Below are 57,671 nucleotides of genomic sequence, written 5' to 3' on the forward strand. Positions count from 1 at the left end.
GCACCTTGATTCGTTTCAATAATATGATGTGCAACTTCACGATACAGCGGATCACGAATATTCAATAATTCACGTAATTTCTGTTCAGGATTTTCGACTTGTAATAAAGGTCGATTTTTATCACGGTAGGTTCTTTGAAGTTGTATTTCTACGGGAGTATAAAGATAAATCACAATACCTCGATCTTTTAGATAAGATCGATTAATCGACTGAGTAACTGCACCGCCACCCGTCGCAACAACTAAATTTTGTTTTGATGTTAAATCATCAATTACCAGTGATTCACGATGTCTGAATCCCTGTTCACCCTCTTTCTCAAAAATCCATGGGATGGTCGCCCCAGTTTTTCTTTCTATCTCATGATCACTATCAAGAAACTCTCGATGAAGTAAATCTGCAAGATGTCGACCAACGGTTGTTTTACCAGCTCCCATGGGCCCTACCAAATAAATATTCGGTAGGGTTTCAAACTCTTTGCTTGGCAAGGAGTCACCTATTGAATTGCTTTCATTGAAACTATATTAATTGTTTCTAGTTTGCCTGTCATTAACAATTCTTGGTGTCACAAAGATTAATAACTCACGCTTATTCTCTGTTTTACTGTCTTTACGGAATAGACGACCAACAGCAGGAATATCACCAAAGAAAGGCACCTTGGTTTGGTTAAAAATCGTTTCTTGCTCGAAAATACCACCTAACACCACAGTTTCACCGTTGTTCACAAGCACATTGGTATCAATTTGATTTTTATTCAAAATGATTTCACCATTCTGTGCATAACCTGCTGGTGAATCACTGGTAATATTCAATTTCATTTGAATTTTACCATCAGGCGTAATACTTGGTGTTACCTCTAAGCTTAACAACGCTTCTTTAAAGGAAGTCGTCGCCGTTGCAGCACCACCTGCAGTTTCAGTGGTTTGGTAAGGGATTTCCTGACCTGAAGCAACTTTCGCTTGTTGCTTATCAGCAGTGAGAACTTTTGGAGTAGAAATAACTTCACCGTAGCCATCAGCTTGTAGTGCCGACAACTCAAGGTCCAGCATAAAATCAGACATATTGATTAAACCAAATGCAATTTTACCTGCAGCCCCAGCCACACCTAAATCCACATTTAAGTTATCAGGACGTTGAATATTATAACGACCATCCTCACTTGGTGATTTTAAATCCCACAGCGTTTGATCACTACCACCAACCAAAAGATCATTATTGGTTGCAACACCTTTCGATACTACCCCCCATTTCACACCCATTTCTTTAGTGAAATCTGTTGTCGCGCGTACAATACGAGCTTCGATCATGACTTGTTTTACAGAAACATCCAATAAATCAATCATCTTGCGAATTTGATCAATTTTTTGAACTGTATCGTTAATGATCAATGTATTGGTACGTGGATCAATTGAAACTGTACCACGTGGACTTAATAATGACCCGACACTATCCCCCAATGGGTCAGTTGTTGAATTTGTATTATTACCATTAGATGAACGGCTGTTACGACCTTCAGTAATCAGCTTTTCAATATCTTCAACTTTGGCATAGCTCAATTGAATATATTCGGTTTGCAATGGTGCCAATTTCACACTTTGTGCAATGGCTTTCGCCTCTTCTTCTTCGGCTTTAATCAATTCTGGAACAGGTGCAATCCAAATCACGTTTCCGTTGCGACGCTTATCCAAGTTCTTGGTTTTCATTACAATATCAAGCGCTTGATCCCAAGGCACATCTTTTAAGCGTAATGTAATATTCCCTTGAACTGAATCCGAAGTCACCATATTAATACCGGTAAAATCAGCCAACAATTGTAATACGCGGCGCACTTCAATGTCTTGGAAGTCGAGAGAAATCTTATTACCTGTATATTTCGGTGTGCGATTTTGGCTGCTTAAGCCTTTTTTCTCTTCTGGGCGTTTTAGACTAATGGTTAACTTACCATCTGTTTGATAAGCCATATATTCGAAGCTACCGCTCGACTGAATGGAAATTACACCATTTGACTTATCATTATAAGCGTCTACTGTAGAGACAGGCGTCGCAAAATCATTAACGTTTAAACGGCGCACCAAATGCGATGGAATTTTGTTACCGAGGAAACGCACCACAACTTTGCTACCTTGCTGTTGTACATCCACTGGTGTATCTGCTGTTTTTAAATTCAGTACAACTTGTCCCTCACCTGCACTACCGCGCTCAAAACCAATATCTTGCAGTCCTTGTTCTACTGCTTGATAAGCGACAGGTGCTGGCGGTGTATACGCAACAGGCTGCTGATAAACAGGAGCTACTGGAGGTGGTACAGGTGCTGCAACTTGCTGACGAACCACTGGTGCAGGTGGAGCGGCAGGTCTTAAAACCGTAGGCGTTGGTGCAGTTGGTTTCAATACCTGCTGTGCTGCAACAGGAATCACAGGTGTTGGCGTTACAGGTGTCGTGGCCACAGTTGTAGCCGCAACAGGTGTAACGTTATTCGTCAGATTAGGACGTATGACTGGCTTTAAAACACTTGTTTTAGGCGCTGGTTCTGCTGCTTTGGCTTGTGTAACCACTGGCGCCGCTGGTGTTGCCACTTTCGCAGAGTTTGGATTATTTATTTTTAAAATAAAGGTATTACCTTCAACACGTGTCGTGTAGCTCCCCTTTTGCGTTAAATTGACAGTTAACCGTGAACGCTGATCATTAGAAATGACTTCAACTGAGTTTGCTTCAGTGGTCGACACAGGTATTTTAGTATTCGCCAGTGTTTGACCTGCCTGCATAAAATCCAAAACCAGTCGAGATGGATTTTCCAATTGATACGACTGTGGCTGTGGAGGTAATCCGTTAAACATGACACGGATTTCTGTTCCTTGACCTGGCACCTGCAAAGGCACAATATTGGTCATCGTAGTTTTAGCCGCCGCTGCCTGCATAACAGCTATAGAAACAGTGGTCATAGCGAATTGACGAAGAAAACGGTTCATATACTGTCGATCCCCACCCCAAAAATTTTGCATACTCTTTTTCATTGTTATTCCTTAACTCGTCTTAACCAACAGGCCCAAGCAACACTAAGCTTCTCGGTCTTTCGATATAACCATCTCGACCATCTGAAACAATTTCAATCAGATCGATTTGAGTCGGCGTTATCTTCACGATGCGCCCTTGGTTCATCCCCATGTAATTACCACGTTGCACACGCTCAATCTCACCATCAGGGGTTTGAATCAAAGCGAGAATCTGGCCATTGTTACGTTTTAAACTTCCTTTGAAGTTTAACGTTTCCAATGCATAGCTTTCTAAAGGCTGTGGTTGACGATTAAAATTAGGATAAACACGTTTACCCGACATAATTCTTAGCTCTGTTGCCAATGAGTTTGGCAAGAATGGACTTCGAAGTTGATGTGCCGAGTAAAGAAAATTTGGAACTGGATTAAATACAGGTGCCGGTTCTATGGGTAAAGGCGGCTGGCTACGAATATTCGCCATTTCTTGATTGACCGCATCAATACGCGAATCACATCCCACCAAAGTCGTTGCAATAATTAATCCGCACAAAAGCTTAAATGATTTCATTATTGTCCTCCTGCTGGCATATCAGCTGGTGGAACAACCGCTGAACCTACCGTATCTTCAGTCGATGCAACATAACGATATGTTTTGGCTTTTAATGAATAATTGATCAGTGGAATATCAGATTTTTTATCTGTACTTGGCGTCGCTGTAATCACAAAATCATGCAAAGTCACGATACGCGGTAAAGACGCAATTCCACTCACAAAACGCCCAAATGAATGATAATCACCTGTCGTTTCTATCGAAATTGGCTGCTCAATAAAGAATTCTTGAGCCACTTCATTTTCGAGACGGATATTTTTAAATTTGAGCCCTGAATTCACACCTGTTAAGTTGATGTCCTCAACTAAACTTGGAATTTCTGTTTCTTTTGGCAATTGTTGTAATTGCTCATTGAAATTCATTTCCATTTGTTGCAACTGTGCTTGGTATTGCTGCAAATTACGGAGCTTAGAATCCTTTTCTTTAAACTCTGTCAGTAAATTTGCCTCTTGTGCTTTAGCAAGATCAATGGATTCAAGTTTTGGTTTAATCACCAAAAAGTAACCAATAGCACAAACAAATAGGAAAATAAAAATCCAACAGGTAATTTTTACAGACAGTGGCCAACTACCGTAGTTATTGGAGTCCAAAGTATTAAATTGCTGAAAGAACTTTTCAACAGTCATGGACTTCTTTTTTGGTGCAGTGACATCTGAATCAAAGTCATTTAAATCATTACGACTCATGGTGCACCTCCCACATTATTCGCGTCCATATCTGATGTCGGTTGAGCAATTGCACCCAAGTCGACAGTCACGATAAATGTACCGTATGACTCTTCAACTCGAGGGATTACCGAACTTGGTGCTTTTTCCTTCACTTCTGGCGCAGCCAAGAATGAATTCATAAATGCATTTCGGTACCACTGGGAAGCTTCTAAACCACGTAATAACTCTGCTACCGCATTCGGGCTTTCAGCTTTACCTTCGATGGTAAATTTATTACCAGTACGGGTAAATTTCGTCAGATACACCGTTTCAGGAACAACACGTACCAATTCATCTACTAAACGCACAGTAACAGGTCGTTGACCTTCAAGACCTTGAATCAGTTTCATCCGCTCAATCACTGCATTTCGACGTTCTTGCAATCCTTCCAAGGATTTTAATTGAACGTCTAAACTTTGATTGGTGCTTACAATAAGTTGGTTTGCTTGTTCTTGGTCTTGCAATTTATGATTCAAGAAGAACCAAGCTGCTAAAACCGATAAAATCGCAAGTAATACCACTGCGATACAGATATAAACAAATTGCTTTTTTCGCTGTTCTCTTAGCTCTTCGCGCCAAGGGAGTAAATTAATTTTAGCCATTAATCAAAACTCCTCAATGCCAAGCCACACGCCACCAATAATGATGGTGCATCATTTTCTATTTTTTTCAGGTCGATTTGAGGAGAAAAGCCCATTTGTAAAAATGGATTAGCAATAGTGACACGATATCCCAATTTTTGTTGCATCATTTTTGCAAGACCTGGGATATTGGCATTACCACCCGCCAATAAAATATGATCAATCTCGTTAAATTGAGAAGAAGAGAAAAAGAACTGTAATGAACGCGCTGCTTGTTGAATCACTGCATCAAGGAATGGCATTAAAACTTCTGTTTCAAAGTCATCTGGTAAGGTGTTGTCTTTTTTAGCACGCCCAGCTTCATCATAAGATAAGCCATAACGATTTTGCACATCTTGAGTCAATTGCTTACCGCCAAACACTTGTTCGCGCGTGTAAATAATTTTGCCATTTTGCATAACTGATAAAGTCGTCATGGTATGACCAATATCAAGAACACCAACAAGATTTGCACCAATCGGCAATGTATCTGCAAAGACTTCAAAACTACGTTCCAGTGCATAGCTTTCAACATCGGCAACTTTTGGGGTAAGCCCGACCAAATCCAATACTTCAATACGAGAGTCCACGTTTTCAGTACGTGTCGCAACGAGTAAAACGTTCACTCTGTTTGGATTGTTTAATCGCTCAGGAAGAACTTCAAAGTCTAAACTGACTTCGTCAAGTGGGAATGGTATATATTGCTCAGCATCCATACGAATCTGAACTTCACGCTCATCATCGCTCATGTCGGCATCCATCTCGATGACCTTGTGAATCACCATAGACGTAGGCACTGCAAAAGCAGCATTCGTTGATTGCGGATTTGCAATATTAATCGCGCGCTCTAAAGCATCAGCCACGTTATCCTGATTGAGGATGTTTTTTTCAACAACACTCCCATCAACCAATGGACTTAACCCGTAACTTTCAACCCAATAGCGACCGTTTTTAACTGATAGCTCTAATAGCTTAACAGAGGTCGAACTAACATCTACCCCCACTAACCCCTTATTTGGCTTACGATATAGTCTAAGCACAATGCAATTCCTATTATTTTTTTGTCCCCAACAACAGCACAATACAAACTAACTACACTTGGTCTAATTTTTTTGCGGATATAATAACTCAACTAACATTCTGTTAAATGAGAAGCTATACTGACCTTCTATTAGTTTGCCTTTAGCACCTATTAAAACTTACTTGTTATGAAAAAGCTATCTTGTTGTGGACAGATTCACCCTTTTTTTTTGCTGATTATCATTATCTTAGTCACAATTCCAATGGGCTTTTATGGAATGTATCTCTATATTGCACCATCTTTGCCAGAGATGACTGCTTTTAAGAAGGCTCCATTATTAAAACCGCTGCAAGTTTATACAGCAGATAACCAATTAATCGCAGAATATGGTGGCAAACTTTCTGTTCCAGTTGAATATGAGCAAATCCCACAAGATTTTATTCATGCTTTTTTAGCTGCAGAAGACTCTTCTTTTTTTGAGCATAGCGGTATTAGTTTTAAAAGTTTAGGACGCGCAGTCAGTGAATCGATCACGGGTTCTGACATTCAAACTGGTGGTTCTACAATTACCATGCAGGTGGCTAAAAACTATTATTTAACACCAGAACGAACTCTCAAGCGCAAACTCACCGAAATTTTCTTAGCACGTAAAATTGAACAAAAATTATCAAAAGAAGAAATTCTAACTCTCTACGTCAATAAAATTTTCCTCGGTAAAAATGCCTATGGTATTGCCGCAGCAGCAAAAATTTATTACAACAAGAATTTAGACGATCTTTCAATTGCCCAAATGGCAATGATTGCAGGATTACCTAAAGCACCCTCTAAGTATAATCCTGTGGCCAATCCTGAACGTGCGTTAGAACGTCGCAATTGGATTTTAGGTCGTATGCTACAGTTGGGTTATATCAGTCAAATTGAATATGAAGATGCAGTATCAGAGCCTATCGCTTTGGACATGCCTGATCGCGGTATTAACAATAAATTCCCTTATGTCGGTGAAATGGTTCGTTCTGAACTCGTCAAAAAATTTGGCGATCTCGCGATCGATTCAGGATATAAGGTTTACACCACTATTGATTACAATCGTCAAGCCTTTGCCGAAGAAGCAGTTCGTGTTGGTTTAGAAAGTTATGACCGTCGTCATGGATGGCGTGGTCCAGAAGCCCATGACAAACCCTTAAAAGACTTTGTACCATTTGCAAACACCTACCCTGCTGAAGTCACTAAAGTTTTAAGTAATTCTTTTGAAGCAACTTTACAAGATGGTTCATCAGTCACTGTTCCTTGGTCTGGCATGTCTTGGGCGAGACGCTATCGCAATGCCAATAGTGTGGGTGGTGCACCGAGCAATGCCTCACAAATTGTAAAAGTCAAAGATATTGTTCGTCTACGTCCAAATCAAAATCGTAGTATGTGGTCCTTGGTACAGGTGCCTCGTGTACAAGGTCAGTTAATTGCACTTAACCCAAATGATGGTTCCATTGTCGCGATCGTTGGTGGATATAATTTTTATCAATCGAAATTTAACCGTGCACTGCAAGGTTGGCGTCAACCTGGCTCTATTATCAAACCATTTGTCTACTCGCTTGCACTTGAACGAGGTATGACGCCGCATACCATGGTTAGTGATAATCCCATTACCATTGGTAAATGGTCACCACGCAATTCTGATGGGCGCTATCTGGGGATGATTCCATTACGTCGGGCTTTATATTTGTCACGTAATACTGTCTCTGTTCGCCTTTTACAAACAGTCGGTCTAGAACGTACTCGCCAATTGTTTATGGATTTTGGTTTGCAGGAAGATCAGATTCCACGTAACTACACGATTGCATTAGGAACACCTCAAGTACTCCCTGTGCAAATGGCAACAGGCTATGCCGCAATTGCCAATGGCGGTTTCCGCGTGCAACCTCACTTCATTAGCCGTATTGAGGATGCTTACGGCAAAGTGATTTATCAAGCCAATCCAGAATACGCATGTATTTCATGTATTAAATCTCAGAAGCAAGATACAACCTCTGCTGAAGCAACAACACCAGACGACGAAATTATTGAAGTTACCAATCAGTCTTTAGAGGATAAGCAACCCACTTTAACTGATGAAGAGCGTAGCCAATATCGTCAAGCACATCGAATTTTAAAATCCAGCTCAGCATTTGATATGGCGAATATTTTACGAGACGTAATTCAGCATGGTACTGGTCGCGCAGCATTAAAAATTGGTCGTGGTGATTTAGGAGGTAAAACAGGAACAACTAATGATGCAAAAGATGCTTGGTTCGCTGGCTTTAACGGCAATTTAGTCGCAGTTTCATGGGTAGGTTTCGACCAACCAACTACACTAGGTCGTCGTGAATATGGGGGTATCGCTGCTCTTCCAATTTGGAGTGACTTTATGGAGAAGTCTCTTGCCAATACACCATATGCTTGGGTAAGTTTAGATAAAAATGCAAAAGCTCCTTTAACTCGAGAACAACGTGGTCGTGTACATACATTAAACCATGAGCAAAAAGATAAAACTCCACCTTTAGCTCGTCCAATTTATCGCCCTGCTCCAGTGGTAGCACCAACGAATGATCGCGATTTTGATGATCTACCAGATAACGATCAACCGTTAACGCCGACGTCGTCGACACCACCGGATATGAATTCAACACCACAAGTTAAACGAGATTCAATCGAAAATTTGATTAATCAAGTTCAATAACCAAAATAAAGCCCTCTAAAAGAGGGCTTCTTTTAACTTTTCTTTTTTAAAATATAGATCTGAAACTCTGCACTCAGTTCAAATTTTTCAACTTGCTCTAATTGGTCACGCCGTTCAGGTTTGGCCTTATAAGCATATGGCGTCATTGCGATAAGACACTTTAGGTCATTTTGGTTCAACACCAATGGTGCCTGAATTAAGCTTTCATCAATTAACTCAAAGTGCTCGCTCAACTGTGCTACAAATTTATGTGGCTCATGTGCCTTTACTTCTTCAAATAGTGCTTCTCGCATTTTATATAAATGTTGTGGACCTGGGGTAACAACCATTAAATACCCCGATGGTTTTAATACACGTAATATTTCCGCCTCGGGAATAGGACTAAATAAACTGGTACATAAATCGATAGTCTCGCTTAAAACAGGCAACACAGCCCCCGTACCCACAACCCAAGTGACATTTTGATTTAATTTTGCTGCTACCTGAACTGCAGTTTTAGCAATATCCACCCCCACAACTTGTATCGCTTCAGCTTCCATTGCATTGGTGTAATATCCTTCACCGCAACCAATATCTAAAAGATTTTCAATACGTAATTCTCGGATTTTAGCAACGACAGCTTGCTGTAATGGCGCATAAAATCCCGCTGATAAAAACGACCGTCTAGCTTGAACAGACTCAGGGGTATCCCCTGGATTTTTACTATGTTTATGCTGTACGACATGCAAATTCACATAACCTTGCTTTGCAATATCGTAACTATGATTACTCTTGCAGCGCCATGTTTTCCCCTCAAGTGCCAATGCCTCGCGACAAACAGGACACATCAACAGATTCATCATTTTCTCCAAAAAATTTTAGCGATGAAAAAAAGTCGGCATAAGCCGACTTGATCTCATTTGATTCTTGCTTAGCGCAATTTTAAGGTCATTAGACCTAAAACTACTAGCATAATTGTGATAATCCAGAAACGGATGACCACCTGTGTTTCACGCCATCCTTTCTTTTCATAGTGATGATGTAACGGCGCCATAAGGAAAACACGTTTATTTCGCATACGAAGCGAACCGATTTGTAAGAATACAGAGACTGCTTCGACTACAAATACACCCGCCATAATTGCAAATACAATTTCCTGACGTACCATCACCGCAATAGTTCCTAGCATCGCTCCAAGCGACAAGGCACCAACATCCCCCATAAATACTTGTGCAGGATGCGCGTTATACCAAAGGAATGCTAAACCTGCACCTATCATTGCAGCACAAATAACAACGAGTTCAGATGAATATTTCACATAGGGAATATGTAAATAATTTGCAAAACGAACATCACCCGCCAGATAAGCAAATACCCCTAAGCCCGCCGCAACCAATACAATTGGCATAATTGCAAGACCATCTAAACCGTCAGTCAGGTTAACCGCATTAGACGCACCGTTAATCACTAAATAAGTGAATATGATAAAACCGATCCCTAAAGGGATTACCGATAAAGGAATTGTAAGATCTTTAAAGAAAGGGATCAGCAAATCCAACATATTCGCAGTGTGTACAGGATTAGTTTGCTGAGTCGCAATTACGTAGAGTGATATCCCTGCACCCAAAGAAGCGACAGATGTCCAAAAAAACTTCTTACGCGCTGGCAAACCTGCATTGTCTTTATAACGGATTTTAATCCAATCATCCGCCCAACCTACGGCGCCAAATATCACCATCACGCCAAGCACAATCCAAACATAAGGGTTTGAAAGGTCTGCCCAAAGTAAAGTTGAAATCCCAATAGAAAGCAAAATAAGGAGACCACCCATGGTTGGTGTTCCCATTTTTTTGGCATGGTTTTCCGGAGCGAAAGAACTTACCGCTTGGCCATATTTTAAAGCTTGTAACTTACGGATCATGACAGGACCAAGGACTAGGCCTATCGTGAGTGCTGTCAAGACACTGAGCAGCGCACGTAATGTTAAATAACGAACCACTTGGAACGAGCTGTGATAGCCGGAAAGTTGTTCAAATAACCATAACAGCATTTAGAGTTTCTCCATCAAATCTGCCATCAACGTTTCCATATGGGTATAACGAGAACCTTTGAATAAGAAACTCATTTTTTGCGGTTGATGTGTTTCGATTAGACTAATTAAAAATGGTAGAGCTTGCTCTTGATTGAGGAAAGCTTGTAACTTTTTCCCGTACTGAGTACTACGTGCGCCTTCCTGTGTTGCTGGTGCAAACTCACCAACAGCAACAACAAAGTTGAGTCCGCGAATCGAAACCAAATCTCGCCCGAGTAAATAATGTTGTTGAGCAGCAGTCGGACCTAACTCACCAATATCCCCAATCACCATGACACGAATACCTTCTTGCTGTGCAAGCACTTCACCCGCTGCACGCATCGAAGTGGGATTGGCATTGTATGTATCATCGATAAATAAAAAATCATTTTTTTGAATAAAATTCAAACGTCCCTTTGCACCCACAGCTTGTTCTAAACCCGTGACAATATCATCCAAGCTGATATTTAATGACAATGCAAAAGCAGCAGCAGCCAAAGCATTTTGAACATTATGCTCACCAGCAAAAGGTAAATCCACGGGTTGGACACCTACAGGCGTATGTAATTTAAATTGAGCACTCTGTGGATTCAGCTGAATATCTGAAGCATAGACATCGCCACCTTCTCCAAAACTTAAGGTTTTTGTTGTTTTTACACTTTGACGGATCTGGTCTATATAATCATCAGCTGCTGGCACGATCGAAGTTTCTGAAACATGACCATAGATTTCAGATTTAGCTTTACAAATTCCGTCACGCCCACCGAACTCACCAAGATGAGCCGTACCAATATTAATAATACCCACAACATGAGGTTGAACGAGCTTCGAGGTATAGTCAATTTCTCCTTGATGACTTGCTCCGAGCTCCATCACTGCATATTCATGATCTGGTCGAAGCTCCAATAGCATCATAGGCACACCCAGATCATTATTGAGATTACCTCGCGTGATCAATGTCGGTGCTTTGCGAGCAAGAATACTACCAAGCATTTCTTTAGTCGTGGTTTTGCCGCTACTACCAGTCAGTGCGATAACTTTTAATTGCGCATGTTGAGCGCGACGAAATGCACCAAGCATACCTAATGCTAATCTCGTATCTGTTACCACCAACTGACAAATATCAATGTCTAAAGGCCGCTCAACAATCGCAATCTGACAGCCTCTTTCAGCCACTTGTTGAACAAACTCATGCGCATCAAAACGCTCACCTTTCAGGGCTAAAAAAGCATCCCCCGACTCCGCATGACGTGAGTCTGTCAAAATACGCTTTACTTCTCCAGTCGGTTTTTTATCATTCAACCAATACCCTTGAGTTGCAGCAACAAGATCAGACAAAGTCCATGGGACAAGTGTCGCAGTACTTGTAGTAGATGTGTGCATAATGATTCCTTAGTCTGCTGGATAAGATGCTGGCTCAGTCGCATGCTGACCTTTAATGGCTGCTTGGACTTCTACCACATCATCAAACCAATGACGAACACCATCAATCTCTTGATAATTTTCGTGGCCTTTGCCTGCAATCACAACAATGTCACCTGCTTTTGCTGTTTTCACTACAAACTTAATCGCTTCACGACGATCATGAATTTCATGAACCTCTCTGTTCGAAAATTCAATTCCAGCCTTCATGTCAGCAAAAATTTGTTCTGGGTTTTCAGTACGTGGATTATCTGAGGTAAGCAATACAACATCTGCATGATCTAAAGCAGCCTGTGTCATTAATGGTCGTTTACCGCGATCACGATCACCACCGCACCCAAACACAGCCCATAATTGCTGTGAAACATGACGTTTTAATGTTTGAAGAACCTGAATTAATGCATCAGGAGTGTGCGCATAATCCACGACAAACAAACGATCTTGATCACGCAATACTTGCATACGCCCTGGCGCGCCTTTTAGCTGAGGAACTAAAGCGACTAACTGAGATAAATCTAAACCTGCCTGTTCAACAGAGATTAAGCTCGCAACCACATTTTCAATATTAAAATGACCCAATAACGGACTATGCACTAAATAGCTTTGGGTCTTGGTCACCAATTTAAAATGAACACCGTCTAAACTATATTGAATCTCTTCAACACGGTAATCCGCGGGTCGAGTGGTGGAGTAAGTCAAAATTTTAGGTTTTGCTGAATTTTGCTCCGCCGCTTTAAGCATGATATTTGCGTAAGCATCATCGATATTGATGATTGCAACTTTAAGACTCTCAAACTGAAATAAGCGTGATTTAGCTTCTGCATAGGCCTCTAAAGTCTTGTGATAATCCAAATGATCGCGACTTAAATTACTGTAAGCTGCAATTTCAATTGCCGTTCCATTGAGACGCCCCTGTTCAAGACCATGGGAGCTTGCTTCAATAGCAGCAAACTCAGCTCCCTGCTGAACATAAGTATGCAATTGATTTTGCATATGCAACGCATCTAACGTGGTATGTGTAGATGCTTCAAGGTGAGGTAAAATCCCATTCCCTGTCGTCCCCATCACCGCGCATGGGTGTTTGCTTAACACCAATAGCTCTGCAACAAGCCTTGAAATGGTCGTTTTACCATTGGTTCCCGTGACAGCCAATACTCGAAGTGGATTTACTGGCTGTGTCTGTTGCAAATAATCTTTCTGCCATTGTCCCATGAGCATACGCACATTCGGAACGATCAAACTTGGCGTTAAACCTAAATCTTGTTCTGAAATAATAGCCAAAGCACCAAGATCCAGTGCCTTCTGTGCATATTCTGCAGTTTTTTCAGGTTGAGAAAGACTGGTCAAAGCAATAAACACTTGTCCCGCTTCAACTTTACGACTATCCAACTGGAAGCCATTAAATGCTTGTTGCATCCATTCTGCTGGATGATCTACAGCGTAGATTTGTTGAAATGTAATCGACATTCATCACCTATGGAATGGATTTTGGAGTATCTAAGGGTTTATCCAACGGTACGTTTAATAGTCTCAGCGATTCCTGCATTACTTTTGCGAAAACAGGTGCTGATACAGTTCCACCATAATATGTGCCTTTTGGATTTTCGACCACGACGACCATCGCCAAACGTGGATCACTTACAGGTGCAACACCTGCAAATAAAGCTCGATATTCATTGGTCGAATAACCTTTACGGTCAGCACGTAATTTGTGTGCTGTACCCGTTTTACCTGCAACGCGATAACCTGGTATTTGAGCACGAGTCGCTGTACCGCCTGGTAATGTTGCTGTCTCCATCATTAACAAGACTTGATCCGCAATTTTAGGATCAATCATTTGTTCACCTTGAGGAGCCTCATCCAACTTGTACAAACTTAAAGGGACTTTCTTCCCTTTATTTGCCAGCATGGCATAAGCGTCTGCCAATTGCAGTACCGTGGCATTGAGACCATATCCATAGGACATGGTTGCAACTTCTGAAATATTCCATTTACTTGGCGGTAAGATCAGACCTGGGCTTTCACCAGGGAATTTAACAGCCGAACGCTGTCCAAAACCAAGACGCTTATAGAACGTTGGTAAAGTCGGATAAGGCAAAGATAAGGCAATTTTCGCTACACCTACGTTGGAGGATTTTTGAATAATGCCACCTAAAGTAAGCGCTCCATAATTATGTGTATCACGAATCGTATGATTACCGACACGCATCGACCCTGGCGTGGTATTAACGACTGAGTTTGCAGTGTACTTACCACTTTCAAGCGCCATCGCCACCGTTAATGGTTTCATCGTCGAACCTGGTTCAAACGAATCAACTGCACCGCGATTTCGCATTGCATCTTTATTGGATAAACTTTTTTTATCATTCGGGTTATACGACGGCCAACTGGTCATCGCTAGAATTTCACCGGTTTTGACATCGACCGCAATTGCTGTAGCAGAACGTGCATTATTTGCCACGCCTACCGCGGTAAGCTCTCGATACATAATGTATTGCAATCGAGAATCAATACTCAGTGTAATATTTTCCCCAGCTTCAACTTCTTTAATAACTTCTGGAACTTGAACACGGTTACCATGCTTATCACGTACAATTTTCTGTTCGCCATTGACCCCTGCAAGCCGCTTATTCAGCTGCATCTCCAAACCTTCAATCCCTGTTCCCTCGGTATTGGTTAAACCAATGATTTGAGAGTTGGGTTGTGGTTGTGGGTAATAACGTTTATATGATTTTTCAGAATATACGCCAGCAAAATTGCGTTGTGCTAACAGAGCCGCTTGAGCAGGTGGTACTTCTTTTTTCAATACTAAATAACGTGAACGAGCTCGATCTTGAACACGCTTTTTGAGGTCAGCTCGATCCAGCCCAACTGCATCTGCTAGCTCATCTAAATTCAGGTTTTCCTGTGGTAACTGATTTTTTAATTTTCGACTGGTTGGATTCTTTTTTAACTCTTCAGTGATTTCATCAAAAGTTGCTTTAGTTTCAAAATAATGTTGAGGATCAATCACTACCTTCATAATCGGTGTACTAATTGCTAATGGCACACCATTACGGTCGCTAATAACCCCTCGCATCGCACTTAATTTTTCAGTACGTAAAATTTTTGCGTTGGCTTTATTTTGCAAAAAGTCTTTGTTCACAATTTGAACATAAAAGGCACGTGCAACCAATACCACAAAAAATGTCAGGACTAAGCCCCACATTAAATAGAAACGCCACATATCTACAGCAACGGTTCTTTTCTGTGTAATGGGCTGCTGTTTTTTACGTGTTTGTTTTGTTTTGCTTTTATCAACCATTCAGCGTGCCTATTGATTTTTCGCGGTTTCAGCAAGAAGTGAAATCACCACAGTCTGTGATGTTGGTGGTGAATACATACGTAATTGTGTCACTGCACGTGTCCCAATCTGTGCAGTCGCTCCAAATGTCTGTTGCTCAATAAGTAGACGACCCCATTCAGCATTGATGTCTTCAAGCTCACGCATATGCGTATTGAATTCACGAAAATCTTGACGATAAGAATAGACCTGATAGACCACCATAAATGCGCTCACCATGACCATAGCGGTTAAAATGCTATAAATCAGTATTTTTTTACGCACCAAGGGCGTTGCTACAGGTTCCTGTTGTTCTACGTCTTTTTCCTTTTTCATTATTCGCCTTTAAAATTTATACGCTCTGCAACTCGCAACCAAGCACTTCTAGAACGCGGATTTTGTTTCACTTCTTCTTCACTCGCGCGTACGCGATCAATTTTTTTCAAACGACGAGTTTCTTTAGGTTTCTGAGGTAAGCCCCAACCATCATCCTCAGCTAAAGTCGACTCTTTTTGAATAAATTGTTTAATAATTCGATCTTCTAAGGAATGGAAACTGATGACCGCTAATCGACCTCCATTATGAAGCATCTCCAGCGCTTCAGGTAAAAAAGCATGCACATCTTCTAATTCTTTATTGATTTCAATTCGAATTGCTTGAAATGTACGTGTCGCAGCATGCTTATTTTTTTCCCATTTCGGATGGGCAACTTTTACAATTTCAGCCAATTGACCTGTCGTCTCAATATAACCTGCTGCTTTAATCGCTTTCGCAATGCGGCGGCTATATCGTTCTTCGCCATACTGAAAAATAATATTCGCTAAATGCTCTTCATCTACTTCCACCAACCATTGCGCTGCAGTTAGGCCCTGAGAGTTGTCCATTCGCATATCCAGTGGACCATCTTTCATAAAGCTAAAACCACGTTCGGCCTGATCAAGCTGTGGCGATGACACACCCAAATCTGCCATAACACCATCGACAGTTTCAACACCGCGTTGATTTAGGGCTGTTTTAATATCTGCAAAACTTGCATGAATAATGGTAAATCTTGGATCTTCTTGTTCTAACTGAGCAGCCACAGCCAAAGCCTGCGGATCTTTATCAAAGGCATAGACACGAGAATGTTCATCTAATTTAGACAAGAGAAGTCGAGTATGACCTCCTCGACCAAAGGTGCCATCTACATAAATCCCTGTATTACGCCCACCCAATAGAGCATCTACAGTTTCATGAAGTAATACAGAAATATGCGACATAATAACGTTTCAGAACATCTAAAAATTTAACTGCACATTATTACCTTGTTTTAATAAAGCTCCAAACGACTTTTTGTAGGTAAATTTTACTTTCTATAGGCAAAACCGTTTCATTCACTGGAATGTTCAAATAAAAAAGCCTCACTTGGAGGCTTTTTTATTAATTTTCAATTACTTCAGTATATTAACGACGACTGTTATAAATCTGATCAAAAATCGCACCATTCACAAAATGTGCTTGTTGTGCTTTTGCCCAACCACCGAAAACCTCATCAATGGTGAATGTTTTTAACTTAGGAAATTGTTTTGAGTATTTTGCTAACACTTCAGCATTACGCGGACGATAGAAATGCTTAGCAGCCATCTCCTGACCTAATGGTGAATATAAATAGTTGATATAGCCAGTTGCCAACCATTTATTGCCATTTTTATCTACAGTACGATCAACGATGGCAACAGAAGGCTCTGTCAAAATAGAAATAGATGGATAAACAATATCAAACTGATCTTTGCCCAAGGCTTTTTGAGTGACCAGTGCTTCATTTTCCCAAGTGAGCAACACATCGCCAATTTTACGCTCAGCAAATGTCGTCATAGAAGCGCGCGCCGCAGAGTCCATCACTTTGACGTTATGGTACATCTTGCCAACAAAGTCTTTTGCTTTCGCTTCATTACCACCTGGTTGTTTGAGTGCATAACCCCAAGCTGATAAATATACCCAGCGTGGTAGTCCACCTGTTTTAGGGTTTGGTGTGATGATTTCTACACCCGGCTTAACAAGATCTTGCCAATCCTGAATTTTTTTAGGGTTACCTTTACGCACCATAAAAACAATGGTTGATGTATAAGGTGCAGAGTTATAAGGGAACTCTTTTTGCCATCCTTTATTGATTTGACCCGATTTCACGATCTCTTCAATATCATTTGCCAAAGCCAAAGTGACAACGTCGCCTTTCAAGCCATCAACCACAGAGCGTGCTTGTTTACCTGAGCCACCATGAGATTGTTTAAAGTTGACTTTCACTCCAGTTCTTGACTGCCAATATTGACCAAATGACTGATTAAACTCATCATAAAATTCACGAGTCGCATCATAAGATACATTCAGGAAATCACGTTGTGCTGCTTGAGAAGATAAGCTGAACGATAAACCTGTTGCGAGTAAGCCCGCTGTAAGCAAGGCTTTAAATTGAGTTTTCATAGTCAAAAAATCTAGATATACATAATTAATCTAAATATATGAAATAAAATCATATTCATCAATTTAATTTGGACATGTGATTTACGTTATATTGCTACCATTTTTCTTTCAAGATTATGAATTAATTCATAAATCATCTTAAATACAGTCTATATTCAAATATATAGTATTTTATGGATTTCTTATAATTAAAAATGGATAGCATATCGCTATCCATTCACATAAGTTCTAAAAATAGATTATTTTTCTGCTGAAATTTGGTCGTAAATAGCGCCATTTACAAAGTGCGTTTGCTGCGCTTTCGCCCAACCACCAAATACTTTATCGATGGTAAATAATTGTACCTTTGGAAATTTAGTACTGTATTTAGCTGCGATTTTTTCATTACGTGGTCGAAAATTATGTTTAGCAGCTAATTCCTGCCCCAAAGGTGAATACAGATAGTTAAGATATCCTTTTGCGAGATTACGATTCCCATTTCTATCTACGGTTTTATCTACGATGGCAACAGAAGGCTCAGCTAGAATTGAAATGGATGGATAAATAATTTCAAATTTATCTTGCGCCAAACCTTGCGTCGCTAAGAGCGCTTCATTTTCCCAAGACAGTAAAACATCACCAATTCCACGTTCAGCAAAAGTCGTGAGTGATCCACGGGCTCCTGAATCTAACACTTTGACATTTTTGTATAATCGTTTGACTAACTCACGAGCTTTGGCATCATTTCCGGCAGGCTGTTTAAGTGCATAGCCCCATGCAGATAAATAAATCCATCGTGGCGCACCACCTGTTTTTGGGTTCGGGGTAATGATCTCAACACCTGGTTTGACTAAATCATTCCAGTCTTTGATATTTTTTGGATTGCCCTTTTTTACTAAAAAAACAATGGTAGATGTATAGGGTGCTGAATTATTGGGAAATTCTTTTTGCCAATTTTTATTGATATAACCTGCTTTTACAATTTCTTCAATATCATTTGCAAGTGCCAAGGTCACAACATCTGCTTGTAATCCTGTTGCTACAGCACGTGCTTGTTTCCCAGATCCACCATGAGATTGCTTAAATTGCACGTCTTTACCAGTACGTTTTTTCCAAAACTCACCGAAACTTTGGTTATATTCTTGATAAAATTCGCGAGTGGGATCATAAGAAACATTTAAAAATGATGTATTCGCCTGTGCAGTCATACTGAACAACAATGCCCCAATACTCATTGTGCCCAATAATTTATTGAAAAAGTGCTTATTCATTAAAATCTCTTTTTTATTACATTTATGAATTGCACTCTATTTTTTATTTACTTCAGTCACAATGTATTCAATAGACGAATTAAATCATTATAAATATCTAAATTTAATATATATTTTCTTCATAAGAATTGCATTTTTATCACTTAAATTTTCTTTAAAATTTACCGCATAACATCATATCTTCACCGAATCTCCATATTTTATTGATAAAAAGAGGCAAAATTTATTTCAGCTACAGGTTGAGTAACTTAAGGATTGTTGAATAACAAATTGTAAGAAAGTGTGATGCATTTGTACTTTTGTGAATTTTATGTTTAAAATGTAAACCTAATTACTCTTACAATAAATTCAAAATAGGGGAAAATTGAAATGAATTTGTGCTATTTACAAGCGTTAAGCTTAACTTTATGTGTTTTTGGTATGAGCCAGACACATGCAGCAACGTTACAAAACCCTGCCAAATCACTACAAAACTCTAGTGTTGCTGAAAAGTCTTTAACACCTATCGAACGCGCATTGACTCAACAAAAACGTGAACGTGCTGAGAACAAACCTTCTTCAGAGATGGATCAGATTAAAGTGATCACCTCTATTAAGAATGCTCCAACGCAAAACTTCCTAGCATCGCAACACCAACAGTTTTCGCGTTTTTTACAAAGTTTATTTCCTCAGCACACATCTTAAGCACCATTTTTCTCAATCTCCCCAATTGAGCCAAATTTAGCCCAGTCCGATTTAATGAATTAATCATTAAGCCACTGGGCTTTTTGCTATAATAAAACCAATTTTTATTTGATAACTTTTTCTGGCTATGACAGTTCGTACTCGTATTGCACCATCTCCTACAGGTTTCCCCCATGTAGGTACTGCTTATATCGCATTATTTAACCTATGCTTTGCTCAACAGCATGGCGGTGAATTTATCTTACGTATTGAAGATACAGACCAACTCCGTTCAACACCTGAATCAGAAAAAATGATTCTCGATTCATTGCGCTGGTTAGGTTTAAATTGGTCAGAAGGTCCAGATGTGGGTGGCCCTCATGCGCCATATCGTCAATCTGAACGTATGGATATTTATAAAAAATATGCGTTAGAACTGGTTGAAAAAGGTCATGCATTCTATTGTTTTGCCACTGCTGAAGAATTAGATCAAATGCGTGCAGAACAACAAGCACGTGGTGAATCTCCTCGTTATGATGGTCGTGGTCTAAAACATACGCCAGAAGAAGTTGAAAGACGTTTAGCGGCTGGCGAACCGCATGTTATTCGCATGAAAGTACCTGAAGAAGGGATTTGTAAATTTAATGACTTACTGCGTGGTGAAGTAGAAATCCCATGGGCACAAGTCGACATGCAAATTCTGCTGAAAACCGATGGCCTACCAACTTACCACTTAGCAAACGTTGTTGATGACCATTTAATGGAAATCACTCACGTGATTCGTGGTGAAGAATGGATTCCATCGGCACCTAAACACCAATTGCTTTATCAATATTTTGGTTGGGAAATGCCTGTGCTTTGCCACATGCCACTTTTACGTAACCCTGATAAATCAAAACTATCTAAACGTAAAAACCCAACTTCAATCAATTACTACAAGGATATCGGTGTATTACCAGAAGCATTATTAAACTATTTGGGTCGTATGGGTTGGTCAATGCCAGATGAACGCGAAAAGTTCAATTTGGCTGAGATGATCGAGAATTTTGACATCCAACGTGTATCGCTTGGGGGTCCAATTTTCGATGTAGAAAAACTCAATTGGTTAAACGGGCAATGGATCAAAGCACTTAGCCCTGCTGAGCTTTTAGACACTTTATTGGCGTGGAAGGCAGATCGTGCCAAGTTAGAAGAAATTGCGGCTGCAATCCAACCACGTATTAACCTATTGTCTGAAGCTGTGAATTGGTCAGCACATTATTTTAATCACTTCCCTACACTGTCTAAAGCACAATTCGAAAGTAAAAAGTTATCTGAAGAGCAAGTTCGTCAAAGCCTACAATTTGCAATTTGGCGCTTAGAAAGCTTATTTACTTGGAGTAATGACACTGTTAGCCAGACGCTAATGGATTTAGCTGCACAAATGGAAATTAAATTACGTGACTTTATGCCTGCGTTCTTTATTGCCATTGCGGGTTCTACTGCTTCAACACCAGTGATGCAAACCATGGTGACCATTGGTCCTGACTTAACTTTTGCTCGCCTGCGTCATGCACTCGAAATCGTTGGCGGTCCAAGTAAAAAAGAGCTTAAAGTGTGGGAAAAATTGAATGAAAGCTTAAAATTGCCGAAAAATGATGCAGTTGATGAAGCTTAATTAATTTTTTTATTGACGCATGAGTGTTATATCCCTAATATAGCGCTCACACAGATTGAGCACTTAGCTTGATACCTAGATTGCTTTTATAGCATTGACTGTGTTGCCTCATAAGTCCCTATCGTCTAGAGGCCTAGGACATCGCCCTTTCACGGCGGTAACCGGGGTTCGAATCCCCGTAGGGACGCCAAATTCTAAAAAACCACTGACCTCGATCAGTGGTTTTTTTTCATCTATACATTTTTGATTTTAGTTTCGATGTTATAGAATTAAGCAAAAGAAATACGGAGCGCTCATGCAGTACCAATGCCCTAAATGTCAAAGTCGTAAAATTCTTCCTTTAGCAAGTGCCAATGCACCTGCTGTACGACCAAATGTTCCTAAAAGCTTAATTATCCTCGTACCCACTCTATTTTTACTCCTATTATTGGTCATTATTAGCGTTGTACTGATGATTTTTAGCAATGGTGCTGGCGAGACACTTCAAATTGCAACTGTGATCGTATTTTTAATTGCAGTGATTGCAGGTGTGATGTTCTGGAAAGATTTACCAGATTTCAAAATTTCGATGCAAGCCTTCATGCAATCTCAAAAGAAATGGAAATGTCGTGAATGTAATCACGAATGGGAAAATTAATTGTTTATTTTCATCAGTCCTAAAAGCTCATTTGAGCTTTTAGGACTTAAAATTAAATAAATTTAAATTTTATATATGAGTAGTAGACAAAACCTTCAAAAGAGCATAATTTAATGAAATAGATCTCATTTTTGCATGGATAAGCAAGGAGAACCATAATGATAATAAAACTATTTCAATCACTATTCTTTGATCTAAAACGTACTCGAACGGCTAATTTATCCAATCTCGAGCCATCCACATCCTTAAACCCTCGAAATCAAATGTGGTTATACCTACGTGATGCATTACGTGGGAATGCTGAAGCACAATATCAATTAGGTCTGAGTTACTTAAATGGTGAACTAGGTTTGGATCGAAATTATCAAATTGCTGAAAAATGGCTGAACCAATCAGCGAATGCTGGAAATGAAAATGCAAAAAGAACTCTACTTCAAGCTTATAGTCTTTTAGCATTTTCATAAAATTAATTCATAAAAAACCAGCCTGAAGGCTGGTTTTTTTATTAGATGGAATTAACCACCAATTTTGCGATATTTTTGGCGCTTAGCCACTAGATCATCGCCATCGCGTTTACGACGGTATTCTTCGAACTCAGCATAGTTTCCTGTGAAGAATTCTGGTGTTTCACCTTCGAATGACAAGATGTGCGTTGCAATACGGTCTAGGAACCAACGGTCATGCGAGATGACCATTACAGTACCTGGGAATACTAAAATTGCATCCTCAAGCGCACGTAAAGTTTCGATATCCAAGTCGTTCGATGGTTCATCGAGAAGGATAACGTTTGCGCCCATTTGTAGAATTTTCGCAAGTTGTAAACGGTTACGCTCACCACCTGACAATTGACCTACACGCTTCTGCTGATCTTGGCCTTTAAAGTTAAAACGACCAATATATGCACGTGATGCGATTTCATATTCACCAATACGTAAGATATCTAAACCGCCAGAAACTTCTTCCCAAACCGTTTTATTGTTATCTAAGGTGTCACGAATCTGACCCACGTAAGCCACTTTAACTGACTCACCTAGCGTTACCGTACCTGTATCAGGTTGTAATTCACCTGTCATCATACGGAATAGTGTGGTTTTACCCGCACCGTTCTCACCCACGATACCCACGATCGCACAAGGTGGAACAACAAAAGATAAATCTTTGTAAAGCGTACGATCACCAAACGATTTGCTGATACCTTCAACTTCCACAACCTTGTTCCCTAGACGTGGACCAGGTGGAATGTAGATTTCAGACGTTTCGTTACGTTGTTGGAATTCACGAGAGTTAAGCTCTTCAAAGCGTTCCATACGTGCTTTATTTTTCTTTTGCTGACCTTTTGCATTAGAACGAACCCATTCAAGTTCTTTTTTCAATGCTTTAGCAAAAGATTCTTCTTGCTTCTGTTCTTGCTCTAAGCGGGCATTTTTCTGCTCTAACCAAGAAGAATAATTACCTTGATAAGGGATACCCATACCACGGTCAAGCTCAAGAATCCACTCAGCAACGTTATCCAAGAAATAACGGTCATGCGTAATCGCAACGATTGTACCAGGGAAATCTTTTAAGAAACGTTCCAACCATGAAACAGATGATGCATCCAAATGGTTCGTCGGTTCGTCAAGAAGCAACATGTCTGGTTTAGACAAGAGCAAACGGCAAAGTGCCACACGACGGCGCTCACCACCTGACAATTTAGTGACATCAGCATCCCAAGCTGGCAAGTTTAACGCTGCCGCTGCTTGTTCAAGCTGGTTATTTAAGTTATGCGCATCCCAAGTTTGAATAATTGCTTCAAGCTTTTCTTGCTCTTTTGCAAGTGCATCAAAGTCGGCATCTTCAGCTGCATATTCAGCGAAAACTTCATCAAGACGAGCTAATGCATCAAGTGCTTCACGAACGCCATCTTCAACGTTGCCACGAACGTCTTTTGTTTCATCTAATGGCGGCTCTTGCTCAAGGTAGCCGATCTTGATACCTGGTTGTGCACGAGCTTCACCAGAGAAATCTTTATCTACGCCAGCCATAATACGAAGCAAGGTAGATTTACCTGCACCGTTTAAACCAAGAACACCAATTTTAGCGCCCGGGAAAAATGATAAAGAGATGTCTTTAAGGATTTCGCGCTTAGGCGGAACCATCTTAGACACACGGTTCATCGTGTAAATATATTGGGCCACGTAGGACTCCTCTATAAAAAAAACAAAATCCGCTGTAAATACAAATCGCGGACAAATAATTAGGGAGCATTATACGATGAATACGATAAAAACATAAGCCATACGCCCGAACTTGCAAGGAATGTTACAAGTTTATTTTTTCATCAAACTTACCATTCAAAGTGCACAAGAATATGGCTTTTAAATGAGCAACATATGAGAATTTTAGATAACTTTTTCAATATTTTATAAATTTTATAATATGATTAGGGTGCTATATTCTCATTGAACAATTTTTAAACCACAAGAAGATCTCAAAATGACATATAAGGACGAAACCCTCGCCATCCATGCTGGATACTCACCTGAACCAACGACTAAAGCAGTTGCGGTACCCATTTATCAAACGACGTCTTACTCATTTGATAATACGCAACATGGCGCAGACCTATTCGATTTAAAGGTCTCTGGGAATATTTATACACGGATTATGAACCCAACGACTGCTGTGCTTGAACAACGTATTGCAGCACTCGAAGGTGGGATCGGCGCATTAGCACTTGCATCAGGTATGGCAGCCATTACCTATGCCATTCAAACCATTGCTGAAGCTGGGGACAATATCGCTTCTGTATCTACACTTTATGGTGGTACATATAATTTATTTGCACATACGCTACCAAAACAAGGGATCGAAGTGCGCTTCTTCGATTATCAAAATCCAGAAAGTTTGCGAGCACTTGTTGATGAAAAAACTAAATTAGTCTTCGTTGAGTCTATTGGTAATCCACTCGGCAATATTATTGATTTAGAAGCGATTTCTAAGCTTGCACATGAACTTGGCATTCCTGTAATTGTGGACAATACAGTTGCTACACCAGTGCTTCAAAAATCTTTTGAATTTGGTGCAGATATTGTTGTTCACTCTCTAACCAAGTACATCGGCGGACATGGTAATTCGATCGGCGGTATCATTGTTGACAGCGGTAAATTCCCTTGGGGTAAATATCCAGATCGTTTTAAAGCGTTAAATACGCCCGATCCAAGCTATCACGGCGTGAACTATGTCGAAGCGCTTGGTGAAGCAGCTTATATTGCACGTGCTCGTGTCGTGCCATTACGCAACACAGGTGCAGCGATTAGCCCACAAAATGTTTTCTTAATCCTGCAAGGTTTAGAAACATTAAGTTTACGTATGGAACGTCATACTGAAAATGCTTTAAAAGTTGCTCAATATTTACAAGCTCATCCAAAAGTAAAATGGGTAAATTACGCAGGACTACCTGATCACCCGCAACATGCTTTAGCTCAGAAATACGTTAAGGGCAAACCTTCAGCAATTCTTTCATTTGGTGTACAGGATGGCTTAGCAGGCGGAACTCGCTTTATAGATGCCCTACAATTATTCACACGATTGGTGAATATCGGTGATGCAAAAAGCTTAGCATGTCACCCAGCAACTACAACGCATCGCCAACTGAATGAAGAAGAGTTAAAAGCTGCTGGCGTTTCTACGGATATGGTTCGCTTATCTATTGGAATCGAACATGCTGACGATTTAATCGCCGACCTAGAACAAGCGCTCGCTCAAGTTTAATCTTGGTAATACATTAGAAATAAAGCCTCATGACTGGGGCTTTATCCTCATTTACCATATCGTCTTTTTCAATTATTTTATTCGTATTACCACAATAAAAAATTAGAGCATTTACTCTAATTTTTACAATAAATTCATAAACTTATGCCATGGTTTATTTTCATTTTTCCACTATGCTGATTTGTATGACACGTTTAAAAATACGTGTTCCACAATTCATTGCATTTACAGGGAGAATGAAGTGAATAAAAAATTAGAACAGCGTTTTAAAAAACGTGTCCATGGAAAAAATATTCTGATTACAGGCGCGTCCAGTGGTATCGGTTTAACTGTTGCACATCAATTGGCTGCGGCAGGTGCGCATGTATTATTGGTGGCACGAACTGAGGAAACTTTACAACAAGTAAAATATGAGATTGAGCAAAAAGGGGGAAAAGCTGACATTTTTCCTTGTGATTTGAATGATATGAGTTCAATCGATGCTGTAACGCAACAAATCTTCAATAGCGTCACACATATTGATATTTTAATTAATAATGCAGGTCGTTCGATTCGCCGTGCAGTCCATGAGTCCATCGACCGTTTTCACGATTTTGAACGCACGATGCAACTCAACTATTTTGGTGCTGTTCGCCTCATTTTAAATATCCTTCCACATATGATAGACCGTGAACGAGGACATATTATTAATATCAGTTCAATTGGTGTATTAGCCAATGCTACACGCTTCTCTGCATATGTCGCTTCAAAAGCTGCATTGGATGCATTTAGCCGTTGCCTATCAGCTGAAGTCCATGCGCATAATATCGCTATCACCTCGGTCTACATGCCTTTGGTCAGAACGCCGATGATCGCTCCAACTAAAATATATAAATACGTGCCAGCACTTTCACCGAATCAAGCTGCAGATTTAATCGCTGGTGCTATTGTGAACCGTCCAAAAAAGGTAGCGACTGGTCTTGGAAAACTTGCATCAATTACCTATGCAATTGCACCTGATATTAATAATAAATTGATGTCGATTGGATTTAATTTATTTCCAAGCTCTACTGCTTCTGTCGGTCGCCAAGAGAAATTAAACATTGTACAGCGTGCATATGCCCGACTATTTCCTGGCGAACATTGGTGATCGAACAAGTTAATTTAAGTACTTTGTGAGATGATCTTGTTACATTTTCACTGTGTGATTTTAATTATTCTTTAAGAATTAAATGCCATGATCAAAACATAAAATAGGAGTTTGTCATGGCTCAAATTTATTTTTTTAGATTATTTTTTCTAGCAGTTGCTGTTTTGATTTTTACTCAAATCATGAGCATGATTATTCAGCAACATTACTCATTCGACACCTTATTACAGCTAGGTTTATTTTTAATTTTGCTTGAGCTGGGATTCAACATAAAACCAGCCGATGCTCAAAATAAAGCTGAATTGGATCAACAGCAGATGAATCATGCCAAAGCACCAAAGTCTTATGCATATCATTTGTCAAAAATAGGTTTAGGCACTATTGCATTCAGCTTGATCTTACCGAATCTTATTTAGTGCTAATCATGATTGGGTTCAAATCTAGGCGTAAAAAAAATTTTGAGATCATTCGTTAGGCGGCAGAGTTATGTTATAAACCTTGCATCTTATTGATTTTATGCTTTGTACTTATGCGTGGTTTAGCTTTAGTGCTGCAATGTGCAGCCATCGCATTTGCGATATTCCTCATTTATCAAGTTACTCTCGGTTTTTATACTCAAGAATTTAAAGTTTTAGACGTAGTCGCAGATGTAGGAACTATTCTCATCTGTATCGATCTTGCCGTATTCTTGTGGCATAGCCGCCAAACTAAAGCTGCCAACCTACAAGAATATGCACAAAAGATCGAACAATCAGTTCCAAAATTCGTAAAAATTTCACGAAAATTAGGTCATCTCGGGATTTTATTGATCTTAACCAGCTGGATTGTCCCCATGATTAATGGATAAATTAAAAACCTCCCATTTGGGAGGTTTTTAATATCACTTACTGATGAAATGAGATCATTTAAGATAAAAAGTTGACTTGACCAGATTTCACATCATAGATTGCGCCAACAATCCCAATCTCTTTACGCTCAATCATGTCTCTTAACGTGTCACTATTTTTAATAATATAATTAATATTATTTCGCACATTTAACACAGTTACGGCATCAATAAAATTGGTTGTAAGTTGATAATTACTCATATCATTTTTGACTGTTTCCGCCGCCTGCATAATCGGCTTCAAAAAATGCTGAACGTTCGGTGTATCTTTTAGTTGACTCAAATCCACCTTTTGCTCAAATAAATGACAAGCAGATCCTACCGCACCACAGTCCGTATGCCCCAATACCACGATCAGTTTTGAACCTTTGGTTTTACATGCAAACTCTAAAGAGCCCACGACTTTTTGACCAGCAATATTTCCAGCAATACGCAAACTGAATAAATCACCGATTCCTACATCAAAAATGCGCTCTGTCGGTGCTCTAGAATCCATACAACCCAACACTGCAGCAATAGGATGTTGCCCTGCATTTGACGTAACTTGAATTTGGCGAGCAATATTATGGTGTAAACGCTGATGATTAATAAAACGCAAGTTCCCGTCTTTTAGCATCTGTAAAACTTGATCAGGACTGAGCTGTTTTTGGAGTTCTTGCGTACTCACATCAAGATCGAGCTCGTCCTCTTTTATTTCAGGATAATGTGCTTTAAAACCTTGTAAATTAACTTTTATCCCCTGCTTTACCGCCACTTCACTTTGAAAGTCCTTAATAATTTGATAGATATCTGGATCAATATAATAGGTATTGGATGCATCGATTAGCACATTTTCATGCGGTTTAACTTTTTCTAAAGCGGTGACGAGTGCGGCACGATTTAAAAAACTTAAATTCGGTGCTAATTCAATACGGGTAAGTGAACCATGCAAGTGTTTTTCATGGATCACACGTACACCACGGTGTAAATGACTCTGTAAGATAATCAATAAACTGATCACTAGACCAATCATGATGCCTTTCAGTAAATCAGTTGCAATGATTGCAACTACCGTAACAAAAAAAGGTAAAAATTGTTTCCAACCTTGCGCATAAATCCGTTTAAATAGGCTTGGTGTTGCCAATTTAAATCCAGTCAAGATTAAGATTGCTGCCAATGAAGATAGCGGTATCGCATTGATTAATGGGGTGAGCGCCACCACTGCAACAATCAGTAAAAAACCATGAAAGATTGCAGAAAATTTGGTTTTAGCTCCACTGGTTGCATTCACTGAACTACGAACAATGACTGAGGTAATCGGCATACCACCGATCAATCCTGACATAGAGTTTCCAACACCCTGTGCAAATAATTCACGATTCGGTGGTGATGAGCGCTTTTGTGGATCCATCTTATCGGCAGCTTCTAAATTCAATAGTGTTTCAAGAGAAGCTACCACCGCTAATGTAATTGCACCCGTATAAATTAAACTATTATTCCAATACGAAAAATCTGGAAACTGGAAAATCGTTTCTGAACCAGAAAAGATATTCGGAAGATTAATCAATTGTTGAGGGTTTACTGCATATGGAGAGCCGATTTTCAACATGATAAAGTTAAGAAGTCCAGCAAATATCACCGCAATCAAGGCTGAAGGCAGCGGCAGTTTTTTTAATTTACTACTATCCCACAGTAGGATTAACGCAATACAACTTAGACCAATTAATCCTGAGCCAATATCAATATGACTCAGTACAGATTGAATTGACCATTGATCAATCAAAACAAAGCCTTTGACATCCAAACCAATCAATTTAGGTAATTGACTGATAATCAGTAACAGACCAATCGCGGCAAGCAATCCCAAAATCACATTGGTGGGTACGAAATTTGAGAAAACACCTAACCTAAAAATACCAAATAATATTTGTAAAATTCCAGCTAAAAACAATGTGAACAAAAAGGCTTGATAATTACCTTGTAGTAATTCAATTTGGGTCAATACAATCGCCACTAAGCCTGCAGCGGGACCAGATACACTGATATGTGAGCCACTAAAAAAACCAACAACGATTCCACCAATCACGCCAGCAATAATGCCTGAAATGAGTGGTGCACCTGATGCATGAGCTATGCCCAAACAAAGCGGAAGTGCAACAAGGAAAACAACCAGACCTGAGAGCAAATCACGACTATAAAATCGAGGTTTCAGCTCTTTATTTTGAGATATACTCATGTTTAATTTCTCTTAATTATATGACTTATAAAGTTAAAAATAATTTTGAAGTGAATTGATTATTAAGTTTTTCTTGTTGTTTTATACCATCTTAAAGTTTACATTTAAAATAAATCACCTTGATGTTCTTCATTTATTTAAAAACATAAGCATAAAAAAACCTCCCATATGGGAGGTTTTTTACCTGATTAAAGATTACTTCGAACCTTTAACCCCTGCTTGTAATAATAATGCACCTAAACCACCAATCTTCTGTTCTTGTGGTTTCTGCTGCTGAGGTTTTTTCGCATGTTGTGGGCGATCACCCTGTGGACGTGCTTGCTGAGGACGCTTCGCGTGTGGTTTACGCTCACCACGTTGCTCTTGCTGGCCATGAGTTTCACGACGTGGCTGGCGCGGTGCCTTCGCAGGTGCTTCAGATCCTGCAGGGCGCATCGATAAATTAACACGATTACGTTCCACATCAACTTGTAACACACGCACTTGAACAATTTGCCCTGGTTTCACAAACTTATGTGGATCAGAAATAAATTCATTCGCTAGTTCTGAAATATGAACTAAACCATCTTGATGAACACCAACATCAACAAATGCACCAAAGTTCGTCACATTGGTCACTACACCTTCAAGCTCTAAGCCTTCAGTCAGTTGTGAAACCTCAGTAATGTCATCACGGAACTTCGCTGTACGGAACTCTGGACGTGGATCACGACCTGGTTTTTCAAGCTCCGCCAAAACATCTTGGATCGTTGGTAAACCAAATTTGTCATCAACAAACTCTTCAGGTTTAACCTGACGAATGATTTCAGTATTGCCAATAATATCTTTTACAGTGGTCGCTTTCGCTTCAACAATCTTGTTGACTAAACCATAAGACTCAGGATGAACTGCTGAAGCATCCAATGGCTCTGAACCATCTTGAATACGTAAGAAACCTGCAGCTTGCTCAAAAGTACGCTCACCTAAGCGTGGTACTTTTTTCAAATCTTGACGATTATCAAAACGACCATTCTCTTTACGGTAGTCTACAATTTGCTGTGCTATAGATTTGTTTAATCCTGCGATGTAACCCAAAATCGCTGAAGATGCTGTATTTACATCTACACCAACTGAGTTCACACAGTCTTCCACTACAGCTTCAAGCGTTTTTGCCAAGCCTGTTTGATTCACATCGTGTTGATATTGACCTACACCAATTGATTTAGGATCAATCTTCACAAGTTCAGCCAATGGATCTTGTAAACGACGCGCAATAGATACTGCACCACGAATCGATACGTCTAAATCTGGTAATTCTTGTGAAGCCAATTCAGATGCTGAATATACTGAAGCACCTGCTTCAGATACAGACACGCGCGTTAATTTAAGATCAGCATGAGCAGCCATCATTTCCACAACAACAGCTTCTGTTTCACGACTCGCGGTACCGTTACCAATAGCAATTAGCTCAACATTGAATTCACGACATAAACGTGCCAATTCATTGATTGAGCCTTCTTTATCTTCTTTAGGTGCGAATGGATAAATCGTGCTGTGTGCCAGTACATCTCCAGATGCATTCACGACAGCCAATTTCACACCTGTACGGATACCAGGATCCACACCTAAAGTAGTACGTGAACCTGCTGGTGCAGATAAAAGTAAATGACGTAAATTTTCTGCAAATACTTGCATTGCTTCTGCTTCAGCAGCCAAACGCTTTTCTGTCAGAAGTGAATGCTCAATTGTAGGCCGGACTTTGCCGAGCCAGAATAATTTTGCAGTTTGCTTCAGAAAATCTTGACGGGCTTGAGGTTGAACTTGATCAAGATTGTATTCAGTTTCAATGCGCGCCAAAGGAGCATCATTTTCACCATCAACTTTTAGACCGAGTACATTCTCTTGACGTCCACGTAACATTGCCAATAAGCGATGTGATGGAACTTTGTTTAAGTTTTCAGAAAAATCGAAGTAGTCACGGAATTTTTTACCAACTTCTTTTTTCTCTTCACTAGCAACTAAGCTTTTTAACACTGCTGTTTTTGCAAACATCGCTTTAAGCTCTGTCGTGAGTGCAATATTTTGTGCCCAGTCATCAATGAGAATATGCTGAACAGCGTCTAATTGACTCTCTAAATCAGGATAATCTTCATGATTAAATCCTGCTAAAGCTTCTGCAGGTTCAACATTTTCATTATAGATTTTTTCAGCGATTGGGCCTAAACCAGCCTCTTTTGCTTTAAATGATTTACTCGTACGTTTTGGACGATACGGTGCGTAAATTTCTTCTAATGCATTTTTTGTTTCAACGGCATTGACGCGAGCTAACAAATCATCCGTGAGTTTATTTTGTTCTTTCAGTGATTCAATGACCTTTTCACGGCGTTCAAATAAATCACGAAGGTAAGTTAATCGGGTATCCAGTTGACGTAACTGCGTATCGTCTAAGCCTTGAGTTACTTCTTTACGGTAACGTGCAATAAATGGAACACTAGAACCTTCATCAATCAGCTTAATGGCAGCTTCTACTTGGTTTGGACGTACGGCAAGTTCACTTGCCAACTGCTGAACTAAGTCAGTCATCGTGTTAAATTCCACAAGGATAAGGACTAAAAGTTAGTGATTATAAAGACCGAGACTATAAAATCCACAATTGTTTTGAATATTTGCAATGAAATTTTAAATAAAAGTCTCAATTTTTCTAGTTTTATCTCCCAGAGAAAAATCTTCAGGTGAAGTCTCTGATCAATTATTTGAGTGTAATGCGTCATTGTGTCATCACTTTGACAATGAACTAAAACATTTAACTCTTTAAAATCACTTTATTTTTCTGATTTTGATGTAAATTTCTTGCTTTCAATAGCACTTCAAATTAGCTTCATATTGAATAGCGATTTTATTTTAAATTATTTGCCTAAAAACAGGTCAATACATGTTGTGATTTGGTTTCAGAACACACTTAAAATTGTAATTTTGAGCAATTTGATACATAGTCTTAACAAGAACTTAGGCATTATACTGAGACAAATGACTATTTATAAATACAACTTTTAAGGGAGTGCATCATGAGTTTAGTTGTACCTGCTGAAAATACTGATGTAGTACACAATGACACTGACAGAGTTGAACGCATTCTGGTCGTCGACGATGATGTGCGTCTTCGTACCCTTTTACAACGGTTTTTAGAAGATAAAGGTTTTGTGGTTAAAACCGCACATGATGCCACGCAAATGGATCGGTTATTACAACGTGAACTTTTCTCGCTCATCGTTTTAGATTTTATGCTTCCTGTAGAAGATGGTTTGAGCATTTGTCGTCGTTTAAGGCAGTCTAACATTGACACGCCTATTATTATGCTCACTGCACGTGGTAGCGACTCTGATCGTATTGCAGGGCTTGAAGCAGGTGCTGATGACTATCTACCAAAACCATTCAACCCAAATGAATTGTTAGCTCGTATCCGAGCTGTACTACGTCGACAAGTGCGTGAGGTTCCTGGGGCACCAAGCCAGAATGTTGAAGTGGTTTCATTTGGTCCTTGGTCACTCGATCTATCGACTCGAACACTGACTCGTGAGGGTCAAGTGGTGACCTTAACTACTGGTGAATTCGCAGTACTCAAAGCATTGGTGCAACATCCTCGTGAACCGTTGACACGTGATAAATTAATGAATTTGGCACGTGGTCGTGAATGGGGAGCAATGGAACGCTCTATTGATGTTCAAGTCTCTCGTTTACGTCGTTTAATCGAGGAAAATCCGGCTCGTGCACGCTATATTCAAACGGTGTGGGGTGTGGGATACGTATTCGTACCAGATGGTGCAGAATAATTTTTTAAACAATGGACTCCGCCATCAATGATGTCGGGGTCTTTATTTTATGTATTAAACAATTACATGCACTTATTCTTTTTAAGCCCAAACTCTCAGGTTAGACCGTGAAACTTGATCCTATTGACCCACAAAAATTTAATGAATTTGTTGCGTATTCAGAGCGAAAACGAACGAAATGGGAACGCTTTCTTGACAAAATCAAGCCGCGCTCCGCTGCAATGCGAACAACAGTTTTGGTTGTTTTTGTGGTGTTCTTTAGTCTGTTTATGTCACTTTGGTTTTTTTGGAAAACCCTCTATTTACCAGAGATTCAACAGCATGCACGCTACCTTGCGGTTGAACTCGAAATTATCAACAACCCCGACCTTCGAATTTTTCATGGTGACACTGAACTTGATGTTGACACATGGTTAAAACAGCGTGTTGGAATTGAATACGTTACAGACCCTGCTGCGTTCCCCAACCAGCGCGATAAAGTCATTGCTGAATTCTTTACGAACCAAGTTGAAAAACGTTTGGCCAAAGAGCTCGACGTGCCTGAGGTCACCGTCTATTTCCAATTTAAACCTAGCCCACGTATTTGGATTCAAACCCCAGAAATGAACGGGAATTGGGTTCAAGAACCGTTAAAAACTTATGCAAATTATAGCCCCGAATTGATTTTGGCATGGTTTCTTGGCGTACCGCTGATTTCAGCCATGATTATCTTAACTTTAGTGAGACAGCTCAATCGCCCACTACGCCGACTGCAAAATGCAGCAAATAGCTACAGTAAAACTGGAAAAGCCCCCTATCTTGAGACGAACCACGGACCTTTGGAAATCCGCCAAGTCAACCAAGCCTTTAATCATATGATTTATACATTGGAGCTCACTGAACGTGATCGTCAAATTATGTTGGCTGGTATTTCACATGATTTAAGAACCCCGCTCACTCGAATTCGACTGAGTGCTGAAATGATGTCAGATGATGACTTCTTGAAAGAAGGCTTAATCTTTGATGTGGATGATATGGATGCCATTCTTAATCAGTTTATTTCTTACATGCGTGATGGTTCAGATGAAGACCTAAAAGAAACCAATATCAATACCCTTTTGCAAGAATTGGTTATTCAGTTTAAACCCCTGGATATTCGCTTTGAACCAGAAGAACTCCCACTGATTACTGCTCGTTCGCTTTCCCTCAAGCGCTTAATTGGTAACTTAATTAATAATTCTAAGCGTTATGGTGCTGAACCCATTGAGCTAAGTGCGAAAGTCGAGGGAGACCATCTAAAAATTTGTGTTGCTGATCACGGTGATGGAATCCCAGAAGATCAAATTGCAGACCTTATGCAACCTTTTGTACGTGGCAATGAAGCACGTACCATCCAAGGGAGTGGTCTTGGTTTAGCCATTGTAAAACGAATTGTCGATATTCATGAAGGTGAATTAAAAATTCATAATCGTCCTGAAGGAGGTCTTGAAGCTATCATTCTACTGCCCCTTTCAACACCTCAAGTTGTTGATATTTCAACCAATAGCACCTTAGATAAAATCAGGCAAACCATCACCGAACGATTTTGATGAATGGTGAATAGTTGAACGGTTGAATTGGTTTAATTATTCACCACAATGAAAATTAAAAATAAAAAACAATATCTTACAAACCATAATATATCTTTATATCCGCATTTTTTGAAAAAATTAGACCTTAGCCTAACAGGTATGCAAAATGGCTCGCTTGATCGGTACAATCGGTGCCAGATCCAGAATATCAAGAGAAGAGTAAACCATGTCTTTAGATCGCATTCGTTTAGAGTCACTTCATGAAAAAGTCATTTCAGCTGAACAAGCTTCAACGTTTATTGAAGATGGCATGACCGTAGGTATGAGTGGTTTCACGCGTGCTGGTGAAGCTAAAGCAGTTCCATTGGCATTGGTAAAACGCGCTCATACAAACCCTTTAAAGATCACTTTAATCACTGGTGCGTCTTTGGGTAATGACTTAGATAAACAGTTAACTGAAGCTGGCGTATTGGCTCGTCGTCTACCTTTCCAAGTCGATAATACTTTGCGTAAGGCGATCAATAAAGGCGAAGTAATGTTTATTGATCAGCATTTGTCAGAAACTGTTGAACAAATGCGTAATAAACAATTGAAAAAGCCTGATATTGCTGTAATCGAAGCTGTAGCAATTACTGAAGATGGTGGCATCATTCCAACAACTTCAGTAGGTAACTCAGCAAGCTTTGCAATCTTTGCAGAAAAAGTAATTGTTGAAATTAACACAAATTTAAGCCCAGCATTCGAAGGCTTGCACGATATTTATATCCCATCTTATCGTCCGACACGTCAGCCGATTCCACTCACTCAAGTCGATGAGCGTATTGGTACACATGCAATTAATATCGATCCTGCTAAAATTGTTGGCATCGTATTTAACAGCGAATTCCATGATTCTCCATCAACAGTGACTGCACCAGATGATGAGACTCAAGCAATTGCAAACCACTTAATCGAATTCTTTGAAAAAGAAGTTGCTGAAGAACGTCTTCCTAAAAATTTAGGTCCATTACAAGCAGGTATTGGTTCAATTGCCAATGCGGTATTAACGGGTCTTAAAGAATCGAATTTTGAAGATCTCATCATGTACTCAGAAGTACTTCAAGACTGTACTTTTGAATTAATTGATGCTGGTAAAATGAAATTCGCTTCTGGCTCATCAATTACACTTTCTGCACGTTATGGTGAAAAAGTATTCAATAATCTTGAGCAATACAAAGACAAACTTGTATTACGCCCTCAAGAAATTTCAAACCACCCAGAATTGGTACGCCGTTTAGGGATTATCGGGATCAATACTGCGCTTGAATTTGACATCTACGGCAATGTGAACTCTACGCACGTATGTGGTTCAAAAATGATGAATGGTATTGGTGGTTCAGGTGACTTCGCACGTAATGCGCATATCGCAATTTTCGTGACTAAATCAATCGCTAAAGGCGGTGACATTTCATCTGTAGTGCCGATGGCATCTCACGTAGATCACACAGGTCATGACGTAGACGTTCTTGTTACTGAACAAGGTCTTGCTGATTTACGTGGTCTTGCACCGCGTGAACGTGCACGTGCAATCATCGATAACTGTGTTCACCCATTGTATAAAGATGCATTAAACGACTATTTCGATCGTGCATGTGCTAAAGGTGGACAAACCCCTCACCTACTTACAGAAGCGCTTTCTTGGCATTCTAATTTTGAAGAAACAGGTCATATGTTATCTGCACCTGCTGAAGCAAAATCTGCATAAGTACGACTTTAAAAAAGCCCTGAATATCAGGGCTTTTTTTATTTCAATGATTCTAAAATACTTTTAAATCATCATGATAATTGACATAAATCAATAAAATAGGCAGGATTGAATAAGATACTTAAATGTGAACTAGTTTACATTTTATTAATATTAAATTACACAAAACCACACTTTTATAGCTGAACTTTACACATAATTTAAATATTATTATTTCATAGCAAGATTATGAGTGAACAAATAATAATAACAGCGTACTGTTTCATCAGTTTTCCTTCCTAGATTTCCCCCAAAATCTAGGAATTTTTTTGTCTATATCTTTTACAAAAATCAAGTTTATTATCACATAAAAAAACCTCGATATTCGAGGTTCTTGTGTATTATATGAATTCTATTTTAATGATTACCTTGAACTTTTTCTTCAATCTCTTCCACACTGGTGTGTCGTACGTCATAGCCTTTAGCCATATAAATCACTTGTTCAGAAATATTTCGCGCATGGTCACCAATACGCTCCAAAGAACGCAGCACCCACATGACATTCAGAACACGAGAAATATGACGAGGATCCTCAATCATGTAGGTCATTAATGTACGTGTAGCAGATTGATATTCACGATCGATATCTGCGTCAGCCAACAATACTTTAAGTGCTTGCTCTGCATCAACACGTGCAAATGCATCCAATGCATCATGAATCATTACTCGCACTTGATTACCGATATGACGTGTTTCCATATAACCACGAGGTGATTCACCTTCTTCACATAGATTTTGGGCTATACGTGCAATTTTAGCTGCTTCATCACCAATACGTTCTAAATCGGTATTGGCCTTGCTCATTGCAATCACCATACGCAGATCACTTGCAGCAGGATGGCGACGCACTAAAATCAAAGTCAAACCTTCATCAATTTCACGCTCATAGCGATTTACCGTATTATCCTGAAATTGGACATCTACAGCTAAATTCACATTTGTATCTAAAAGAGCATGAATGGCATTAGCAACTTGTTGCTCAACCAAACCACCCATCGCCATAAATTTGGTATGGACATCTTGCAAATCTTCGTTAAATTGAGAAGAAATATGGTGGCTAAGTACAGGATTATTAGAGCTCAAAGTCTTATTACTCCACACAGCGTGAATGGATTGAAATTTTTGCCATATTAAAGCATATCAATTGTGAATATTTGATGACAAAACAATCAATTTATTCTATTTTTCAACTAACCATGCATTCATTTGACGAAGCTCATTTTCATTCAATTGTCCCACAGAAGCCTTCAACCTCAACACATTCAACACATAATCATATTGAGCATTCACAAAATCTAATCGCGTTGCAAAAGCATTTCTTTGCGCAAGCAACACATCAACCATACTTTTAAGCCCTTCATCATACTGAGCTTGGGATGCTTTCGCGACTAATGCTGAAGAATCCATGGCAGCTTTGCGCGCTTGCAATGTAGCACTATCCATATCAATTTGTAGGTAAGATTTTTTAGCATCTGTGGTTGCTTTACGTATCGCAGCTTCTAATTGGCGTTCCGACTTTTCAACATTTTTTGTCGCTTTATCAATATTAATTTTAGTTCGTCCACCGGTATAGGCATTCCAGTTCATTTCTACACCCACCTGATCGAACTGTCCATCACTCGATATAGCTGTTTGTGGTGATTGTTCACTATATCCATAAGTGGCTACGGCTTCGACTTGAGGATAAAGCGCCGCTTGCTCTACACGTCGCTGATCATTGGCATATTGACGTTGCAAACGCGCTTGTAGAATTTCAAGATTCTGTTCTTGAGCTAATTTAGTCCATTCACTCATGATATTCGGTACAGGCTTTTGATACTCGAAATCATCACTTAAAACAGCGAGCTTTTCTTGGTAAGGTCCAATCAACTGAGCAAGTTGCTCTTGTGCCAAGATTAATTGAACACCTGTCGCAATTCGATTTGCTCGCGCATTTTGATATTGTGCATTCGCTTCGCTGACATCACTTTCAGCAACCAAACCTTCTTTGAGTTTGGCATTCATCATATTGAGCTGCTCGAATAATGCTTTTTCTTCTTGAGCGTTAGTGAGCGTTAAAGCCTGTTGACGTAGTACATTAAAATAAGCTTCAGAGACATTTAATATATGTTGTTGCTGTTGCTGTTTTAAAGTGACTTCACTCAGTTGAACTGAGGTTTTTACCTGTTTATATCCCTGCCAAGCATCCATTCTGAAAATGGGTTGTCGTGCAGTAATCGCAATTTGACGAGTGGTCGATGTCGATGCCAACAGGTCAGAACTATTAAAAAAAGGATTCGATTCTGTACTTGAACGATTTACATCTTGGTTTTTACGCGTCACATTTCCTGAAACGGTTACTGTCGGCAGCAAATTACCTTTTGCTAAACCTATATTTAACTGATCAGCCTCATACTGCAAAACGTTGGCTTGCCAATTTGGATCGGTTTGCTTTGCTCGCTCATAGGCTTCAACGAGGTTCAATGCAAAGCTCATCGGGCTAAGCGCAATTAAACTGACTGCAAGTAGAGTTTTTTTCATGATAATGACTTCACAGTACCTTAAGCATTTGAATAACAAGTAATTAGAATAGGATGTTGCAAATATAATCTTTAATCGAACTTTTTACGTATCAATTTTATTATTTTTTCATTTAATCCGGAGAATTATTTTGAATTATGTGCATTGATGTATGTTTTTCATACATTATTTTAACGCTTGATTGCGAAGCAACTACAATAAATTTCACTGTACGGTTTTAAAATAAGTGAAAATCTATTTGCGCCTCATTTCACACTTTAACTGTATTTTGATATCTCAATGAAGTCATTTTTGCACACGTTTAAGCCTATTCGTCAATTATTGACTCTTATAGTCGTAAGTCTTGGCTTAACTGCGTGTCAAAAACCGATTTCCGAAGAAATACCTACTGAATCTCCAAACCCAACCCAAAACCAGAACACCACACCTGATCTCAACCTCATTTGTCAAAAACTCAAAAAAGAAATGCTCGGGATAACTGCTCAACGGACTACATTCGCCATTGAGCAAATCAATCAAGATATTCGACTTTGTCTTCCCTTAATGCCATTTCAGGAACAGAAAGAATTGATTGGTTTGGCAGACATCATGTATAGAAATTTCTTAAGTTTAGATCGATCACCTGAACAGCAGAAAGCTTTTGATTTATATGCTCATGACCAGTCGCAATTTCCGACGATTCAACAATCACAAATTGAAAAATTACATCCACGAGATCAATATTTACTTCGGCATAAGGGTCAAGCGTATATTGATCTCGTCGATATTAACCACCAAGCAACCTATCAAAGAAACCCATATTATTTAGCACGAGTATTTGCCCCCTATTTCCCTGAGGCAGAACAAGCATTTATGCAAGAACTTGCTGAACAAAATCAGCAAGCACAATTTGAAGATCCTCATTTTCATCTTGAAGCACAAGAGATTTCTAGACGTGCCCAGTATTGGGAAAATTATCTAAAAAAATACCCTCAAAGCAGTTTCCGTTTAGATGCAGAGTACCTTTATCATTTTTATTCAAATCTATTATTTAAAGGTCTCAAACATGATCCTGTTTCTCATGATTTTGAAGGACGTGTTGAAATTGCACCCGATGCTTTAGCTGAAATCGAACAACTCGCAAATATGAAAAATAGTCGTTTAGCAGATCAAGCGAGACTTTTCTTAAAATTTATCGAACTGGATTCACAACAAAAAAGTAAATTAACTTCAAATCAGACTGATCAAAATCCGCAAGTTCTTATACAGCTAAGTCACTATTTAAACTTAAAAACTGTTGATCTTGAAAATCGTCGTAATTGCTTTAAAGACGCAATTTGTTATGCATCATAGTCTGATGACTTTAATCTGACTTTATATGTTAATATTTTGGCATCGCTTGACGGAGCGCGAGTAATAACTCGCTGAGATCACCTAAAACATTGTTTTGATGGTGAGTACCGTTGAACCTGATCAGGTTAATACCTGCGTAGGAATCAAGCCATCTAAAAACTTTGTTCTAGGTTATTCATTCAGGATAATTCCGCCACCGTTTTTGGTCGTGCTTGATTCGTTGATGTCATTCATAAGGATCATTGCAATGAACCAATTAACGAATCTTTCAAATACAGATCTCTCTGCTCAACATGAGCAAGATGCTCAAGATCTCACCCGCATTTTACCAGCGTCAAAAAAAGTCTATGTTCAAGGTTCTCGTCCAGATATTCGCGTACCCATGCGTGAAATTGCACTCTCCGATACACCAACGGGCTTAGGCGGTGAGTATAATGCTGCCATTTTGGTGTATGACACTTCAGGTGTTTATACCGACCCTGAGATTCAAATTGATTTAAATCGAGGCCTACCAAACCTCAGAGATACATGGATTGAAGAGCGCGCAGATACAGAACAACTCGCGACATTAAGCTCAAAATTTGGGCGAGAACGTCTTCAAGATATTCGTACAGCTGGCATTCGTTTCGCACATATCCAGAAACCTCGTCGAGCTAAACCAGGACATAACGTTACGCAAATGCATTATGCTAAGCAGGGTATTATCACGCCTGAAATGGAATACATTGCGATTCGAGAGAATCAAAAACAACGTGAAGGTGTGGATACTCGCCAACATGTTGGGCAAAACTTTGGTGCAAAAAACTTATTAGAAATTACACCAGAATTTGTACGTCAAGAAGTCGCAGCAGGTCGTGCCATTATTCCTGCCAATATCAATCACCCTGAACTCGAACCGATGATTATCGGACGCAATTTCCTAGTGAAAATTAATGCCAATATTGGCAACTCAGCACTGGGTTCATCCATTGATGAAGAAGTGGCAAAAATGACATGGGCAACACGTTGGGGTGCTGACACCATCATGGATTTATCTACGGGTAAAAATATTCATGAAACACGCGAGTGGATTATTCGTAACTCCCCTGTACCTATTGGAACTGTTCCGATTTATCAAGCATTAGAAAAGGTGGATGGAATAGCAGAAGATCTTACATGGGAAATTTTTAAAGACACTTTAATCGAACAAGCTGAGCAAGGGGTTGATTACTTCACGATTCATGCTGGTGTTTTATTGCGCTATGTTCCTCTCACAGCCAATCGCTTAACGGGCATCGTTTCACGCGGTGGTTCAATCATGGCACAGTGGTGTCTTGCACATCATAAAGAAAATTTCTTATACACCCATTTTGATGAAATCTGCGAGATCATGAAAGCCTATGATGTCTCATTCAGCTTAGGTGATGGTTTACGCCCTGGGTGCATTCAAGATGCCAATGACGAAGCCCAATTTTCCGAACTGCGTACATTAGGAGAATTAACCCATCGAGCTTGGGAACATGATGTGCAAGTCATGATTGAAGGTCCTGGTCATGTTCCTATGCATATGATTAAAGAAAATATGGATTTACAACTTGAGGTTTGTAAAGAAGCACCTTTTTATACATTAGGACCATTAACAACAGATATTGCACCTGGTTATGATCATATTACTTCAGCAATTGGTGCAGCCATGATCGGTTGGTATGGAACAGCGATGCTTTGTTACGTAACACCTAAAGAGCATTTAGGTCTACCCAATAAAAAAGACGTCAAAGATGGCATTATCACCTATAAAATTGCAGCACATGCTGCAGACCTCGCCAAAGGACATCCAGGTGCTCAAGTCCGTGATAATGCACTTTCAAAAGCACGTTTTGAGTTTCGTTGGGAAGATCAATTTAACTTAAGTTTAGATCCTGATACAGCACGTAGTATGCATGATGAAACCATGCCTAAAGAGGCACATAAATCAGCGCATTTCTGTTCGATGTGTGGACCTAAATTTTGCTCAATGAAGATTACCCAAAATGTGCGTGAATACGCTCAAAATCAGCAGTCTGATAATCTAGATCTCAAGTTAAATCAAGAGATTGAATCAGGTCTCAACGCGATGAAAAATGAGTATCATAAGCAAGGACAAAAGTTGTATCAGAAGCTGTAAAAATTAAAAAACCTGTTTTTCTTTAATGCAATCTCAGTTAGGATGAAATAAATTTTTGTCCTAACGTATACGAATGAAAATTCTTGAAAAAGCTACTTACAATAATAAAGATTTTAAGGTCCATTCTCGCGAATCCCTTTATCAAGGATTCATTCGTATAGAGAAATTGAGCATCACACATCGTTTATTTGGTGAGAATACTTATACCCCAACAATTCATCGTGAATTAGTGCATCGTAAAGAAGCTGCTGGTGTACTCATCTACAATGATGCGCTCAAGCGCTTTGCACTGATTGAACAATTCCGAATTGGTGCAATCGATGATCCTATCTCCCCATGGCAACTAGAAATCATTGCAGGCGTATTAGATGGCGATGAATCACCTGAAACATGCATTCAGCGTGAGAGTTTAGAAGAATCTGGTTGTGAAATTCGTAATCTGGAACACTTATTTACCTTCTACCCTTCTGCTGGTGCGTGCGATGAAGTTTTTCATTTGTATGTTGCAGAAGCAGATCTTCCTGAGCAAGGCGGTATTCATGGTATGCCAGATGAAGGTGAGAATATCCAACTGCATATCTTAGCTTATTCAGATCTTGAACCATTATTGGCATCCAAACGATTGTGTAATGCACCTGTCATCATGGCTCTGCAATGGCTCAAACAGCACATTGCCACTACCTCTATAGCGCTGAGGTAATTTATGACGCCTTTAATCAAACAGAATAAAAATGATCAGCTCATTATCCAAATTACCGATACCCATCTCATGGATCATCCTGACACGCCGTTTGTTCAGATAAATCCTGAACAAAGTTTTCATGCAGTGATCAATGATATTTTAAATCGCTATCAAGACATTGATGCGATTATTCATACAGGTGACTTGGCACAGGTACCACATGAGGCAACTTATCAGCGATATTTGAGTTTCATGAAAAATTTGAATATTCCGTTTTATCAAATTCCAGGGAATCATGATGATGCCGAATATTTTCCTTTTGCAGCGCCTGATCCTATACCGGCCGTGTTAACTTTCGAAACGTGGAAAATCGTCCTATTAAATAGTGCTGTGCCCCACAAAGTAGATGGTTGGATTAAAGCAGAACAATTGAATCATTTATCAATGATTCTTCAGGAAACACAGCAGCACCCTGTCATTTTGGCGTGTCATCATCACCCACTTGAAATGAAGTCCAAGTGGATTGATCGACACATCTTAAAAAATTCAGATCAATTGACCCAGATCATGGCAGAGTATCAACACATTCAAGCAGTGATCTTTGGACATGTGCACCAAGATTCGTTGAATGTTTGGAAAAATATTCAATTTTTATCAACGCCCTCCACCTCCGTTCAGTTTAAACCAAAGACTGAAGATTTTGCCTTTGATGACCTTGCACCAGGCTATCGCAGCCTACTACTGAAAACTGACGGTAGCTTTGAAACACGTGTTCATCGCCTACAAAATTTCGCGCAAAATATTAATAAAGAAATTTCAGGTTATTAGCTTTTCTTTTAAAGTGTTTTGGATTAAGTTATCTGTCCGAATGGAATCTGAACAGTCCAAAACAGATATTCATAGCTTTCATCTTTGATAAAAAATCTATATGATGACGCCCCCGATAGCAACAATCTATCGGAAGCGATAAAAACACTTGCATATCACCATATTTTTTGCGTACGCAAACACGCATATGATGAGGAATGCCCTTTATGGCGAATGACAACCAAAATCAAGTCTTGGAAGAAAACAACGTAGTTGCTGAAAAAGTAAAACGCGTGCGTAAGACCAAGCCAAAGACTTCCGAAGGCGGTACTACAGCGAGTCTATTTGGCATCGAGCCTTATCAGCCGAAAAAAAATGAAGAATACATGTCTGAAGGTCAACTTGAGCATTTCCGTCAAATTTTATTGGCATGGAAAGACGAGTTAATGTCAGAAGTGGATCGAACATTAAATACAATGCAAGATGAAAATACTGCATTGCCTGATGTAAATGACCGTGCAACGCAAGAAGAAGAGTTTGCGATTGAGCTTCGTACTCGTGACCGTGAACGCAAGTTAATTCGCAAAATTGAACAATCTATCGAAGCAATCAAAAATGATGACTATGGTTTCTGTGAAACCTGTGGGATCGAAATTGGCTTACGTCGTTTAGAGGCTCGTCCAACAGCGACGCTTTGCATTGATTGCAAAACTTTAGCTGAAATTAAAGAGAAACAAAATAACGGTTAATCATGTTATTTAATAATCCTTCCCTAACCCCTCCTTTGATAAAGGAGGGGGACAACAGGATGGCTTATGTGGGCCGGTTTGCGCCATCGCCAACCGGCCCTCTTCATTTTGGATCACTAATTACAGCTGTTGCAAGCTATTGTGAAGCAAGATCTCATGCAGGCAAATGGGTTGTACGAATTGAAGATACAGACATCCCTCGCATATATCCTGGTAGTGAAGAACATATCTTGTCATGTATTGAAGCTTTCGGTTTCGAGTTTGATGACGAAATTATCTTTCAAAAAGACCGTTTAAACATCTATGAATCTGTCTTAAACGATCTTCAGCAACGTGACCTCACCTATGCCTGCCAATGTACACGAAAAATCTTAGGCTCTAATCATATCTATAGCGGTACTTGCCGCGATTTAAAACTACCACACGATCAACAAGCCATTCGGGTTAAAACATCAAACGAGTTGATTTGTTTTGAGGATCTTTTACAAGGTCAGCATTGCTCTAATTTGACCAATGAATTAGGAGATTTTGTTCTTAAACGTCGCGACGGTATTATTAATTATCAGCTCGCCGTGGTTGTGGATGATTATCTACAAGGAATGACTCATGTTGTGCGTGGTGCTGATTTGCTGGATAACACTGAACGACAAATTTGGTTAGGGCGATTATTGGGCTACCCTGAACTTCAGTATATGCATTTGCCCCTAGCAATGAATAAAGATGGTACAAAGCTTTCTAAGCAAAATTTAGCTGTAGCACTTGATCTCACCCAAGCCCCCCAACTCTTGAACAAAGCTATTCATGCATTAGGACAAGATCCAGTTGATCTAGATCAACCAAATCGCATGCTTCTACAGGCAATTCAACAATGGGATCGTAAGAAAATTCCAGTTGGCACCACAATACAAGATGTTTTTGAATAGTGTCCATACAGAATCATGCTTGTTATTCAGCTGAAAATGTTTTTGAATTCCATTTAGCTAGATTAATCAGGAGTTCATTATGTTTTTTATTTTTGGGGTAGGACCTAAAACCATCAAAACGGAAAAGGGGCAATTTCTATGCCCAGTCTGTCGTACACATAGCAATTATGAAATTAAACAACAACGCAATTATTTTTCTTTATTTTTTATTCCATTGATTCCACTATCAAAACCCAAATCTGGTCAAGTCACCTGTTTAAACTGTGGCACACATATGCCAACAATGGTGTTGCAGCAAAATAGTACTCCACCATCATCAGATTTGAATGCTTAAGATACAATCGTGTATTTTAAAAGCTAGATACTTCCTTAGCCTGATTCTTTTCTTGGGTTGTTGCTTCAATTTTCAGCATTAAACTGACCATGACAGCACACATAATCAGAGATGAACCACCATAACTAATAAATGGTAAAGTTAAACCTTTTGTTGGGAGCAGCCCCATATTCATGCCAGCATTTACCATAATTTGCAGAACAAAAATAATGCTAATCCCGTAAGCCAAATAACCCGCTCTCAAAAATTGATGCTGAATGGCACGATGCCCAATTCGAATACACGCACCCACCATAAGAAATGACAGTGCGAGAACAACCGTAATACCCATGAAACCGAACTCTTCTGCCAAAATAGCCAACATAAAGTCCGTATGCGCCTCAGGGAGATAAGACATTTTTTGAATACTATGGCCTAAGCCTACCCCTAACCATTCACCACGTCCAAAGGCCATAAGCGCATTTGAAAGCTGATAACCAGAACCTAAAGGATCTGCCCATGGATTGGTAAAAGACATTAAACGCTCGAAACGATAAGGCTCGAACACAACCAGCACTACAAATGCCATGATAATGGCACCCAATGCAATACCAAACTGGATTAGTGGCGCACCTGCAAGAAAGAACACCCCTAACATCGTTAAGGCAACCACTACCGTTGCACCTAAGTCAGGTTCAGCAATAATCAAACCAACTGTACATAGCATTACTGTTGCTAATCGTGCCAGCCCTTTCACATTATTCCGCACTTCTTCTGCCCGACGGACAACATAATCTGCAGTAAAAATAGCCATCATCACTTTCGCAGCTTCAGTAGGCTGGAAGGTAAATCCTGCGATTCGAATCCAACGCGTCGAACCGTTCACTTCCGAACCGACTAATAACACCGCGACAAGCAATGCCATAGTCATCATCCATAACGGAAATGTGTTCTTAAACCAGGTATTTAACGAAACACGATAAACCAAAATTGCTGCGACAAACGCAACCACGATGGATATGGCATGGCGGATGACATAGTGGAATGGATTTTCATGCAATCTTTCTGCGTAAGGCATAGAAGCTGAACCAACCATCACCGTTCCAATACAGAGCAGTGCAATCACACAAAAAATTAGAACATTCCTTGATGTAATTTCACTTGGAATACGTGGTACCCAACGTTGGTAAATTTTATTCACTTTATCAATCGTTGTCTGAGCTGACTCAGCCATATCTTCGTCCTTATTGTTCTTCGTGCAGCGCATTCACACAAGCAACAAATTGATGTCCGCGTTGTGGATAGCCAGTAAACATATCAAAACTTGCACATGCCGGCGAAAGCAATACCACATCATGTTGCTGTGTATTTGCTTGACATAATTTTACTGCTTCTTCTAATGATGTAGCGTGAAGAATTGTGGTTGTGCCTTGAATTGCTTGTTCAATCACTGGCGCATCTTCACCAATGAGTACCGCGAGTTTTGCAAATTCCGTTAATGATTTTCTTAAAGCAGTAAAATCTTGCCCTTTACCTTGACCACCTAAAATGATGGCAACTTTAGCTTTCTGTACTGCGATCGCCACACCTAAGCCGTCTAATGCTGCTAAGGTTGCCCCAATATTTGTACCTTTTGAGTCGTTATAATAACGAACACCTTGCACTTCTTTGACAAATTCGCAGCGATGTTCCAACCCCTTGAAGGTTTTCAAAGTTTCCAGCATGACCTCTAATGGTAGACCTATCGCTTCACCTAAAGCTAAACACGCAAGTGCATTTGCGACATTGTGTGTCCCTTGAATATACATCTCAGAACTTTTCAATAAACGTTCACGCCCCCTTGCTAACCACATCGTGCCATCAGTATCTCTGAGTACACCATACTGATTCATATCTGGTGCATTGAGCCCAAAACTCTGCATTGGCGTTGCATCAGGTACTAAAGGACGTGTCAAAGAGTCATCCCGATTGAAGACCACTTTCTTGACACCTTGAAAAATACGATGTTTGGCAGTGTGATATCCCATCATATCGCCATGACGATCGAGATGGTCTTCGCTCATATTTAAGACGACAGCAACTTCAGCATTTAAGTTCGATGTAGTTTCTAATTGGAAACTGGATAGTTCTAAGATATATAGCTCTGGATCATCTTTGGTTAAATCTAAGGCTGGACGTCCTAAATTCCCCCCTACAGCGACTTTTTTGCCTGCATATTTCGCCATTAAGCCGATCAAGGTGGTCACTGTACTTTTTGCATTAGAACCTGTTATTGCAACAATAGGCTTTTCAGTCGCACGTCGTAAAATTTGAATTTCACTGACAACAGGAATGCCTTGTGCAAGTGCTGTTTGAATCACTGGCAGTTTAAGATCAAGCCCTGGACTGATAATAATTTCCTCAGCAGACAACAACATTTCTTCGTCAAATTTCCCAAAGCTAGTTTGGACTTCAGGTGGAATTTGATCATGTCCAGGTGGAGAGGTCCTCGAATCTGTTACTGCAACGTGATAGCCTTTTTCATGTAGAAAATTTACCGCAGCAACACCCGAAATTCCGAGTCCTGCGACAACTTTTAATCCACCACGCTGTATTAACATTTCTGCCCCATATTTTAGTCTAATTAGAAACTGCCGAAATGTTAGCACTTTGCTGCTTTGAATGCTTTTTTTGATTTCATAATCTTGACATTATTTTGTGTCCATGCGTAAAAAAACCGCCAATTTAGGCGGTTTTTTTATTGAAGTAAACTACTTCCATTTCACAGCTTGAGGGTTTAACTTGGGTGTTTCCTTGTCTGAAACAGGACAAGCGCAATTTCCGCCACATCCAGCAGTCATTTTGGGTTTAAGCCACTTTGATAGTGCCTTCCACCCTTTTCTTTCCGTAGCATCTGACAGTTTCATAAAGACTGAATTTGACGTCTGTGGAAAAACCTTTTTGAATACGACCAATGCACTCCAAAGGACCAATGCCGTAATAATTAGAATTTCAATCATCTCAGTCTCCTCAACTCTTCAGATTTAAGCTAACACGCTGGTCGCGACTTGATAGGTCAAGAACGACATAAAGTACGCTAAACCAAATAAATAGACCGTCATAAAGCCAACTGTCTTCCAAGAACCTGTTTCGCGTCTCACTGTCGCTAATGTCGCCAAACAATGTGGTGCATAAATGAACCAGACCAAAAGTGATAATCCTGTTGCTAAAGACCAGCCCAAATCCCCACCACTACTAATCAGTGATGCCAAGCCTTCCGACATCGCATCCTCATCAACAGTAGACAAAGCATACACCGTGCCTAAAGCAGCAACGACAACTTCACGCGCAGCCATGGCTGGAATTAAAGCAATACAAATCTGCCAATTAAAGCCTAATGGCGCAAAGATTGGTTGCATCAAATGACCTAACATCCCCGCAAATGAATAATCAATCGCAGGTAATGTTGCACCCTCTGGTGGTTGTGGGAATGTGCACAAGAACCATAATAAAATAGAAAGCGCAAAGATGATTCCACCGACTCGCTTCAAAAAGATTTTTGCTCGATCAAGCAAGCCAATCCACACGTTTTTCAAATCTGGAAAACGATAGCTTGGAAGTTCCATCAATAACATATGTTGAGATTTATCTTTTTGGAAAAACTTCAACACAAACGATACGATCAGTGCACTCACAATCCCTGCCATATATAGACCGAACAGCACTAAACCTTGAAGGTTAAATAGTCCCCAAACCGTTTGAGAAGGCACAAAAGCTGCAATCAACAACGCATAGACGGGTAAACGAGCTGAACAAGTCATCAATGGCGCAACAAAGATCGTGGTCAAACGGTCTCTTGGATCACTAATAGTCCGTGATGCCATGATTCCAGGAATTGCACACGCAAAACTCGACAGTAATGGAATAAATGCACGTCCCGAAAGACCTGCTTTATACATCAACTTATCAAGTAAGAATGCCGCTCGGGGTAAATAACCTGATTCTTCAAGCACCAAGATAAAGAAGAATAAGATGAGAATCTGAGGCAAAAAGACAACTACACCACCTGCACCCGCGATAATTCCATCAACCACTAAACTATTGAGTAATGGATGTGCAATATTCTCACCAACGACTTCACCCAACCAGCCAAAGAACGTCTCAATACCATCCATGAAGGGTGCCGCCCAAGCAAAAACTGCTTGGAAAATGATGAACATCATCACCGCTAAACTGAATAGACCAAGTACTGGGTGCAGAAAGATTTTATCGAGAAAAACTGAACGTTTATCATCAAATTCAACAAATTGAACGGCATCTTTGACAATCGCTTCAACTTTGTCGTGATCAGATCCTTTCAAACCTGTCAGCTCAGTTTGAGGAACAGCATATTTGCCATGATCTAGCGCATTCATCAGGTTTTCAATACCTGAGCGACGCACAGCAACCGTTTCTACAACTGGAATGCCTAAGCGCTCAGAAAGCTTTTGGGTGTTTATTTGCATTCCACGACGACGAGCTTCATCCATCATGTTAAGTACGAGTAGCATTGGACGACCCAATTGGATCAACTCCAAAACTAAACCAAGGTGCAACTTCAGATTGGTTGCATCAACAACGCATAAAAATGCATCTTGATGACCTTCTTCCGCAATTTTCCCATAAACAACATCACGGGTGATTTCTTCATCTGGACTAGTTGCGTCTAAACTATACGTTCCTGGCAAGTCTAAAACACGAACCGCTTTACCTGAGTTTAGCGTGAAGTGACCAATTTTTCGCTCAACGGTTACACCTGCATAGTTACCTACTTTTTGGCGTGTTCCAGTCAAATGATTGAATAATGAAGTTTTACCACAGTTAGGATTACCAACAAGGGCAACACGCAACGCATCGCTCATGCCGACACTCCTTCTATTTCAATTTTTTGTGCTTCATTTTTTCTTAAGGCAAAGCGAGTAAAACCCACTTGAATGAGAATTGGATCACCGCCAAACAGTCCTTTCGTAATGACTTGTACTTTAGTTCCGGCAACAAATCCTAGCGTTTCTAAACGACTTGCCACCATATCTGTAGAAGTACCATCTACAGTGCGATGCACTTGCGTAATGATGGCAGATTGTTTGACTTTCAAATCAGATAAACGCACCGTACCTAACCCTAAAAAATTTTGAACAGTATACATACAAATGAGAATTATTACCGCACTCTCATCAAGAATGATTCGCATCTTCTTATAACACATCGACATGCATAGAAAATTACACTACATTAGATAATCTCAATTAAATCAATCGAATTTCCCAATCGAATATCCCTATGATTAATAAGAAACCTCGAGTTCCTGCACCCATTCAAATTCCAGAACAACTTTCGTTCTTACACGGATTTCGAGATTATTTAATCGCTCAGTCTGTTAGCCCACACACCCGAAATGCCTATCTCACAGATTTAGTCCAATGCAGTACTCTGTTAATCAGCCCCATGACCTTATGGTCACATGATGATATTTCAGATGTACTGATTGAGCTCACCAAACAAGGGAAAAGTCCTCGATCAATTGCTCGCACTTTATCGGCACTTCGGTCTTTCTATAAATTTTTAAGAGAGCAAAATTTAAGAACAGATAATCCTATAGCCGCACATAAAACACCCAAGTTAGGACGAGCGTTACCTAAAGATTTATCTGAGCAAGATGTTGAATCACTCATTCAAGCACCAGATACAAACACAGCGTTAGGCTTGCGTGATCGCACGATGTTTGAAGTCCTTTATGCTTGTGGTTTACGCGTGAGCGAACTGATTAATTTAAGAATAGATCACATCAATCTCAATCAGGGTTTTTTGCGAATCTTGGGCAAGGGAAATAAAGAACGTTTAGTTCCTTTGGGGCAAATTGCTGTGGAATGGATTGAAAAATATTTAGCAGAAGCTCGCCCCCAACTCTATAAAAGTGCTACAGATTACTTATTTCTGACCCAACATGGCGGGATTATGAGCCGTCAAAACTTTTGGTATGCCATCAAACGTTATGCCCTCCAAGCAGGTATAGCGACAGAGCTATCCCCCCATACATTAAGACATGCTTTTGCAACTCACCTGCTCAATCACGGTGCAGATCTCCGAGTGGTACAAATGCTCCTCGGGCATAGTGATTTATCGACAACACAAATTTATACGCATGTTGCACAAATTCGCATGCAACAACTTCATGCTCAGCATCATCCCCGTGGCTAAGTCATCGATCTGAATTTTGTAGCACTAAGCTATAATTTACGATTTGAGAATATTTTTTGTTATGCTTAGCACAGTAAAAATAATGCTGAAAACTTTAAAAGGGTTGTTTATGTTATTTACCCGTTCGAAAATTTTATTCGCTTCTACCCTTGCAACGACGCTTTTTATCAGTGCATGCTCCAAATCTGAAGACACGCAAAAATCTGATGGGACTTTAACGGCAACTGCACCAGCAACGGGCCAAGCATCAAATTTAACTGAGCGAAATGCGCAACAACGCTTGATTCAAAAGTTAGAGAAAAATTTTAAAACTGCCAATATCAATGCCAAAATTATAGACATTAAACCAACCGAAGTACCAAATCTTTACTGGGTCAATTTAGAGGGTATGACTGCGGTATACACTACTGCAGATGGTCAATATATTTTCCAAGGTGATTTACTACGTTTAGGTAATAAAAAAGTTGAAGATATTGGACAATCCTTCCAGTCGGCATTGAGTAAAGGATTACTAAGCCAATTAAAAGCTGAAGATCTCATTATTTATCCAGCTAAATCTAAAACCAAACATATCGTTTACGTTTTTACAGATATCAGCTGCCCTTACTGCCATAAATTGCATGAACATATGGATGAAATCAATTCTAAAGGAATTGAAGTTCGTTATATCGCGTGGCCACGTGGAGAACAGTATTTCCCAGCAATGGAAAGTGTCTGGTGTAGTAAAGATCGTAAAACTGCATTTGATCAAGCTATTTCAGGTCAACAATTAAACAATACCAACTGTGAAAATCCTGTTAAAGATCAATACCAAATGGGCTTAAAAATAGGTGTAAATGGAACGCCTGCAATTTACAGCTCAGAAGGTGTTTATCTTGGTGGATACATGACAGCAGATGAAATACTACGTAGCTTAAATAACTAATATTTATGAGATAAATTACTGCTTTTTATACATCAATATTTAACTCGATTGACCCTAGAGTCTGCCTCTTTTTTTAGCTATGATCTAGGTTCAATAAAATTTTACATATTTTTTGGAGTGTGACGTGAAACCAGTTCGTCTGGCAATACTCGGTCTTGGAACCGTAGGTGGTGGTGCCCTTAAACTATTACAAGAAAACGCTGCTGAAATTAGACGTCGCACCGGTCGTGAAATTCAAATTACTTATGTGGGTACTCGTCGCCCTCGCCCAGATTTAAATCTTTCAGACTCAGTTAAACAAAGTGCCGACCTTCTTGATATCGTTCGTCAACCTGATGTTGATGTTGTTGTTGAAGTCATGGGCGGTATTCACCCTGCTTATGAAGTCATCAAAGAAGCAATTGTTCATGGCAAACAAGTTGTCACTGCCAATAAGGCGCTTTTAGCTGAACATGGTAACGAGTTATTTAAACTTGCTGAAGACAATGCTGTGCAGATCGCCTATGAAGCAGCTGTTGCTGGCGGTATTCCAATTATCAAAGTAATTCGTGAAGGCTTAGCTGCCAATAAAATCGAATGGCTTGCAGGCATCATTAATGGTACAGGCAACTTTATCCTAAGTGAAATGCGTGAAAAAGGACGTGCTTTTGCGGACGTTCTGAAAGAAGCGCAAGAACTTGGCTATGCTGAAGCAGATCCAACCTTTGATGTAGAAGGGATTGATGCTGCTCACAAGTTAACCATTCTTGCATCTTGTGCATTTGGTATTCCACTTCAATTTGATAAAGTTTTTACTGAAGGAATTGGTAAAGTTACTGCTCAAGATGTGAAGTATGCTGAAGATCTTGGCTTCCGTATTAAGCATTTAGGTATTGCACGTCGTGCAGAAAAAGGCATTGAACTACGTGTTCACCCAACGCTCATTCCAGATGACCAGTTGATCGCAAATGTAAACGGCGTTAAAAATGCTGTTCTCGTACAAGCGAACGCAGTCGGCCCAACTTTATATTATGGTGCTGGTGCTGGTGCTGGTCCAACTGCTTCTGCCGTAGTCGCTGACGTTGTCGATATCGTTCGTGACATTTCTTATACTGAAGACGGTGCTGGAACTATTCCACAATTAGCATTTGAAGCACTCACAGACTTACCAATTCTAAGTCGTGAAGAAATGACAACGGGTTACTACATCCGTATTAATGCTGAAGATCAAACAGGCGTACTTGCTGAAGTTACTACGATCTTGAGTCGTGCAGGAATCAGTATTGATGCCATTATGCAGCAACCTCGCTTAAAAGACCTTATTCCTATCGTGATTCTGACAGATCCTATTGTTGAATCAAAAATGGATGAAGCGCTTTCACAAATTCAAGCATTACCCGTCATCCATGGCGAAATTGTACGAATTCGTTTAGAATCGCTTGATAATTAATCATCTCGGGTAGAGGGTACTGCTGCCCTCTCCAGCTCTACACACAATTGGAACATCATCATGTCTAATGCCAATCGTTACACTGGTTTAGTTGACCGTTATCGCGACCGTTTACCAGTGTCTGCAACTACTCGTGCAATCTCCCTAGGCGAAGGTAATACACCACTGATTAAGCTTGCGAATATTCCACGTTTAATTGGCAAAAATGTTGAAATTTATGTGAAGTACGAAGGCTTAAACCCGACTGGTTCATTTAAAGACCGTGGTATGACCATGGCAGTCACTAAAGCTGTTGAAGAAGGCTCTAAAGCGATTATCTGTGCATCTACAGGTAATACCTCTGCTGCCGCTGCCGCTTATGCTGCTCGCGCTGGTATTAAAGCATTTGTTTTAATTCCAGAAGGCAAAATTGCAATGGGTAAAATGGCTCAAGCAATGATGTATGGTGCGATCACAATGCAAATTCGTGGTAACTTCGATGACGGTATGCGCCTTGTTAAAGAAGTTGCTGACCAAGCACCTGTAACTATCGTAAACTCAATCAACCCTTACCGTTTGCAAGGTCAAAAAACGATTGCATACGAAATCGTTGATGAATTAGGTCGTGCACCTGACTATCACTGCTTACCAGTAGGGAACGCAGGTAACATCACTGCACACTGGATGGGTTATACTGAAGCTGTTGCAAATCAACCTGCGGATCAATTTGAGCAAGTAATTTATGATGCTGAAACTGATCAGTTCACTGGTCCTAAACCTGAAGGTTTACCGACGATGGTTGGCTATCAAGCTTCTGGCGCAGCACCATTCTTACGTGGTGCACCTGTTCAAAACCCTGAAACTGTTGCAACTGCAATCCGTATTGGTAACCCACAAAGCTGGAACCATGCGAAAGCGGTAGTACGTGACTCTCAAGGTTGGTTTGATGAATTAACAGATGCTGAAATCTTAGAAGCTCAACGTTTGCTTTCTATGTATGAAGGTGTATTTGTTGAGCCTGCTTCTGCAGCTTCGATTGGTGGTGCAATCCGCGATATTAAAGCGGGCAAAATTGCTGAAGGCTCAGTCATTGTTTGTACTGTAACAGGTAATGGTCTTAAAGATCCTGATACTGCTATCAAACAGTGTTCTGATGCAGTCATGCTTTCAATAGATGCAACGATGGATCAAGTACGCGATTCAATTTTGTCTAATATGTAAGATTGCATGATAAAAAACCCTGCATATGCAGGGTTTTTTATTTATGGTCTAGATCGCACGTGGTAACTGACTGGTCCAACGCATTAAGCGAACAGCATCATCATTACGAGCTTGAGTATTGCTTGCTCCTAAAAGCACAACTACAGCTGGACGATTATTCAAAGTCGTATGCATCACCACACAACGCCCAGCCTCATTAATAAATCCCGTCTTTGAAATGTTAATATTCCAGCCACCGTTACGAACGAGAGAGTTCGTGTTGTTCGATTTCAACACACGATAACCGAGGTTAAAATCATAAGTTGGCGTCGTAGAAAATTGACGAATAAGACCGTACTGTGATGCGGTACTCACCAAGATACCCAAGTCCCGCGCAGAAGCAACATTGCGAGGATCTAGACCTGTAGACTCAGTAAATTTAGATGAATGCATCCCTAAGGCACGTGCTTTATTATTCATAGCAGAGACGAAAGCCGCACGACCTCCTGGATATGTTCGAGCCAAAGCCGCAGCTGCAGGATTTTCAGATTTCATTAAAGCGAATAATAAGGCTTCAGCACGATTCATTGTGTCACCTACACGCAATGTCGAGCTTGAGTTTTTACCACCCGCACCTGCAAAATCAATGCTTTGCAGCGTAATATTTTCAGACATATTTAATTGTGCATCTGCGATCACAACAGCTGTCATTAACTTTGTAACAGACGCTATCGGAAGAGCAGTATTCGTGTTCTTACTAAATAAGACCTCACCTGTATTTGCATCCATGACCAACGCTGCACGCGCGTTCACTGAAGGTTGATTACTATAGCGACTGTTATCAAGAATCTGCGTAGTTGGTGATGTTGAGGTCGCAGGGCCTGTAGATTTACGAATTGTTGTTGTAATCGTGGTCGTTGCTTGAGGTGTATACTCTTCTGAAGAGGAAGTAGAAGCTTTGACACTATCATTATTTAAGAATTGGCTTGCATCTTCAGATGACCAACTGATACTCGCCTGCCCCGGTGCAGAATTAGCATGATTAATTAATTCTGCAAAGCTCAATGAGCTCATAGAGAGTAGTACTGATGTAGTCAGCACATGCATTAGCGTTAATTTCTGTTTTTTCACGATAACTTACTCATCTTACGGAGGCATTTTGCATCATTGCTAATCACCTCAAATATGACTTACATTTAGGTACAA

General features: G+C 39.9%; 48 protein-coding genes, 1 tRNA gene, 2 pseudogenes and 1 riboswitch (1 of these 52 only partly in view). Of the genes and pseudogenes, 24 read left to right on the forward strand and 27 right to left on the reverse strand.

What is annotated here, in order from left to right; genetic code table 11:
• From aroK to AC1M83_RS08225, 7 genes and pseudogenes are all read right to left on the reverse strand, one after another.
• Nucleotides 1-485: the 5' portion of a shikimate kinase AroK gene (gene aroK / locus AC1M83_RS08195; protein ID WP_035263975.1), read on the reverse strand. Its footprint begins 58 nt before the window's first position; 485 of the gene's 543 nt are visible here — the first part of the coding sequence; it begins with the start codon at nucleotides 483-485; the stop codon falls past the left edge of the window.
• Nucleotides 486-521: 36 nt separating this feature from the next.
• Nucleotides 522-2,252, reverse strand: a pseudogene (locus tag AC1M83_RS08200) (type IV pilus secretin PilQ); the annotation flags it as partial.
• A 360-nt stretch (nucleotides 2,253-2,612) separates the two neighbouring features.
• Nucleotides 2,613-3,011 (reverse strand): annotated as a pseudogene (locus tag AC1M83_RS08205) (AMIN domain-containing protein); the annotation flags it as partial.
• 19 nt (nucleotides 3,012-3,030) lie between these two features.
• Nucleotides 3,031-3,558 (reverse strand): pilus assembly protein PilP, encoded by a 528-nt coding sequence (locus tag AC1M83_RS08210; protein ID WP_481589152.1) that lies wholly within the window; start codon nucleotides 3,556-3,558, stop codon nucleotides 3,031-3,033.
• Nucleotides 3,558-4,286 (reverse strand): type IV pilus inner membrane component PilO, encoded by a 729-nt coding sequence (locus AC1M83_RS08215; RefSeq protein ID WP_035263971.1) that lies wholly within the window; start codon nucleotides 4,284-4,286, stop codon nucleotides 3,558-3,560. Before AC1M83_RS08215 ends, AC1M83_RS08210 begins: the two co-directional genes overlap by 1 nt.
• Complete coding sequence (locus AC1M83_RS08220) at nucleotides 4,283-4,909, reverse strand: PilN domain-containing protein (protein WP_179998862.1); 627 nt, start codon at nucleotides 4,907-4,909, stop codon at nucleotides 4,283-4,285. The genes AC1M83_RS08215 and AC1M83_RS08220 overlap by 4 nt, the downstream gene beginning before the upstream one ends.
• Entirely contained in the window at nucleotides 4,909-5,967 is a 1,059-nt protein-coding gene (locus AC1M83_RS08225; RefSeq protein ID WP_035263966.1) for a pilus assembly protein PilM, read from the reverse strand. The genes AC1M83_RS08220 and AC1M83_RS08225 overlap by 1 nt, the downstream gene beginning before the upstream one ends.
• Nucleotides 5,968-6,135: 168 nt before the next feature.
• Here AC1M83_RS08225 and ponA point away from each other — a divergent pair, with 168 nt between their 5' ends.
• Nucleotides 6,136-8,661 (forward strand): penicillin-binding protein PBP1a, encoded by a 2,526-nt coding sequence (gene ponA, locus AC1M83_RS08230; protein WP_481586733.1) that lies wholly within the window; start codon nucleotides 6,136-6,138, stop codon nucleotides 8,659-8,661.
• A gap of 32 nt (nucleotides 8,662-8,693) precedes the next feature.
• Here the strand turns inward: ponA and AC1M83_RS08235 are convergent, their stop codons facing one another.
• The 9 genes from AC1M83_RS08235 to AC1M83_RS08275 form a co-directional block, all read right to left on the reverse strand.
• Nucleotides 8,694-9,500 carry a putative RNA methyltransferase gene (locus AC1M83_RS08235; RefSeq protein ID WP_481589155.1) on the reverse strand — a complete coding sequence of 269 codons (807 nt, stop codon included), beginning with the start codon at nucleotides 9,498-9,500 and terminating at the stop codon, nucleotides 8,694-8,696.
• A gap of 71 nt (nucleotides 9,501-9,571) precedes the next feature.
• Nucleotides 9,572-10,690, reverse strand: a complete 1,119-nt coding sequence (mraY, locus tag AC1M83_RS08240; protein WP_092767279.1) for a phospho-N-acetylmuramoyl-pentapeptide-transferase — start codon at nucleotides 10,688-10,690, stop codon at nucleotides 9,572-9,574.
• Entirely contained in the window at nucleotides 10,691-12,094 is a 1,404-nt protein-coding gene (locus AC1M83_RS08245) for a UDP-N-acetylmuramoyl-tripeptide--D-alanyl-D-alanine ligase (protein WP_481590423.1), read from the reverse strand.
• 9 nt (nucleotides 12,095-12,103) lie between these two features.
• On the reverse strand, nucleotides 12,104-13,600 hold the full coding sequence (locus tag AC1M83_RS08250) for a UDP-N-acetylmuramoyl-L-alanyl-D-glutamate--2,6-diaminopimelate ligase (RefSeq protein WP_481590424.1): 1,497 nt from the start codon (nucleotides 13,598-13,600) through the stop codon (nucleotides 12,104-12,106).
• Nucleotides 13,601-13,607: 7 nt separating this feature from the next.
• Nucleotides 13,608-15,437 (reverse strand): penicillin-binding protein PBP3, encoded by a 1,830-nt coding sequence (ftsI, locus tag AC1M83_RS08255; RefSeq protein ID WP_035263956.1) that lies wholly within the window; start codon nucleotides 15,435-15,437, stop codon nucleotides 13,608-13,610.
• Nucleotides 15,438-15,446: 9 nt separating this feature from the next.
• On the reverse strand, nucleotides 15,447-15,791 hold the full coding sequence (gene ftsL / locus AC1M83_RS08260; RefSeq protein ID WP_481590425.1) for a cell division protein FtsL: 345 nt from the start codon (nucleotides 15,789-15,791) through the stop codon (nucleotides 15,447-15,449).
• Complete coding sequence (gene rsmH, locus AC1M83_RS08265) at nucleotides 15,791-16,714, reverse strand: 16S rRNA (cytosine(1402)-N(4))-methyltransferase RsmH (protein ID WP_481590426.1); 924 nt, start codon at nucleotides 16,712-16,714, stop codon at nucleotides 15,791-15,793. The genes ftsL and rsmH overlap by 1 nt, the downstream gene beginning before the upstream one ends.
• Nucleotides 16,715-16,898: 184 nt before the next feature.
• Entirely contained in the window at nucleotides 16,899-17,915 is a 1,017-nt protein-coding gene (locus AC1M83_RS08270; RefSeq protein WP_481590427.1) for a sulfate ABC transporter substrate-binding protein, read from the reverse strand.
• Between the two features lie 239 nt (nucleotides 17,916-18,154).
• The gene (locus tag AC1M83_RS08275; protein ID WP_481590465.1) at nucleotides 18,155-19,129 is read right to left on the reverse strand and encodes a sulfate ABC transporter substrate-binding protein; all 975 of its coding nucleotides are present in this window, start codon (nucleotides 19,127-19,129) and stop codon (nucleotides 18,155-18,157) included.
• 405 nt (nucleotides 19,130-19,534) lie between these two features.
• On the opposite strand from AC1M83_RS08275, the gene AC1M83_RS08280 reads away from it, so the two are divergent.
• From AC1M83_RS08280 to AC1M83_RS08300, 5 genes are all read left to right on the forward strand, one after another.
• On the forward strand, nucleotides 19,535-19,849 hold the full coding sequence (locus AC1M83_RS08280; RefSeq protein WP_481590428.1) for a DUF4179 domain-containing protein: 315 nt from the start codon (nucleotides 19,535-19,537) through the stop codon (nucleotides 19,847-19,849).
• A 127-nt stretch (nucleotides 19,850-19,976) separates the two neighbouring features.
• Nucleotides 19,977-21,485 (forward strand): glutamate--tRNA ligase, encoded by a 1,509-nt coding sequence (gene gltX, locus AC1M83_RS08285; protein ID WP_481590429.1) that lies wholly within the window; start codon nucleotides 19,977-19,979, stop codon nucleotides 21,483-21,485.
• Between the two features lie 114 nt (nucleotides 21,486-21,599).
• Nucleotides 21,600-21,675: transfer RNA gene (locus tag AC1M83_RS08290), tRNA-Glu, on the forward strand.
• Between the two features lie 105 nt (nucleotides 21,676-21,780).
• Nucleotides 21,781-22,122 carry a zinc-ribbon domain-containing protein gene (locus AC1M83_RS08295; RefSeq protein WP_035263946.1) on the forward strand — a complete coding sequence of 114 codons (342 nt, stop codon included), beginning with the start codon at nucleotides 21,781-21,783 and terminating at the stop codon, nucleotides 22,120-22,122.
• Between the two features lie 158 nt (nucleotides 22,123-22,280).
• A complete protein-coding gene (locus AC1M83_RS08300) occupies nucleotides 22,281-22,586 on the forward strand; it encodes an SEL1-like repeat protein (RefSeq protein WP_051586493.1) in 306 nt (101 codons plus the stop codon).
• Between the two features lie 51 nt (nucleotides 22,587-22,637).
• Here the strand turns inward: AC1M83_RS08300 and ettA are convergent, their stop codons facing one another.
• Nucleotides 22,638-24,299: an energy-dependent translational throttle protein EttA gene (gene ettA, locus AC1M83_RS08305; protein WP_035263944.1), complete on the reverse strand. Its 1,662-nt coding sequence runs from the start codon at nucleotides 24,297-24,299 to the stop codon at nucleotides 22,638-22,640.
• Nucleotides 24,300-24,597: 298 nt separating this feature from the next.
• Here ettA and AC1M83_RS08310 point away from each other — a divergent pair, with 298 nt between their 5' ends.
• The 4 genes from AC1M83_RS08310 to AC1M83_RS08325 all read left to right on the forward strand — a co-directional run bounded on the left by AC1M83_RS08310 (nucleotide 24,598) and on the right by AC1M83_RS08325 (nucleotide 27,851).
• Nucleotides 24,598-25,875 carry an O-acetylhomoserine aminocarboxypropyltransferase/cysteine synthase family protein gene (locus tag AC1M83_RS08310; RefSeq protein WP_035263942.1) on the forward strand — a complete coding sequence of 426 codons (1,278 nt, stop codon included), beginning with the start codon at nucleotides 24,598-24,600 and terminating at the stop codon, nucleotides 25,873-25,875.
• 241 nt (nucleotides 25,876-26,116) lie between these two features.
• The gene (locus AC1M83_RS08315; protein ID WP_092767298.1) at nucleotides 26,117-27,004 is read left to right on the forward strand and encodes an SDR family NAD(P)-dependent oxidoreductase; all 888 of its coding nucleotides are present in this window, start codon (nucleotides 26,117-26,119) and stop codon (nucleotides 27,002-27,004) included.
• Between the two features lie 116 nt (nucleotides 27,005-27,120).
• A complete protein-coding gene (locus AC1M83_RS08320; RefSeq protein WP_481590430.1) occupies nucleotides 27,121-27,420 on the forward strand; it encodes a hypothetical protein in 300 nt (99 codons plus the stop codon).
• Nucleotides 27,421-27,533: 113 nt separating this feature from the next.
• Nucleotides 27,534-27,851 carry a hypothetical protein gene (locus AC1M83_RS08325; protein ID WP_481590431.1) on the forward strand — a complete coding sequence of 106 codons (318 nt, stop codon included), beginning with the start codon at nucleotides 27,534-27,536 and terminating at the stop codon, nucleotides 27,849-27,851.
• A 58-nt stretch (nucleotides 27,852-27,909) separates the two neighbouring features.
• On the opposite strand, the gene AC1M83_RS08330 is transcribed toward AC1M83_RS08325, so the two are convergent.
• Nucleotides 27,910-30,105, reverse strand: a complete 2,196-nt coding sequence (locus AC1M83_RS08330) for a bifunctional SulP family inorganic anion transporter/carbonic anhydrase (RefSeq protein WP_481590432.1) — start codon at nucleotides 30,103-30,105, stop codon at nucleotides 27,910-27,912.
• A gap of 195 nt (nucleotides 30,106-30,300) precedes the next feature.
• On the reverse strand, nucleotides 30,301-32,667 hold the full coding sequence (locus AC1M83_RS08335; protein ID WP_481590433.1) for a Tex family protein: 2,367 nt from the start codon (nucleotides 32,665-32,667) through the stop codon (nucleotides 30,301-30,303).
• 482 nt (nucleotides 32,668-33,149) lie between these two features.
• On the opposite strand from AC1M83_RS08335, the gene ompR reads away from it, so the two are divergent.
• The 3 genes from ompR to AC1M83_RS08350 all read left to right on the forward strand — a co-directional run bounded on the left by ompR (nucleotide 33,150) and on the right by AC1M83_RS08350 (nucleotide 37,208).
• On the forward strand, nucleotides 33,150-33,914 hold the full coding sequence (ompR, locus tag AC1M83_RS08340) for an osmolarity response regulator transcription factor OmpR (protein ID WP_035263934.1): 765 nt from the start codon (nucleotides 33,150-33,152) through the stop codon (nucleotides 33,912-33,914).
• A 107-nt stretch (nucleotides 33,915-34,021) separates the two neighbouring features.
• On the forward strand, nucleotides 34,022-35,482 hold the full coding sequence (locus AC1M83_RS08345) for an ATP-binding protein (RefSeq protein ID WP_481590434.1): 1,461 nt from the start codon (nucleotides 34,022-34,024) through the stop codon (nucleotides 35,480-35,482).
• A 208-nt stretch (nucleotides 35,483-35,690) separates the two neighbouring features.
• A complete protein-coding gene (locus tag AC1M83_RS08350; RefSeq protein ID WP_092767310.1) occupies nucleotides 35,691-37,208 on the forward strand; it encodes an acetyl-CoA hydrolase/transferase family protein in 1,518 nt (505 codons plus the stop codon).
• 396 nt (nucleotides 37,209-37,604) lie between these two features.
• On the opposite strand, the gene phoU is transcribed toward AC1M83_RS08350, so the two are convergent.
• Both phoU and abuO read right to left on the reverse strand, forming a co-directional pair.
• On the reverse strand, nucleotides 37,605-38,330 hold the full coding sequence (phoU, locus tag AC1M83_RS08355) for a phosphate signaling complex protein PhoU (RefSeq protein ID WP_035263928.1): 726 nt from the start codon (nucleotides 38,328-38,330) through the stop codon (nucleotides 37,605-37,607).
• A 96-nt stretch (nucleotides 38,331-38,426) separates the two neighbouring features.
• On the reverse strand, nucleotides 38,427-39,767 hold the full coding sequence (gene abuO / locus AC1M83_RS08360) for a multidrug efflux outer membrane protein AbuO (protein ID WP_481590435.1): 1,341 nt from the start codon (nucleotides 39,765-39,767) through the stop codon (nucleotides 38,427-38,429).
• A gap of 279 nt (nucleotides 39,768-40,046) precedes the next feature.
• Between abuO and AC1M83_RS08365 the strand changes: the two genes are divergently transcribed.
• The 7 genes from AC1M83_RS08365 to AC1M83_RS08395 all read left to right on the forward strand — a co-directional run bounded on the left by AC1M83_RS08365 (nucleotide 40,047) and on the right by AC1M83_RS08395 (nucleotide 46,737).
• Complete coding sequence (locus AC1M83_RS08365) at nucleotides 40,047-41,099, forward strand: hypothetical protein (RefSeq protein ID WP_481589166.1); 1,053 nt, start codon at nucleotides 40,047-40,049, stop codon at nucleotides 41,097-41,099.
• Between the two features lie 40 nt (nucleotides 41,100-41,139).
• A riboswitch (TPP riboswitch) is annotated at nucleotides 41,140-41,259 on the forward strand.
• A gap of 87 nt (nucleotides 41,260-41,346) precedes the next feature.
• On the forward strand, nucleotides 41,347-43,242 hold the full coding sequence (gene thiC, locus AC1M83_RS08370; RefSeq protein ID WP_092767314.1) for a phosphomethylpyrimidine synthase ThiC: 1,896 nt from the start codon (nucleotides 41,347-41,349) through the stop codon (nucleotides 43,240-43,242).
• A gap of 73 nt (nucleotides 43,243-43,315) precedes the next feature.
• Nucleotides 43,316-43,942, forward strand: coding sequence for an NUDIX domain-containing protein (locus AC1M83_RS08375; RefSeq protein WP_481590436.1), 627 nt, complete (start codon nucleotides 43,316-43,318; stop codon nucleotides 43,940-43,942).
• Between the two features lie 3 nt (nucleotides 43,943-43,945).
• A complete protein-coding gene (cpdA, locus tag AC1M83_RS08380; protein WP_481590437.1) occupies nucleotides 43,946-44,752 on the forward strand; it encodes a 3',5'-cyclic-AMP phosphodiesterase in 807 nt (268 codons plus the stop codon).
• Nucleotides 44,753-44,958: 206 nt separating this feature from the next.
• Nucleotides 44,959-45,480 (forward strand): RNA polymerase-binding protein DksA, encoded by a 522-nt coding sequence (gene dksA / locus AC1M83_RS08385; protein WP_035263919.1) that lies wholly within the window; start codon nucleotides 44,959-44,961, stop codon nucleotides 45,478-45,480.
• A 59-nt stretch (nucleotides 45,481-45,539) separates the two neighbouring features.
• Complete coding sequence (gene gluQRS, locus AC1M83_RS08390) at nucleotides 45,540-46,403, forward strand: tRNA glutamyl-Q(34) synthetase GluQRS (protein WP_481590438.1); 864 nt, start codon at nucleotides 45,540-45,542, stop codon at nucleotides 46,401-46,403.
• 79 nt (nucleotides 46,404-46,482) lie between these two features.
• Nucleotides 46,483-46,737, forward strand: a complete 255-nt coding sequence (locus AC1M83_RS08395) for a zinc-ribbon domain-containing protein (protein WP_481589171.1) — start codon at nucleotides 46,483-46,485, stop codon at nucleotides 46,735-46,737.
• 16 nt (nucleotides 46,738-46,753) lie between these two features.
• Here AC1M83_RS08395 and ftsW read toward each other — a convergent pair whose 3' ends face one another.
• From ftsW to AC1M83_RS08420, 5 genes are all read right to left on the reverse strand, one after another.
• The gene (ftsW, locus tag AC1M83_RS08400; RefSeq protein ID WP_481590439.1) at nucleotides 46,754-47,950 is read right to left on the reverse strand and encodes a putative lipid II flippase FtsW; all 1,197 of its coding nucleotides are present in this window, start codon (nucleotides 47,948-47,950) and stop codon (nucleotides 46,754-46,756) included.
• Between the two features lie 10 nt (nucleotides 47,951-47,960).
• Nucleotides 47,961-49,316, reverse strand: a complete 1,356-nt coding sequence (gene murD, locus AC1M83_RS08405) for a UDP-N-acetylmuramoyl-L-alanine--D-glutamate ligase (RefSeq protein WP_481590440.1) — start codon at nucleotides 49,314-49,316, stop codon at nucleotides 47,961-47,963.
• Between the two features lie 150 nt (nucleotides 49,317-49,466).
• On the reverse strand, nucleotides 49,467-49,715 hold the full coding sequence (locus AC1M83_RS08410; RefSeq protein WP_035263913.1) for a DUF6587 family protein: 249 nt from the start codon (nucleotides 49,713-49,715) through the stop codon (nucleotides 49,467-49,469).
• Nucleotides 49,716-49,739: 24 nt separating this feature from the next.
• On the reverse strand, nucleotides 49,740-51,596 hold the full coding sequence (gene feoB, locus AC1M83_RS08415) for a ferrous iron transport protein B (protein ID WP_481590441.1): 1,857 nt from the start codon (nucleotides 51,594-51,596) through the stop codon (nucleotides 49,740-49,742).
• Nucleotides 51,593-51,844: a FeoA family protein gene (locus AC1M83_RS08420; protein ID WP_035264089.1), complete on the reverse strand. Its 252-nt coding sequence runs from the start codon at nucleotides 51,842-51,844 to the stop codon at nucleotides 51,593-51,595. Before AC1M83_RS08420 ends, feoB begins: the two co-directional genes overlap by 4 nt.
• A gap of 170 nt (nucleotides 51,845-52,014) precedes the next feature.
• Here AC1M83_RS08420 and xerD point away from each other — a divergent pair, with 170 nt between their 5' ends.
• The 4 genes from xerD to thrC all read left to right on the forward strand — a co-directional run bounded on the left by xerD (nucleotide 52,015) and on the right by thrC (nucleotide 56,486).
• Nucleotides 52,015-52,932 carry a site-specific tyrosine recombinase XerD gene (xerD, locus tag AC1M83_RS08425; protein ID WP_180028167.1) on the forward strand — a complete coding sequence of 306 codons (918 nt, stop codon included), beginning with the start codon at nucleotides 52,015-52,017 and terminating at the stop codon, nucleotides 52,930-52,932.
• A gap of 109 nt (nucleotides 52,933-53,041) precedes the next feature.
• A complete protein-coding gene (locus AC1M83_RS08430; protein WP_481590442.1) occupies nucleotides 53,042-53,857 on the forward strand; it encodes a DsbC family protein in 816 nt (271 codons plus the stop codon).
• 124 nt (nucleotides 53,858-53,981) lie between these two features.
• Nucleotides 53,982-55,286, forward strand: coding sequence for a homoserine dehydrogenase (locus AC1M83_RS08435; protein WP_481590443.1), 1,305 nt, complete (start codon nucleotides 53,982-53,984; stop codon nucleotides 55,284-55,286).
• Nucleotides 55,287-55,346: 60 nt separating this feature from the next.
• Complete coding sequence (thrC, locus tag AC1M83_RS08440) at nucleotides 55,347-56,486, forward strand: threonine synthase (RefSeq protein WP_092767330.1); 1,140 nt, start codon at nucleotides 55,347-55,349, stop codon at nucleotides 56,484-56,486.
• Nucleotides 56,487-56,534: 48 nt separating this feature from the next.
• Here thrC and AC1M83_RS08445 read toward each other — a convergent pair whose 3' ends face one another.
• A complete protein-coding gene (locus AC1M83_RS08445) occupies nucleotides 56,535-57,596 on the reverse strand; it encodes a serine hydrolase (RefSeq protein ID WP_180028165.1) in 1,062 nt (353 codons plus the stop codon).
• Nucleotides 57,597-57,671: the final 75 nt, after the last annotated feature.

It is taken from the genome of Acinetobacter sp. 25-47-130 (assembly GCF_056779705.1).

What these genes read in the sequence shown, in the direction of transcription:
- AC1M83_RS08210 (WP_481589152.1), bottom strand. Translation starts at nt 3,558, where the DNA reads ATGAAATCATTTAAGCTTTTGTGCGGATTAATTATTGCAACGACTTTG.
- AC1M83_RS08215 (WP_035263971.1), bottom strand. Translation starts at nt 4,286, where the DNA reads ATGAGTCGTAATGATTTAAATGACTTTGATTCAGATGTCACTGCACCA.
- AC1M83_RS08220 (WP_179998862.1), bottom strand. Translation starts at nt 4,909, where the DNA reads ATGGCTAAAATTAATTTACTCCCTTGGCGCGAAGAGCTAAGAGAACAG.
- ponA (WP_481586733.1), top strand. Translation starts at nt 6,136, where the DNA reads ATGAAAAAGCTATCTTGTTGTGGACAGATTCACCCTTTTTTTTTGCTG.
- AC1M83_RS08235 (WP_481589155.1), bottom strand. Translation starts at nt 9,500, where the DNA reads ATGAATCTGTTGATGTGTCCTGTTTGTCGCGAGGCATTGGCACTTGAG.
- mraY (WP_092767279.1), bottom strand. Translation starts at nt 10,690, where the DNA reads ATGCTGTTATGGTTATTTGAACAACTTTCCGGCTATCACAGCTCGTTC.
- AC1M83_RS08245 (WP_481590423.1), bottom strand. Translation starts at nt 12,094, where the DNA reads ATGCACACATCTACTACAAGTACTGCGACACTTGTCCCATGGACTTTG.
- AC1M83_RS08250 (WP_481590424.1), bottom strand. Translation starts at nt 13,600, where the DNA reads ATGTCGATTACATTTCAACAAATCTACGCTGTAGATCATCCAGCAGAA.
- ftsI (WP_035263956.1), bottom strand. Translation starts at nt 15,437, where the DNA reads ATGGTTGATAAAAGCAAAACAAAACAAACACGTAAAAAACAGCAGCCC.
- ftsL (WP_481590425.1), bottom strand. Translation starts at nt 15,791, where the DNA reads ATGAAAAAGGAAAAAGACGTAGAACAACAGGAACCTGTAGCAACGCCC.
- rsmH (WP_481590426.1), bottom strand. Translation starts at nt 16,714, where the DNA reads ATGTCGCATATTTCTGTATTACTTCATGAAACTGTAGATGCTCTATTG.
- AC1M83_RS08270 (WP_481590427.1), bottom strand. Translation starts at nt 17,915, where the DNA reads ATGAAAACTCAATTTAAAGCCTTGCTTACAGCGGGCTTACTCGCAACA.
- AC1M83_RS08275 (WP_481590465.1), bottom strand. Translation starts at nt 19,129, where the DNA reads ATGAGTATTGGGGCATTGTTGTTCAGTATGACTGCACAGGCGAATACA.
- AC1M83_RS08280 (WP_481590428.1), top strand. Translation starts at nt 19,535, where the DNA reads ATGAATTTGTGCTATTTACAAGCGTTAAGCTTAACTTTATGTGTTTTT.
- gltX (WP_481590429.1), top strand. Translation starts at nt 19,977, where the DNA reads ATGACAGTTCGTACTCGTATTGCACCATCTCCTACAGGTTTCCCCCAT.
- AC1M83_RS08295 (WP_035263946.1), top strand. Translation starts at nt 21,781, where the DNA reads ATGCAGTACCAATGCCCTAAATGTCAAAGTCGTAAAATTCTTCCTTTA.
- AC1M83_RS08300 (WP_051586493.1), top strand. Translation starts at nt 22,281, where the DNA reads ATGATAATAAAACTATTTCAATCACTATTCTTTGATCTAAAACGTACT.
- AC1M83_RS08310 (WP_035263942.1), top strand. Translation starts at nt 24,598, where the DNA reads ATGACATATAAGGACGAAACCCTCGCCATCCATGCTGGATACTCACCT.
- AC1M83_RS08320 (WP_481590430.1), top strand. Translation starts at nt 27,121, where the DNA reads ATGGCTCAAATTTATTTTTTTAGATTATTTTTTCTAGCAGTTGCTGTT.
- AC1M83_RS08325 (WP_481590431.1), top strand. Translation starts at nt 27,534, where the DNA reads ATGCGTGGTTTAGCTTTAGTGCTGCAATGTGCAGCCATCGCATTTGCG.
- AC1M83_RS08330 (WP_481590432.1), bottom strand. Translation starts at nt 30,105, where the DNA reads ATGAGTATATCTCAAAATAAAGAGCTGAAACCTCGATTTTATAGTCGT.
- AC1M83_RS08335 (WP_481590433.1), bottom strand. Translation starts at nt 32,667, where the DNA reads ATGACTGACTTAGTTCAGCAGTTGGCAAGTGAACTTGCCGTACGTCCA.
- ompR (WP_035263934.1), top strand. Translation starts at nt 33,150, where the DNA reads ATGAGTTTAGTTGTACCTGCTGAAAATACTGATGTAGTACACAATGAC.
- AC1M83_RS08350 (WP_092767310.1), top strand. Translation starts at nt 35,691, where the DNA reads ATGTCTTTAGATCGCATTCGTTTAGAGTCACTTCATGAAAAAGTCATT.
- abuO (WP_481590435.1), bottom strand. Translation starts at nt 39,767, where the DNA reads ATGAAAAAAACTCTACTTGCAGTCAGTTTAATTGCGCTTAGCCCGATG.
- AC1M83_RS08365 (WP_481589166.1), top strand. Translation starts at nt 40,047, where the DNA reads ATGAAGTCATTTTTGCACACGTTTAAGCCTATTCGTCAATTATTGACT.
- thiC (WP_092767314.1), top strand. Translation starts at nt 41,347, where the DNA reads ATGAACCAATTAACGAATCTTTCAAATACAGATCTCTCTGCTCAACAT.
- AC1M83_RS08375 (WP_481590436.1), top strand. Translation starts at nt 43,316, where the DNA reads ATGAAAATTCTTGAAAAAGCTACTTACAATAATAAAGATTTTAAGGTC.
- cpdA (WP_481590437.1), top strand. Translation starts at nt 43,946, where the DNA reads ATGACGCCTTTAATCAAACAGAATAAAAATGATCAGCTCATTATCCAA.
- dksA (WP_035263919.1), top strand. Translation starts at nt 44,959, where the DNA reads ATGGCGAATGACAACCAAAATCAAGTCTTGGAAGAAAACAACGTAGTT.
- gluQRS (WP_481590438.1), top strand. Translation starts at nt 45,540, where the DNA reads ATGGCTTATGTGGGCCGGTTTGCGCCATCGCCAACCGGCCCTCTTCAT.
- AC1M83_RS08395 (WP_481589171.1), top strand. Translation starts at nt 46,483, where the DNA reads ATGTTTTTTATTTTTGGGGTAGGACCTAAAACCATCAAAACGGAAAAG.
- ftsW (WP_481590439.1), bottom strand. Translation starts at nt 47,950, where the DNA reads ATGGCTGAGTCAGCTCAGACAACGATTGATAAAGTGAATAAAATTTAC.
- murD (WP_481590440.1), bottom strand. Translation starts at nt 49,316, where the DNA reads ATGTTAATACAGCGTGGTGGATTAAAAGTTGTCGCAGGACTCGGAATT.
- AC1M83_RS08410 (WP_035263913.1), bottom strand. Translation starts at nt 49,715, where the DNA reads ATGATTGAAATTCTAATTATTACGGCATTGGTCCTTTGGAGTGCATTG.
- feoB (WP_481590441.1), bottom strand. Translation starts at nt 51,596, where the DNA reads ATGAGCGATGCGTTGCGTGTTGCCCTTGTTGGTAATCCTAACTGTGGT.
- xerD (WP_180028167.1), top strand. Translation starts at nt 52,015, where the DNA reads ATGATTAATAAGAAACCTCGAGTTCCTGCACCCATTCAAATTCCAGAA.
- AC1M83_RS08430 (WP_481590442.1), top strand. Translation starts at nt 53,042, where the DNA reads ATGTTATTTACCCGTTCGAAAATTTTATTCGCTTCTACCCTTGCAACG.
- thrC (WP_092767330.1), top strand. Translation starts at nt 55,347, where the DNA reads ATGTCTAATGCCAATCGTTACACTGGTTTAGTTGACCGTTATCGCGAC.